This window comes from Sphingomonas naasensis (genome assembly GCF_004792695.1).
Classification (GTDB): domain Bacteria; phylum Pseudomonadota; class Alphaproteobacteria; order Sphingomonadales; family Sphingomonadaceae; genus Sphingomonas; species Sphingomonas naasensis.
Genome location: NZ_SRXU01000001.1, coordinates 218659 through 275063, shown reverse-complemented (window position 1 = coordinate 275063; position 56405 = coordinate 218659). Strand labels below are relative to the sequence as shown.

55 protein-coding genes (2 of these 55 only partly in view) are annotated in these 56405 nt (G+C 67.8%); 38 read left to right on the top strand and 17 right to left on the bottom strand.

What is annotated here, in order from left to right; translation table 11 throughout:
- Positions 1 to 381, bottom strand: partial view of a sugar porter family MFS transporter gene (locus E5A74_RS01425; protein ID WP_240699592.1) — the start only. It extends 948 nt beyond the left edge of the window; the window shows 381 of its 1329 coding nt (coding positions 1–381); the start codon lies at positions 379 to 381; its stop codon lies off the left edge, out of view.
- A gap of 110 nt (positions 382 to 491) precedes the next feature.
- Between E5A74_RS01425 and E5A74_RS01420 the strand changes: the two genes are divergently transcribed.
- Together E5A74_RS01420 and E5A74_RS01415 are read left to right on the top strand one after the other, a co-directional pair.
- Complete coding sequence (locus E5A74_RS01420; protein WP_135982117.1) at positions 492 to 1442, top strand: ROK family protein; 951 nt, start codon at positions 492 to 494, stop codon at positions 1440 to 1442.
- Positions 1443 to 1532: 90 nt separating this feature from the next.
- Positions 1533 to 2864, top strand: coding sequence for a sugar MFS transporter (locus tag E5A74_RS01415; RefSeq protein ID WP_135982115.1), 1332 nt, complete (start codon positions 1533 to 1535; stop codon positions 2862 to 2864).
- Between the two features lie 6 nt (positions 2865 to 2870).
- Here E5A74_RS01415 and E5A74_RS01410 read toward each other — a convergent pair whose 3' ends face one another.
- The 3 genes from E5A74_RS01410 to E5A74_RS01400 form a co-directional block, all read right to left on the bottom strand.
- Positions 2871 to 4196, bottom strand: a complete 1326-nt coding sequence (locus E5A74_RS01410) for a dicarboxylate/amino acid:cation symporter (protein ID WP_135982113.1) — start codon at positions 4194 to 4196, stop codon at positions 2871 to 2873.
- A gap of 128 nt (positions 4197 to 4324) precedes the next feature.
- Positions 4325 to 4558 (bottom strand): hypothetical protein, encoded by a 234-nt coding sequence (locus tag E5A74_RS01405; protein ID WP_135982111.1) that lies wholly within the window; start codon positions 4556 to 4558, stop codon positions 4325 to 4327.
- Positions 4559 to 4729: 171 nt separating this feature from the next.
- Positions 4730 to 6103, bottom strand: a complete 1374-nt coding sequence (locus E5A74_RS01400; protein WP_135982109.1) for a M20/M25/M40 family metallo-hydrolase — start codon at positions 6101 to 6103, stop codon at positions 4730 to 4732.
- A 151-nt stretch (positions 6104 to 6254) separates the two neighbouring features.
- On the opposite strand from E5A74_RS01400, the gene ettA reads away from it, so the two are divergent.
- From ettA to E5A74_RS01370, 6 genes are all read left to right on the top strand, one after another.
- Positions 6255 to 7934: an energy-dependent translational throttle protein EttA gene (gene ettA, locus E5A74_RS01395; RefSeq protein ID WP_135982107.1), complete on the top strand. Its 1680-nt coding sequence runs from the start codon at positions 6255 to 6257 to the stop codon at positions 7932 to 7934.
- A gap of 25 nt (positions 7935 to 7959) precedes the next feature.
- The gene (locus E5A74_RS01390) at positions 7960 to 8400 is read left to right on the top strand and encodes a ribose-phosphate pyrophosphokinase (RefSeq protein ID WP_240699591.1); all 441 of its coding nucleotides are present in this window, start codon (positions 7960 to 7962) and stop codon (positions 8398 to 8400) included.
- A gap of 78 nt (positions 8401 to 8478) precedes the next feature.
- Positions 8479 to 9216 carry a hypothetical protein gene (locus tag E5A74_RS01385; RefSeq protein ID WP_135982103.1) on the top strand — a complete coding sequence of 246 codons (738 nt, stop codon included), beginning with the start codon at positions 8479 to 8481 and terminating at the stop codon, positions 9214 to 9216.
- Positions 9217 to 9265: 49 nt separating this feature from the next.
- The gene (locus tag E5A74_RS21335) at positions 9266 to 10282 is read left to right on the top strand and encodes a M20/M25/M40 family metallo-hydrolase (RefSeq protein WP_206365737.1); all 1017 of its coding nucleotides are present in this window, start codon (positions 9266 to 9268) and stop codon (positions 10280 to 10282) included.
- A 32-nt stretch (positions 10283 to 10314) separates the two neighbouring features.
- Positions 10315 to 10776 carry a GNAT family N-acetyltransferase gene (locus tag E5A74_RS01375; RefSeq protein WP_135982102.1) on the top strand — a complete coding sequence of 154 codons (462 nt, stop codon included), beginning with the start codon at positions 10315 to 10317 and terminating at the stop codon, positions 10774 to 10776.
- A 36-nt stretch (positions 10777 to 10812) separates the two neighbouring features.
- Complete coding sequence (locus E5A74_RS01370; protein ID WP_135982100.1) at positions 10813 to 11736, top strand: DUF2268 domain-containing putative Zn-dependent protease; 924 nt, start codon at positions 10813 to 10815, stop codon at positions 11734 to 11736.
- A 3-nt stretch (positions 11737 to 11739) separates the two neighbouring features.
- Here the strand turns inward: E5A74_RS01370 and E5A74_RS01365 are convergent, their stop codons facing one another.
- From E5A74_RS01365 to E5A74_RS01350, 4 genes are all read right to left on the bottom strand, one after another.
- Complete coding sequence (locus tag E5A74_RS01365; RefSeq protein WP_135982098.1) at positions 11740 to 12126, bottom strand: DoxX family protein; 387 nt, start codon at positions 12124 to 12126, stop codon at positions 11740 to 11742.
- Between the two features lie 140 nt (positions 12127 to 12266).
- A complete protein-coding gene (locus E5A74_RS01360; protein ID WP_135982096.1) occupies positions 12267 to 12545 on the bottom strand; it encodes an acylphosphatase in 279 nt (92 codons plus the stop codon).
- Between the two features lie 112 nt (positions 12546 to 12657).
- A complete protein-coding gene (gene greB, locus E5A74_RS01355) occupies positions 12658 to 13134 on the bottom strand; it encodes a transcription elongation factor GreB (RefSeq protein WP_135982094.1) in 477 nt (158 codons plus the stop codon).
- Positions 13135 to 13165: 31 nt separating this feature from the next.
- A complete protein-coding gene (locus E5A74_RS01350; RefSeq protein ID WP_135982092.1) occupies positions 13166 to 15172 on the bottom strand; it encodes a lytic transglycosylase domain-containing protein in 2007 nt (668 codons plus the stop codon).
- Positions 15173 to 15243: 71 nt separating this feature from the next.
- Between E5A74_RS01350 and dapA the strand changes: the two genes are divergently transcribed.
- The 8 genes from dapA (at position 15244) to E5A74_RS01310 (ending at position 26646) form a co-directional block, all read left to right on the top strand.
- Positions 15244 to 16125 (top strand): 4-hydroxy-tetrahydrodipicolinate synthase, encoded by an 882-nt coding sequence (dapA, locus tag E5A74_RS01345; RefSeq protein ID WP_135982090.1) that lies wholly within the window; start codon positions 15244 to 15246, stop codon positions 16123 to 16125.
- 235 nt (positions 16126 to 16360) lie between these two features.
- A complete protein-coding gene (locus tag E5A74_RS01340; protein ID WP_135982088.1) occupies positions 16361 to 18673 on the top strand; it encodes a TonB-dependent receptor in 2313 nt (770 codons plus the stop codon).
- Positions 18674 to 18808: 135 nt separating this feature from the next.
- Positions 18809 to 19288 (top strand): SsrA-binding protein SmpB, encoded by a 480-nt coding sequence (smpB, locus tag E5A74_RS01335; protein ID WP_135982086.1) that lies wholly within the window; start codon positions 18809 to 18811, stop codon positions 19286 to 19288.
- Complete coding sequence (locus E5A74_RS01330; protein WP_240699590.1) at positions 19281 to 19856, top strand: DUF2062 domain-containing protein; 576 nt, start codon at positions 19281 to 19283, stop codon at positions 19854 to 19856. Before smpB ends, E5A74_RS01330 begins: the two co-directional genes overlap by 8 nt.
- A gap of 43 nt (positions 19857 to 19899) precedes the next feature.
- On the top strand, positions 19900 to 21993 hold the full coding sequence (locus E5A74_RS01325) for a M13 family metallopeptidase (protein WP_135982082.1): 2094 nt from the start codon (positions 19900 to 19902) through the stop codon (positions 21991 to 21993).
- 189 nt (positions 21994 to 22182) lie between these two features.
- Positions 22183 to 24564, top strand: coding sequence for a hybrid sensor histidine kinase/response regulator (locus E5A74_RS01320; protein ID WP_135982079.1), 2382 nt, complete (start codon positions 22183 to 22185; stop codon positions 24562 to 24564).
- Positions 24565 to 24603: 39 nt separating this feature from the next.
- Positions 24604 to 24957, top strand: coding sequence for a response regulator (locus E5A74_RS01315; RefSeq protein ID WP_135982077.1), 354 nt, complete (start codon positions 24604 to 24606; stop codon positions 24955 to 24957).
- 309 nt (positions 24958 to 25266) lie between these two features.
- Entirely contained in the window at positions 25267 to 26646 is a 1380-nt protein-coding gene (locus E5A74_RS01310) for a metal-dependent hydrolase family protein (protein WP_135982075.1), read from the top strand.
- Between the two features lie 2 nt (positions 26647 to 26648).
- On the opposite strand, the gene E5A74_RS01305 is transcribed toward E5A74_RS01310, so the two are convergent.
- A complete protein-coding gene (locus E5A74_RS01305) occupies positions 26649 to 27365 on the bottom strand; it encodes an MOSC domain-containing protein (RefSeq protein WP_135982073.1) in 717 nt (238 codons plus the stop codon).
- A gap of 74 nt (positions 27366 to 27439) precedes the next feature.
- Between E5A74_RS01305 and E5A74_RS01300 the strand changes: the two genes are divergently transcribed.
- The 6 genes from E5A74_RS01300 to E5A74_RS01275 all read left to right on the top strand — a co-directional run bounded on the left by E5A74_RS01300 (position 27440) and on the right by E5A74_RS01275 (position 33765).
- A complete protein-coding gene (locus tag E5A74_RS01300; protein ID WP_135982071.1) occupies positions 27440 to 28168 on the top strand; it encodes an enoyl-CoA hydratase/isomerase family protein in 729 nt (242 codons plus the stop codon).
- Positions 28165 to 28899: an N-formylglutamate amidohydrolase gene (locus tag E5A74_RS01295; RefSeq protein WP_135982069.1), complete on the top strand. Its 735-nt coding sequence runs from the start codon at positions 28165 to 28167 to the stop codon at positions 28897 to 28899. The genes E5A74_RS01300 and E5A74_RS01295 overlap by 4 nt, the downstream gene beginning before the upstream one ends.
- Positions 28900 to 28910: 11 nt before the next feature.
- A complete protein-coding gene (gene ilvD / locus E5A74_RS01290) occupies positions 28911 to 30632 on the top strand; it encodes a dihydroxy-acid dehydratase (RefSeq protein ID WP_135982068.1) in 1722 nt (573 codons plus the stop codon).
- A 144-nt stretch (positions 30633 to 30776) separates the two neighbouring features.
- Positions 30777 to 31178: a hypothetical protein gene (locus E5A74_RS21085; protein ID WP_206365736.1), complete on the top strand. Its 402-nt coding sequence runs from the start codon at positions 30777 to 30779 to the stop codon at positions 31176 to 31178.
- The gene (locus E5A74_RS01280; RefSeq protein WP_135982066.1) at positions 31175 to 32578 is read left to right on the top strand and encodes an NAD(P)H-hydrate dehydratase; all 1404 of its coding nucleotides are present in this window, start codon (positions 31175 to 31177) and stop codon (positions 32576 to 32578) included. The genes E5A74_RS21085 and E5A74_RS01280 overlap by 4 nt, the downstream gene beginning before the upstream one ends.
- Complete coding sequence (locus tag E5A74_RS01275; RefSeq protein ID WP_135982064.1) at positions 32569 to 33765, top strand: class I SAM-dependent RNA methyltransferase; 1197 nt, start codon at positions 32569 to 32571, stop codon at positions 33763 to 33765. The genes E5A74_RS01280 and E5A74_RS01275 overlap by 10 nt, the downstream gene beginning before the upstream one ends.
- On the opposite strand, the gene truA is transcribed toward E5A74_RS01275, so the two are convergent.
- Positions 33766 to 34506: a tRNA pseudouridine(38-40) synthase TruA gene (truA, locus tag E5A74_RS01270; protein ID WP_135982062.1), complete on the bottom strand. Its 741-nt coding sequence runs from the start codon at positions 34504 to 34506 to the stop codon at positions 33766 to 33768.
- A complete protein-coding gene (fmt, locus tag E5A74_RS01265) occupies positions 34503 to 35429 on the bottom strand; it encodes a methionyl-tRNA formyltransferase (protein WP_135982060.1) in 927 nt (308 codons plus the stop codon). The genes truA and fmt overlap by 4 nt, the downstream gene beginning before the upstream one ends.
- A gap of 53 nt (positions 35430 to 35482) precedes the next feature.
- Between fmt and recR the strand changes: the two genes are divergently transcribed.
- From recR to E5A74_RS01235, 6 genes are all read left to right on the top strand, one after another.
- Positions 35483 to 36079 carry a recombination mediator RecR gene (gene recR / locus E5A74_RS01260; RefSeq protein WP_135982058.1) on the top strand — a complete coding sequence of 199 codons (597 nt, stop codon included), beginning with the start codon at positions 35483 to 35485 and terminating at the stop codon, positions 36077 to 36079.
- Between the two features lie 46 nt (positions 36080 to 36125).
- The gene (gene def / locus E5A74_RS01255; protein ID WP_135982056.1) at positions 36126 to 36653 is read left to right on the top strand and encodes a peptide deformylase; all 528 of its coding nucleotides are present in this window, start codon (positions 36126 to 36128) and stop codon (positions 36651 to 36653) included.
- A gap of 160 nt (positions 36654 to 36813) precedes the next feature.
- Positions 36814 to 38220, top strand: coding sequence for a DNA recombination protein RmuC (locus tag E5A74_RS01250; protein ID WP_135982055.1), 1407 nt, complete (start codon positions 36814 to 36816; stop codon positions 38218 to 38220).
- 192 nt (positions 38221 to 38412) lie between these two features.
- Positions 38413 to 38760: a VOC family protein gene (locus tag E5A74_RS01245; protein ID WP_135982053.1), complete on the top strand. Its 348-nt coding sequence runs from the start codon at positions 38413 to 38415 to the stop codon at positions 38758 to 38760.
- Positions 38761 to 38830: 70 nt separating this feature from the next.
- The gene (locus tag E5A74_RS01240; RefSeq protein WP_166745559.1) at positions 38831 to 39340 is read left to right on the top strand and encodes a YbjN domain-containing protein; all 510 of its coding nucleotides are present in this window, start codon (positions 38831 to 38833) and stop codon (positions 39338 to 39340) included.
- 75 nt (positions 39341 to 39415) lie between these two features.
- Positions 39416 to 39949 carry a YbjN domain-containing protein gene (locus E5A74_RS01235; RefSeq protein ID WP_135982049.1) on the top strand — a complete coding sequence of 178 codons (534 nt, stop codon included), beginning with the start codon at positions 39416 to 39418 and terminating at the stop codon, positions 39947 to 39949.
- 201 nt (positions 39950 to 40150) lie between these two features.
- Here E5A74_RS01235 and moaB read toward each other — a convergent pair whose 3' ends face one another.
- From moaB to E5A74_RS01220, 3 genes are read right to left on the bottom strand one after another with little or no spacing between them, the layout of a single operon-like run.
- On the bottom strand, positions 40151 to 40678 hold the full coding sequence (moaB, locus tag E5A74_RS01230) for a molybdenum cofactor biosynthesis protein B (protein WP_135982047.1): 528 nt from the start codon (positions 40676 to 40678) through the stop codon (positions 40151 to 40153).
- A complete protein-coding gene (locus E5A74_RS01225) occupies positions 40668 to 42467 on the bottom strand; it encodes a lytic transglycosylase domain-containing protein (RefSeq protein WP_240699589.1) in 1800 nt (599 codons plus the stop codon). The genes moaB and E5A74_RS01225 overlap by 11 nt, the downstream gene beginning before the upstream one ends.
- Positions 42464 to 43189: a uracil-DNA glycosylase family protein gene (locus E5A74_RS01220; protein ID WP_135982043.1), complete on the bottom strand. Its 726-nt coding sequence runs from the start codon at positions 43187 to 43189 to the stop codon at positions 42464 to 42466. Before E5A74_RS01220 ends, E5A74_RS01225 begins: the two co-directional genes overlap by 4 nt.
- A gap of 130 nt (positions 43190 to 43319) precedes the next feature.
- Between E5A74_RS01220 and E5A74_RS01215 the strand changes: the two genes are divergently transcribed.
- From E5A74_RS01215 to E5A74_RS01200, 4 genes are all read left to right on the top strand, one after another.
- On the top strand, positions 43320 to 44975 hold the full coding sequence (locus E5A74_RS01215; RefSeq protein WP_135982041.1) for an electron transfer flavoprotein-ubiquinone oxidoreductase: 1656 nt from the start codon (positions 43320 to 43322) through the stop codon (positions 44973 to 44975).
- 133 nt (positions 44976 to 45108) lie between these two features.
- On the top strand, positions 45109 to 46554 hold the full coding sequence (locus E5A74_RS01210; RefSeq protein WP_240699588.1) for a tetratricopeptide repeat protein: 1446 nt from the start codon (positions 45109 to 45111) through the stop codon (positions 46552 to 46554).
- A complete protein-coding gene (locus E5A74_RS01205; protein ID WP_135982039.1) occupies positions 46554 to 47360 on the top strand; it encodes a 4-(cytidine 5'-diphospho)-2-C-methyl-D-erythritol kinase in 807 nt (268 codons plus the stop codon). The genes E5A74_RS01210 and E5A74_RS01205 overlap by 1 nt, the downstream gene beginning before the upstream one ends.
- A 107-nt stretch (positions 47361 to 47467) precedes the next feature.
- Positions 47468 to 48052 (top strand): hypothetical protein, encoded by a 585-nt coding sequence (locus E5A74_RS01200; RefSeq protein WP_135982037.1) that lies wholly within the window; start codon positions 47468 to 47470, stop codon positions 48050 to 48052.
- A gap of 230 nt (positions 48053 to 48282) precedes the next feature.
- Here E5A74_RS01200 and E5A74_RS01195 read toward each other — a convergent pair whose 3' ends face one another.
- On the bottom strand, positions 48283 to 48831 hold the full coding sequence (locus E5A74_RS01195; protein ID WP_168355588.1) for a 2OG-Fe(II) oxygenase: 549 nt from the start codon (positions 48829 to 48831) through the stop codon (positions 48283 to 48285).
- A 162-nt stretch (positions 48832 to 48993) separates the two neighbouring features.
- Between E5A74_RS01195 and recA the strand changes: the two genes are divergently transcribed.
- The 3 genes from recA (at position 48994) to E5A74_RS01180 (ending at position 52272) form a co-directional block, all read left to right on the top strand.
- Positions 48994 to 50064 (top strand): recombinase RecA, encoded by a 1071-nt coding sequence (recA, locus tag E5A74_RS01190; protein ID WP_135982033.1) that lies wholly within the window; start codon positions 48994 to 48996, stop codon positions 50062 to 50064.
- Positions 50065 to 50225: 161 nt separating this feature from the next.
- A complete protein-coding gene (locus tag E5A74_RS01185; protein ID WP_135982031.1) occupies positions 50226 to 51611 on the top strand; it encodes an RNB domain-containing ribonuclease in 1386 nt (461 codons plus the stop codon).
- A 34-nt stretch (positions 51612 to 51645) separates the two neighbouring features.
- A complete protein-coding gene (locus E5A74_RS01180) occupies positions 51646 to 52272 on the top strand; it encodes a glutathione S-transferase family protein (RefSeq protein WP_135982028.1) in 627 nt (208 codons plus the stop codon).
- A gap of 6 nt (positions 52273 to 52278) precedes the next feature.
- On the opposite strand, the gene E5A74_RS01175 is transcribed toward E5A74_RS01180, so the two are convergent.
- Both E5A74_RS01175 and E5A74_RS01170 read right to left on the bottom strand, forming a co-directional pair.
- On the bottom strand, positions 52279 to 52731 hold the full coding sequence (locus tag E5A74_RS01175; protein ID WP_135982022.1) for a surface-adhesin E family protein: 453 nt from the start codon (positions 52729 to 52731) through the stop codon (positions 52279 to 52281).
- Positions 52728 to 54062 carry a dicarboxylate/amino acid:cation symporter gene (locus E5A74_RS01170; RefSeq protein ID WP_135982020.1) on the bottom strand — a complete coding sequence of 445 codons (1335 nt, stop codon included), beginning with the start codon at positions 54060 to 54062 and terminating at the stop codon, positions 52728 to 52730. Before E5A74_RS01170 ends, E5A74_RS01175 begins: the two co-directional genes overlap by 4 nt.
- A gap of 100 nt (positions 54063 to 54162) precedes the next feature.
- Here E5A74_RS01170 and E5A74_RS01165 point away from each other — a divergent pair, with 100 nt between their 5' ends.
- The 3 genes in view from E5A74_RS01165 to E5A74_RS01155 are tightly spaced (each overlapping or abutting the next) and all read left to right on the top strand, a layout consistent with a single transcriptional unit that may run on beyond the window.
- Entirely contained in the window at positions 54163 to 55428 is a 1266-nt protein-coding gene (locus E5A74_RS01165; RefSeq protein ID WP_135982018.1) for a M24 family metallopeptidase, read from the top strand.
- Positions 55425 to 56315, top strand: coding sequence for a diacylglycerol/lipid kinase family protein (locus E5A74_RS01160; protein WP_166745557.1), 891 nt, complete (start codon positions 55425 to 55427; stop codon positions 56313 to 56315). The genes E5A74_RS01165 and E5A74_RS01160 overlap by 4 nt, the downstream gene beginning before the upstream one ends.
- Positions 56312 to 56405 carry the 5' end (the start) of a M50 family metallopeptidase gene (locus tag E5A74_RS01155; RefSeq protein WP_135982013.1) on the top strand. It continues 437 nt past the right edge of the window, so the window shows 94 of its 531 coding nt (coding positions 1–94); the start codon lies at positions 56312 to 56314; its stop codon lies beyond the right edge, outside the window. The genes E5A74_RS01160 and E5A74_RS01155 overlap by 4 nt, the downstream gene beginning before the upstream one ends.

Here is a 56405-nt window from a genome sequence, read left to right as displayed (position 1 = left end):
CACTTCGGCGATATAGACCGGCGCCAGCACCGACGAGCCGCCGATCGCGAGCCCGCCGAGGAAGCGGAACGCGATCAGCATGCCTAGCCCGCTGCTCAGCGCGGAGCCGATCGCCGAGATGATATAGGCGATCGCGATCCACAGCAGCACGGTGCGGCTGCCATGGCGGTCGCCCGGGTGGCCGGCGCCGAGCGCGCCGACCAGCGTCCCGACCAGCGCAGCGGAGACGGCGGCGCCCAATTGGGCCGCGGAAAGATCGAAAGTGCCGCGCAGCGCCTCGGTAACCCCGGCGATCACGGCAGTGTCGAAACCGAACAGGAGCCCCGCGAGACTCGCCGCGATGATCGCGGATGGATTCAGCCTGTCATTCAGTGCGCTCACCGCAATCCGCTCCTCACCCGTTGAATTATGTAATTTGGATTATTAATGCCGATACAAGGGCGCACAAGCCCAAGGATTCGTGCGGGGTAGCCCCGCGTCAGGGAGGGGGAATGTCGAACGCTTTGTCGTCGTCCGGGGGAGTAGCTGTTTCGGATGACATCGCGGCGGGCCCGCTCCCCTTTGCCGGGGTCGAGCTGGGCGGCACCAAATGCGTGTGCACGCTGGCTTTCGGACCGGGGCGGATCCTCGACCAGCAGGTCGTGCCGACCACCAGCGCCGGGGAGACGCTGCCCGCGATCCTCGAGATATTGCACGATTGGGCGCGGCATCCGGGATTCGCCGCGCTCGGAATCGCTTCCTTCGGGCCGATCGAGCTCGATCCGGCGGTGCCGACCTATGGGCAGATCCTCGCGACCACCAAGCCCGGCTGGCCGGGCACCGACGTGCTCGGCACGCTCTCGGGGCCCTTCGACGTGCCGGTCGGCTTCGACACCGACGTCAACGGCGCGGCGATGGCCGAGATCGCATGGGGCTCGGGGCAGGGCATGGACGATTTCGCCTATGTCACCGTCGGCACCGGCGTCGGCGTCGGGCTGATCGTCCATGGCCGCCCGACTCGCGGCTTCGCGCACAGCGAATGGGGGCATGTCCGGCTGCCGCGCCTCGCCGGCGACGATCATGCCAGCGTCTGCGGCTTTCACGCCGATTGCGTCGAGGGGCTGGCTTCGGGCTCGGCGCTGGTCGCGCGGCTCGGCGGCCGGCGCGTCCATGCAGTGGCGGAGGACGACCCCGTCTGGAAGCCGATCGTCCACTACATCGCCGCGATGGCGCATGCGCTGGTGTGCGGCGCCGGGCCGCAGCGCATCGCGCTCGGCGGCGGGGTGATCACCGCGCAGCCGCATCTCGTCGCGCGCGTCGAGACCGCGCTGATCGCCAGCCTCAACGGCTATATGAAGCTGCCCCGGGTCGGGAGCTATGTGATCCGGCCGGGGCTGGGCGATCTGGCCGGGCCGATGGGGTCGATCGCGCTCGCGGCGTCCGCGCTCGCGACCGCCGCCTAGCCAGACGCGCGCCGCTGTGCGAATTGAGCAATCAAACAGAATAAAAGCAGGCCGCCAAACGGGCCTGCGGCAAACAGGGAGGAGATAGGTTTGGCGCGTCCGGCAACGTCGAGCACCACGCTCGCATTCGCAGCGGTTACCACGCTGTTTTTCGCCTGGGGGTTCATCACCTCGCTGATCGATCCGCTGGTCGCGTCGGTGAAGGGCATCTTCACGCTGACCAACTTGCAGGCGCAGGCGGCGGCGTTCGCCTTCTTCATCGCCTATGGCCTGATTTCCTTTCCGGCGGCGGCCTTGCTCTCGCGCGCCAAGTCGATCCCGACGATCCTGATCGCGCTGGGACTGATGATCGCGGGCTGCCTCGTCATGCTCGCCGCGGCCAATCTCGCGGTATTCACCCTTGTGCTGCTCGGGCTGTTCATCCTCGCCAGCGGGATCACCATCCTGCAGGTCGCGGCGAACCCGCTCGCGGCGGCGCTCGGCGATCCGCGCTACAGCCATCTCCGGCTGACGCTCAGCCAGACCTTCAATTCGTTCGGCACGTTCCTCGGTCCGCTGCTCGGCGCGCACCTGTTCCTCAAGGGCGTCGAGGTCAAGGAAGGCACGGCGATCACCGATGCGGTGCGCGCCGACGCGCTCGCCGGGATCGATTCGGCTTATCTGTGGATCTGCGGGCTGATCGCCGCGCTGGCCTTGTTCTTCTGGCTCAGCCGTCGTGTCGTCACCGAGGCGGCGCCGCCGGTCGCTTCGACTACGGGGCTGTTCTCGGCACTGAATTCGCGTTGGGCGCTGTTCGGCGGGCTCGCGATCTTCCTCTATGTCGGCGCCGAGGTCTCGATCGGCACGCAGATGGCGCTGCTGCTCAACGACAACAGCGTCTGGGGTCAGTCCGACGCGGCGTTCGGCGTGCCGATCCTCGGCTGGCTGATGGGCAGCGACGGCGTGCCCGGCGTGTCGCTCCAGGAAGCCGGCAAGGCCGTCGCGCTGTACTGGCTCGGCGCGATGGTCGGCCGCGCGATCGGCTCCGGCCTGCTCGCGGTGGCACGCGCGCATCTGCTGCTCGCGCTGTTCACCGCGATCGCCGCGGCGATGTGCTTCTACGTCTTCGCCGTCGGCGGGGTGACCGCGGGCTTCGTCGCTTTGTCGATCGGGTTGTTCAACTCGATCATGTTCCCGGTGATCTTCACCCTCACGCTCGAGCGCTCGACCGCCACGGTCGAATCGACCTCGGGGCTGCTGTGCACCGCGATCGTCGGCGGCGCGCTGCTGCCGCTGCTCGTCGGCGCGGTGTCGGACAAGGGCGGCTACACCTTCGCGTTGATCGTCCCCGCCGCCTGCTATGTGGCCCTGTGCCTGTTCGCGCTGGCCGCCGGTCGCGCGACGGTGGTGCGTTCCGAAGCGGGAGCGGCCTCGCTGCACTGATCCGGCCTAGTCCGGATCGCTTTCGATCGGCGGGGCGGCGGGCAATGCGTCCGGCGCCCCGTCGAGCGCCCGGGCGAGCTTGTCCTTGTCGAGCGCCCCCTCCCAGCGCGCCACGACGATCGTCGCGACGGCATTGCCGATGAAGTTGGTCAGGCTGCGGCATTCGCTCATGAAACGGTCGACGCCGAGGATCAGCGCCATGCCGGCGATCGGCACCTTGGGCACGATCGCCAGCGTCGCCGCGAGCGTGATGAAACCCGATCCGGTCACGCCTGCCGCGCCCTTCGAGCTCAGCATCGCCACGCCGAGCAGCGCCAGCTGCTCGCCCAGCGTCAGCTCGACGCCGGTCGCTTGCGCGATGAACAGGGCCGCGAGCGTCATGTAGATGTTGGTGCCGTCGAGATTGAATGAATAGCCGGTGGGCACCACCACGCCGACGACTTCCTTGTCGCAGCCGGCACGCTGCATCTTCTCGATCAGCGCGGGCAGGGCGGCCTCGGACGACGAGGTGCCGAGCACGAGCAGCAGCTCGGCCTTGAGATAGCGGATCAGCTTGAGGATCGAGAAGCCGTTGAGCGCCGCGACGCTGCCGAGGATGACCAGCACGAAGATCATTGCGGTCGCGTAGAAGGTCGCGACCAGCGCGCCGAGATTGAGCAGGCTGCCCAGCCCGTATTTGCCGATCGTGAACGCCATCGCGCCGAACGCGCCGACCGGCGCCGCCCACATCACCAGCGCGACCAGCCGGAACACCACCAGCGCGATCCGCTCGAGCATCTCGGTCACCGGCCGCGCCGGCGCGCCGACCAGCGTCAGCGACACGCCGAACAGCACCGCGACGAACAGGATCTGCAGAATCGAGCCGCTGGTGAAGGCCGATACGAGCGTCGTCGGGATCACGGCGAGCAGGAAGCCCGTGACGCTGGTCTCGTGCGCTTTCTCGGCATAGCCATGCACCGATGCGGCGTTGAGCGAGGCGGGGTCGACGTTCATCCCCGCGCCGGGCTGGACGATGTGCGCGATCACCAGCCCGACGATCAGCGCCAGCGTCGAGAAGAACAGGAAATAGACGAAGGCCTTGACCACCACGCGGCCGAGCGCGGCGAGCTGGTGCGATCCGGCGATCCCGGTCACCACGGTGAGGAAGATCACCGGCGGGATGATCATCTTGACCAACGCGATGAAGCCGTCGCCGAGCGGCTGCAGGCTCGCCCCGAACGCCGGCCAGAGCGCGCCGACGGCGACGCCTGCGAGGATGCCGATCAGAACCCAGAAATAGAGGAGTCGCCAGACAGGCTGCCTGAACTGGTGCGCGCTTGGCCCGGCTGCCATCTCGTCCCCCCTGTGCATCGCCTCGTTTCTATGCCGACGCGATCGGGGCCCCAAACGGAAAAGGGCGCCCCCGTGCGGGAGCGCCCTTTCTAACCTTCAGCTCCGATCCCGAAGGACCGGAAAAGAGATCAATGCGCGTTCGCCTCGGCGGCGTCGGCCTTGTTCTCTTCGACGTCGGCGGCGTTCTCGAGAACGGCCTCGGCGGTCGCGTTGCTGGTGTTGTCAGCGGCCTCGTCGTAGATCGCCGCGTTCGCCTCGTGGCTCTCCGCAACGTTCTCGGCGGTGGTGTTGGTGGTGCCGCCGTTGCAAGCCGCGAGCGACATCAGGCCGGCGGTCGCAGCAACAATGAGGATCTTCTTCATCTGGGTTGCTCCCATGGAACTTCAAACGTTTCGCACCCGGCCCGAATGCCGACGCGAAGCCGCTGAAATAACGGTCGTTGCGCTTGCGTCAATCGCAAATGCGACAGGGCGCAAAGATTCTGCCATTTTTTTGCCCGAATTCAGACATCCGAGCGCCCTGAATCGCCGCGTTCAGTGCCCCGCCGGGGTCACTTTCCCGATATCCTCGGGGGCGTTGGCGACGATCGCGAGCAGCGCCGTCCACGCCGCGACGTTCTGCCGTAGCTGCTCGGGGTCGATCTTGTCGAGCGTGTCGTCGGGGGTGTGGTGATAGTCGAAATAGCGCAGCCCCGACTGGTCGAGGTCGATTCCGGCGACGCCGCTACGTAATACGGGGCCGACATCGGTGCCGCCGCCCGCAGTGCCGCGGCCGCGCGAGATGCCGAGCGGTGCCAGCGCGGTCGCCAGCCGGTCGCCGATCGGCTTGGCCGACTCGGGAAGATTGGTCTCGAACTTCCACACCCGATCGGCGCCGAAGTCCGATTCGGAGGCGAAGACGTGGCGTTCGCCGGCATGCGCCTTGGCATAGGCCTCGCCGCCGAACCCGCCGACTTCCTCGGCGCCGAACCAGACGACGCGGATCGTGCGGCGCGGCTGGCCGGCGTCCATGATCCGCTTGGCGGCGGCGGTGGTGATCGCGACGCCCGAGGCGTCGTCGATCGCGCCGGTGCCGAGATCCCAGCTGTCGAGATGGCCGCCGATCAGGACGATGCCGGCATTCGGGTCGCTGCCGGGAACGTCGGCGATGACGTTGCCCGATTCGGCCTCGCCCTTGAACTGCGGCGTGACCAGCAACTTGAGCCGCACCGGCCCCCGCTTGAGCAGCCGTTCGAGTTGCTCGGCATCGGGAAGCGACAGCGCCGCTGCGGCGATCGGCTTGACGCCCTCCGCCCAATTGGTGACGCCGGTGTGCGGGTTGCGATGATGGTCGGTGCCGATCGAGCGGATCAGGATCGCCGCAGCGCCCTTGGTCGCCGCGAGGTTTGGCCCCGCGCGCCGCGCGCCGCCGAACGCGCCATATTGCGAGCCGTCCTGCGTCGGGGTCATGGCATGGCTGACGAAGACGATCTTGCCCTTCACGGCCTCGGCCGGCGCGGCCTGGAGATCGGCGAGCGTCGGGAAGAATGCGACCTCGGCCTCGATGCCTCTGGACCCGGTCGAGCCCGAATTGCCCAGCGCGGCGATCGCCAGCTTCTGCGCCGAGGCGCCGAGCACCTCTGCGGTTTCCTCGCCGCGGACCCAGACCGGCATCTTGTAGGTCTCGATATGGACGTTCTTGAAGCCCAGCGCGGTCAGCTTCTTGACCGCCCAGGCGCGCGCCCGCGCCTCGGCCTCGGTCGCCGCGAGCCGCTGCCCCACTTCGGTGGTCAGCCCCTCGGTGACCTCCCAGGCGACATCGTCCCTGAGCGCGGCATCGCGCAGCGCCGCTGCATCATGCGTCTGCGCCAGTGCGGGGAGGGGGAGGGCGAGCGCGGCGACGGCCGCGAGCAGGATGCGCTTGGTCATGGCGAGCGTGCTAGCCACCCCCGTAACGTTTGCCAATGCCCTGCGTGTTTCCTTTTTGTTTCCGTTCGGGCCGCGTTGCCATTTCGCGCGTCGATCGCTACATCGCGGCCAAACTTCCCGCATTCCAGAGCTCGAAACGGAGACCCGCCCCGTGGCCGCCCAATACGCCTTCGTGATGAAGGACATGACCAAGACTTTCCCCGGCGCTCCCAAGCCGGTGCTCAACAACATCAACCTGCAATTCTATCAGGGCGCGAAGATCGGCATCGTCGGCCCCAACGGCGCCGGCAAGTCGACGCTGATGAAGATCATGGCTGGTGTCGACAAGGATTTCTCGGGCGAGGCTTGGCCCGGCGAGAACATCACCGTCGGTTATCTCGAGCAGGAGCCCCAGCTCGATCCGACCAAGAACGTGCTCGAGAACGTCAAGGACGGCGCGCGCGAGATCGCCGACATGGTCGATCGCTTCAACGCGATCTCGGCCGAGATGGGCGATCCCAGGGACGACACCGATTTCGACGCGCTGATGGAAGAGATGGGCGATCTCCAGGGCAAGATCGACGCAGTCGACGGCTGGACGCTCGACAACCAGCTCGAGATCGCGATGGAAGCGCTGCGCTGCCCGCCGTCGGACTGGTCGGTCGACAATCTGTCGGGCGGTGAGAAGCGCCGCGTCGCGCTGACCCGGCTGCTGATCCAGAAGCCGTCGATCCTGCTGCTCGACGAACCGACCAACCATCTCGACGCCGAGAGCGTCGAATGGCTGGAGAACCATCTCAAGGAATATCCGGGCGCGGTGCTGATGATCACCCACGACCGCTATTTCCTCGACAATGTCGTCGGCTGGATCCTCGAGATCGATCGCGGCAAATATTTCCCCTACGAGGGCAATTACTCGACCTATCTCGAGAAGAAGTCGAAGCGCCTCGAGCAGGAGGATCGCGAAGAATCGGGGCGCCAGAAGGCGATCCGCGACGAGCTGGAGTGGATCCGGCAGGGGCCCAAGGGCCGCCAGACCAAGTCGAAGGCGCGTATCGCCAAGTTCGATCAGCTCGTCGAGCAGCAGCAGAATCGCAAGCCGACCGGCGCCCAGATCGTCATCCAGGTGCCCGAGCGCCTCGGCGGCAAGGTCATCGAGGTCGAGAACATCTCCAAGGCCTATGGCGACAAGCTGCTGTTCGAGAATCTCTCGTTCACGCTTCCCGCCGGCGGCATCGTCGGCGTGATCGGCCCCAACGGCGCCGGCAAGTCGACCTTGTTCAAGCTGATCACCGGCCAGGAGACCCCCGACACCGGCACGATCGAAAAGGGTTCGACGGTGCGCCTCGGCTATGTCGACCAGAGCCGCGACCATCTCGATCCCAAGAAGAATGTCTGGGAGGAAATCTCGGACGGGCTCGACTATATGAAGGTCAACGGCCACGACGCCTCGACCCGTGCCTATGTCGGCGCGTTCAACTTCAAGGGCGCCGACCAGCAGAAGAATGTTGGCAAGCTCTCGGGCGGCGAGCGCAACCGCGTCAACATCGCCAAGATGCTCAAGCGCGGCGGCAACGTGCTGCTGCTCGACGAGCCGACCAACGATCTCGACGTCGAGACGCTCGGCGCGCTGGAAGAGGCGATCGAGAATTTCGCGGGCTGCGCGGTGGTGATCAGCCACGATCGCTTCTTCCTCGATCGTCTCGCCACGCACATCCTCGCCTTCGAGGGCAACAGCCATGTCGAATGGTTCGAAGGCAATTTCGAAGCCTATGAGGAAGACAAGCGCCGTCGCCTCGGCGATGCCGCCGATCGCCCGACCGCGCTGGCCTACAAGAAGCTGACTCGCTGATGACGATCCGGGCGCCTGCGGTCTGATGGCACGCAAGGCGCCCGGCTTCGGCGACACGCTTGGCCGCTGGCTGGTCGACGAAGGGCTGGCGCCCGACGAGGCGGACCCCGGGTCGCTCGCCGACGTGGGGCGGGTGCGCGCGGTGCTGATCGCGGCCGCGCGCGAGCGGCGTGCCGTCAGCTATTCCGAGCTGCTCGGCCAGTTGGGCCATCGGTTCACCCGGCCCAGGATGCGCGCGGTGTGCAAGACGCTCGACGCGATCGATTCGGCCGGTGCCGCTGCCGGCGAGCCCAACCTGGCGGTGCTGGTGGTGCGCGAGACTGATCGGCTGCCCGGGCAGGGGTGGTGGGTCGGCGCGGCCGACGCCTATGGCTATCAAGGTGAATGGACCGGGCCCGATGCGGCTGCGCTGGTCGCGCGGCTGCAGGCGCAGGCCTTCGACTATTGGGACGCGAAGAAGCGATAGCGACCGTGCTGGCGTCGAACCGCGCGACGCGATACCCTCTTTCCCCAGCCTGCCACTCGAACGAGGGGAGTTGGGGAAATGACCGGTTGGGCCGCGCTCATCACTGCGATCGCCGCGCTCATCGCGGCGATCGTCTGGCCGGTGTCGCTGATCCTCGTCTTCCTGATGTTCCGCACCCAGATCCTGCTCGCGGCGGAGAATGTCCCCGCGCTGGTCAAGCGGATGCGCAAGGTGAAGCTGGGCGTGTTCGAGGCCGAGCTCGAAAAGGAGACCGAGGGGCTGGTCGACGCCGCGCTCGCCGATCCCGGCAAGCTCACGCCGCAACAGATACGCTCGGCTACCCGCGTGCAGGTCGCGGCGAAGGCGCTCGACGATTCGGCGCTCCGGGCGCAGCTCCACCAGCTCTCGTTGGAATTCGACATCGTGCGCCGGACCCTGCCGCCCGGCCGCGAGCGCGAGCGCGCGATGACCGAGGTGCTGGTCAAGATGCGCACGATCGGCCCGGCGCTGGCGCATCTGATCGGCGAGCTCAAGGCATCGGAGTCTCCCGGCGAGCGGCTTGCGGCCATCGCGATGATGCAGCTCGATCCCGGCCTGCTCGATCTCGATTGGCTGCTCGGCCGGTTTGGCAGCGATCCGCCCTTCCTGTTCTTCCAGTCGGCCTTCGTGCTCAGGAACGCGATGCGGCTGCTCGGCCCCGAGGACGATGCCCGTATCCGCCGATGCGCCGAACAGGCCTTGGCCAAGGTCCGCGCCTATGACGGCGAGCCCGACGCCAATACCGTGCGATTGCTCGAGGAGATCATCCGCGGCTGATTGCCGAGGCGCGGGATTGCCGACAAACTGCCGCCGGGGGAGGGACGCCATGCGGCTTTGGTTCCGTGCGCACAACGCGCGCCTGATTGCGTTCGCGCTGGTCGTGGCGCTGTTCGCCATTCCGGTGATCGCGTTGCTTTGGATGACCGCGGTGCCCGGCAAATCCTATGCCGGACCGTTGTCGCCGCGTACCGCGAAGGAGACCGAGCTGGCGCAGCGGTTGCGCCGGCATGTCGAGGCAATCGCGCGCGAGCCCCACAATATCGGCCACCCCGAGGCGTTCGAACGCTCGGCGAGATATATCGAGACGACGCTCGCGGGCTTTGGCTATCAAGTCGCGACCCAGCGCTTCGATAACGGGCGCGCGCGCAACATCGAAGTCGCGCTCCTCCCCGATGACGGCCCCGGACCGTCGCTGGTGATCGGTGCGCATTATGACAGCGCCTTTTCGGCCCCAGGCGCCAACGACAATGGTTCGGGGGTGGCGGCCCTGCTCGAGCTCGCGCGCATGCTCGCCGATCTGAAGGCCGAGGTCGGCGCCCCGATCCGCTTCGTCTTCTTCGCCAACGAAGAGCCGCCCTTCTTCCAGACCGACTATATGGGCAGCCGCGTCTATGCCGAGCGGCTGCGCGCCTCGGGGGAGAAAGTGCGCGGGATGTGGTCGCTCGAGACGCTGGGCTATTATGACGACCGGCCCGGCAGCCAGCATTATCCGTTCCCGTTGGGCTGGCTCTATCCCGACACCGGGAATTTCATCGCGTTCGTCGGCACCACCGGCTCGCGCGATTTCGTCCGCCGCAGCGTCGCCGCGTTCCGCGCGCGCGCCGCGTTTCCGAGCGTCGGCGGCACCGCGCCCGGCTTCGTGCAGGGGATCGACTGGTCGGATCACTGGGCTTTTGAGCAGGCCGGCTTCCCCGCGCTGATGATCACCGACACCGCGCCGTTTCGCTATCCGCGCTATCACAGCACGGCGGATACGTCGGACAAACTGGATTATGCCCGGCTGGCCCGCGTCGTGACCGGGCTGGAGGCGGTGGTACGCTCGGGCGCGCTGCAGCGACCTTGACGCGCAGCAACATGCGCGGGTCTAGTCCGGCCATGGCCGAAATCGACTATCAGCGCTGGACGGGCACCGTCGCCGACGCCGCCGACCCGTTGCTCGCGCTCTGCACCGCCGTGTTCGGCACATTCGATCCCGCCTATCTGCGCGGCCGGGTGCCGCATATCGCCGATGCCGATCTCTGGCTGGCAATCGATCAGGGCGAGTGGGTCGGCTTCAAGCTCGGCTATCGTCGCGGTGAAGGCTTGCTCTACTCGTGGCTCGGCGGCGTCGATCCGCGGATGCGCGGGCAGGGCGTCGCGTCGGAATTGATGCGGCGCCAGCACGACCATGCGGCGGCTGCAGGCTATCGCTTCGTCGAGACCAGCACGCGCGCCGCCAATAATCCGATGATCCTGCTCAACCTGCGCCACGGCTTTCACGTCGCCGGGTTCGAAATCGATGCGCGCGGCATTGCCGTGGTCATCCAACGCAAGGAACTCAAACTCGATCGCGCGTAGATGGACAAGCGTGTCGTGGCTTCCTAACACACCTGAATGATCGCCAGGCTTGTCGCAATCGCACTGACTCTTGTCGGGATCCCCGCATCGGCGCAGACCGCGCCGGCGTTCACCTCCTACACCACGGATTTCGACCGGTTCGCGACCGAAACGCAGGCGATGCCGGAGGCCGAGCGCGTGAAGCTGTTTCGCGCGCGTTTCAATCGCCTGCTTCCAGGCTTCTACGAGCCGCGCAACGGTCTCGACGACGCCAAATATGACGCGCGTGTCGCCAAGGCGCTTGCCGACTATCCGGCACAACGAGACAAATATCTCGCCGCCGCCACCGCGTTCCGCCGCGCCTACACCGCCGGGATCCAGCATTTCCGCGTCGCTTTTCCCGATTTCCGCCCGACCGTGCCGATTTATCTCGTCCATTCGCTCGGCGAGATGGACGGCGGCGGCCGGACTTTGCGTGGCAAGGACGTGATGGTGTTCGGCGCCGACGTGATCGCGCGCATCCATGATACGAAGACGATCGGGCCGTTCTTCGATCACGAGCTCTTCCACATCTACCATGGCCAATATTTCGCCGATTGCGGCGAACTCTGGTGCAGCCTGTGGATCGAGGGGCTCGCGGTCTATGCCGCGGCGCGGATGAACCCCGGCGTTGACGATTCCGGCCTGCTGCTCAACCAGCCGCGACCGATCCGGCCCGAGGTCGAGCCGAAGCTCGCCGAAGTGGTTTGCTTCACGCGCGGCAAATTCGCATCGCAGGACAAGGCGGACATCCGCGCGTTCTTCGTGGGCGGTTCAGGCGCGACCACGGCCTGGCCGCCGCGCTTCGGCTATTATCTGGGCTATCGCCTCGCGCAGACGATCGGCGCGACGCACGATCTCGCCACGCTCGCGAAGATGCCGCCCGAGAAGGTCAAGCCGTTGCTGCAGGAGGCGATGGCGAAGCTCGCCTCCTGCAGCTGATCGTCAGGCGGCGATCCGGGAGCGCGCCGCGTCGACGCTCCACGGGCCCGCGCCGGCGGCGGCGAGATACAGGAAGATGAAGCAGTAGAGCATGATCGCTTCACCGCCGTTCACCGACGGGAAGAAGCCCCCCTTCGCATGCACCATGAAATAGCCGACCGCGCACATGCCCGATGCGATGAACGCCACCGGCCGGGTCAACAGCCCGATCACCAGCAGTGCGCCGCCGACCAGCTCGATCGTGCCCGCCGCGTAGAGCAGCGGATTGAGCGGCATGGGAAAGGGCGGGACGTTGAAGAATTTCGACGTGCCGTGCTGCAGAAAACCGAGCCCGGCGACGATGCGCAGGATGCTCAGCAACGGACCGGACCAGCTCGCGGGAATGGGCATGCGTTCCTCCTGTTCGACGGCGCGCCCGTGCGGCCGTTTCACAGGTGGAACCTTTCACGCCCGGGGCGTGGAATCAATCGAGCGCTGCGAAACCATGCGTTTCCGCGCCCGTCGGCCGCGCGGCGAGCGGCTATCCCGGCTCAGGCAGTGAAGCGTTTGGTGAAGCCCTTGTGCCGCTTCTCGTCCTCGGCAGCGAAGGCCTCGACATGATCGACGCGCGCGAGCGGGGTGCCTTCGTGGCAGCCCTCGATCAGCCGGGCGACAGTCTCGTCCTCGCCCGAGACGAGGATCTCGACCCGCCCGTCGCGCACGTTGCGCACCCAGCCGGTGAGCCCGGTGCGCTGGGCGGTGCGCACCACCCAGTCGCGATAGCCGACGCCCTGGACACGGCCGGAAACCAGAACACGTTGTGTAACCATAAACCCCACGCAAAACCCGGACCCGAAACAGCGGGCTCCCGTCGCTTGTTTACCACGGTGCGTCGAAACGCCATCCGGGCGACCAGTCGGTTCGCCGCATCCCGGGCACGATTCAGGGGTAAGTGACCGCGATCACTTCATATTCGCGCTCGCCACCGGGCAGCGTCACCCGACGCAGATCGCCGAGCGCGGCGCCGCGCAGCGCGCGGGCAAGGGGGGCGTTCCAGCCGATCAGCCCCTTGCCGGCATCGGCCTCGTCGTCGCCGACGAGGGTCAGCACGCGTTGATTGTCGTCCTCGTCGGCGATGGTCACGGTCGCGCCGAAGAACACGCGGCTACGGTCTTCCTGCGCCGCCGGATCGACCACCTTGGCCGCCTTCATCCGCTTCGAGAGCCAGCCCAGCCGACGATCGATCTCGCGCAGCCTTTTGCGGCCATAGATATAGTCGCCATTCTCCGAGCGATCGCCATTGCCCGCCGCCCATGCGATCGTCTCGACCAGCTGCGGGCGCTCGGTCGCGAACAGCGCGTCATATTCGGCCTTGAGCGCGGAATAACCCGCGGGGGTGATGTAGTTCGGGCGATCCATCCCCCACCCGTCGCTCCGCCGGGAGCCCTGGTCAACCCGGCCGGTTCTTGCCCAGATACCAGCTCATGTTCGCCGGGCCCCGCGAACGGGCGTGCTCGGGGTTGATCAGGTCATAGACCACGGCGTTCTCCAGCACGCGCTGGACATAGTTCTTGGTCTCGAAGATCGGGATCTGCTCGATCCATTTGACCATGTCGCCGCCCGGCAGGCGCGGATCGCCATTGGCGCGGATCCATTTGTTCACATTGCCCGGCCCGGCATTATAGGCCGCCACCGCCAGCGGATAGCTGCCATAGAGATTGAACATCCGCTGGAAATAGGTCGAGCCGAGCTTGATGTTGTAGTCGGTATCGGTGGTCAGCGATTCCCGATCGTAGCTCAGCCCGAGCTTGCCCGCGGTCTCGGCGGCGGTGCCCGGCATCAGCTGCATCAGCCCGCGCGCGCCGGCGTGGCTCACCGCGGCGCGGTCGAACTGGCTCTCCTGCCGCGCGATCGCATGGACGATCGTCCAATAATCGCGCTGCGATTCGGGGACGCGGACCGAGGGGAAGCCTGCCGCAGTATAGTCCGACAGGCCGTTCTCGAGCGCGCTGCGCCCGACCATCACGCCGAGATCGGGGCGCCCGATCGTCCGGCTGAGCTCGGCGGCGAGGACATGGTCGTTGTCGGTCGTCGCGTCGCGCGCGATCTGGCGGATGAACAGCCCCTGCGAGACGCGGTCGCCCATCGTCCCGAGCAACTGCGCGGCGCGGACCGTCTCGCGCCGGTAAAAGGCGTCGCGCGCCTCCGGCGATGCGACGCGGGTGTCGAGCGGGGGCGGGCCCTTGAGCGCCCGTCCGAGCCGCTCGGCGGCGAGCTGGCCGTAGAACAGATCAGAGAAGCCGGCGGCACGGGTGAAATAGTCGGTCGCCGCGGCCTGGTCGCCTGCCGCCTCGGCGGCGCGCCCGGCCCAATACAGCCCCTTGGACTGCGTCGTCGGGGTCTTCGATCCGCGCGAATAGCGTTCGAACATTCCGATCGCATCGCGCGGACGGCCGAGATTGTAGTAGGCGGTGGTGCCGGCGAGCCAGGTCAGGCTGGTATAGTCGTCACGCTCGCCCAGCGGCAGCTCGGCGATCACCGTGGTCGAGGGGAAGGCGTCGTCGACCTGGCTGGCGATCTGCCAGGCGAGGCTGTGCTGGCCGTCCGACGAGGCGCCGCGCGCGGCGAGCAGCAGCACTTCATACCATTCCTCGGCATCGCCAGGATAGGCGCTCAGCCGCGGGCGCTGCGCCAGATAGGCGCGCATCGCGGGGCTCTGGCCATTGTCGCGCAGCCACAGCGCGCGATCGGCGATGAAGCCCGGATCGCTGCGGCCGATGTCCATCGCATTGGCGCCCTTGAGCGCCGCGTCGGCCGCCCGTGTCCGGAACGCGATCCGCGCCTCGAAGATCGGGCGCTTCGCCGGCGAGACATAGACCAGCTGCCGCGTGGCGGCGCTCGTCGCGCCCTTCCACAGCAGCACGTCCATCCGCGCGTCATGATCGGCCGGGCTCAGCGCGGGCAGGAAGCCCGCCATCAGCTTGCTCTCGTCGGCGGCGCGCAACGTCCCCGCGCGCCACGCCTTGCGCGCCTGCTCGTTCGCGTCCGCGCGCCGGCCAGAGGCGGCGAGCGCCTCGGCGAAGCGCAGATGCCCGGCCGGGGTCAGCGGCGCAAAGCGCTCGAAGAAGCGCACCACCAGCCCCGGCGCGAAGCTGCCGCTGTCGAGCACGGTCTCGGCGGCGGCGCGCCGGCTGGTCTCGCCCGGCCAGCCCGGATGGGCGAGCATGAAATTGGCATAGTCGGAGAAGGGCCAGTTGTCGGACTGCTGGAGTCGCTTCCATTCGGCCAGCGCGATGCCGACCGAATCGGACTGGGCATAGGCCGGGGGCACCGGCGAGCCCATGCTCTGGATCGCCCCCGCGACCGAGCGAATTTGTTCCTGCGTGAGCTGCGATGAGACCGCGACCCCCGACACCCCAGCGAGCAATACAGCGCTCTTGATAACCGACCCGAGCATGCTGGACATCATACGGACTCGCCGCCTATCTGCCAGTCCCGATCTCGGGATTTGAGGAAGAATTTCACGCCATGTTCTCCGGCTCGATTCCCGCTCTGGTCACGCCGTTCCGTAACGGCAGCTTCGCAGAGCGAGATTACCGCGAGCTTGTTGAATGGCAGATTGCCGAAGGCTCGTCGGCGCTGGTTCCATGCGGCACCACCGGCGAAGCCGCGACGCTCACCAAGGACGAGCATTTCGAAGTCGTCCGCATCTGCGCCGATCAGGCGAAGGGCAGGGTGAAGGTTCTCGCCGGCGCCGGCTCGAACGACACCGAGGTGGCGATCGCCAACGTCCATGCGGCAACCTTTTCGGGCGCCGACGCGGTGCTGATGGTGCCGCCCTATTATAATCGCCCGAGCCAGGAAGGCATCTTCCGGCATTTCGAGGCCGTGGTCCACGCGACCGATCTGCCGATCGTGCTCTACAACGTCCCCGGCCGCACCGTGACCGACATCCAGCCCGCGACGATGGCGCGGATCGTCGAGGCGTTTCCGGGGCGCTTCCTCGGCGTCAAGGACGCCACCGGCCAGCTGGCCCGTGTCACCGAGCAGCGCGCGGCGTGCGGCACCGATTTCGTCCAGCTCTCGGGCAATGACGAGACGGCGCTCGCGTTCAACGCGATGGGCGGGGTGGGCTGCATCTCGGTGACCGCCAATGTCGCCCCGCGCCTCTGCGCAGAGTTCCAGGCGGCATGGGCGCTCGGCGACAATGCGCGGGCGCTGGCGCTGCACGATCGCCTGTTCCCGCTCCATCTCGCGATGTTCAGCGATGCCTCGCCGGGGCCGGTGAAGTACGCGCTCGGCAAGGTGCGTCCCGGTTTCCCGGTCGAGCTGCGCCTGCCGATGACCGAGCCCTCGGATGCCAGCCGCGCCGCGATCGACGCCGCGCTGGCGCACGCCGGGTTGATCTAGCGTCCCACACGCATTCCCCCTCTCTGAAAGGGAGGGGAGAAGAAGTCCCTCCCCCTTGCAAACTATGCATCTTGCACTGCGGTAAACCGCAAGCTTTCGTCACAATCCCATCACAATCCGCGCCTAGCCGCCCGCTCAGGGAAACACCCTTTTGCGAACGCCGGCCCGTCCTTGCGCATCCTGTGCAGGGCGTTGGCTGCGTGCGTCCGCGAACCAGAACAAGATTGGGGAACCGATGAAATTCGTATCTGTCCGCCACGCCCTCCGCTCGGGCGCAGCGATCGCCGCCTTGCTCTACGCCGGCACCGCCTTCGCGCAGGAAGCTGATGTCGCCGCCGACGCGCAGGCAGACACCGGCGACATCGTCGTCACCGCGCAGCGCCGCGAGGAGCGCCTCGTCGACGTGCCGGTGTCGGTGGCGGTGGTGCAGGGCGCGCAGCTCCGCGACTTCCAGGCAGCAGGCGACGACACGCTCGCGCTCGCCGGCCGCGTCCCGGGCCTCTATGCCGAGACGACCACCGGCCGCATCTTCCCGCGCTTCTACATCCGTGGCCTCGGCAACATCGATTTCTATCTCGGCGCCTCGCAGCCGGTGTCGATCATCCAGGACGATGTCGTGCTCGAGCATGTCGTGCTCAAGTCGAACCCGGTCTATGACCTCGATCGTGTCGAGGTGCTGCGCGGCCCGCAGGGCTCGCTGTTCGGCCGCAACACCACCGCGGGCATCGTCAAGTTCGACACGATCCGGCCGAGCGACAGCTTCGAGGGTCGCGCCGCACTGTCGGTCGGCGAGCTCGGCAGCGCCAATATCGACGCCGGCTTCGGCGGGCCGATCGTCTCGGACCTGCTCTCGTTCCGCGTCTCGGGGCTCTATCAGCATCGCGACGACTGGGTCGACAACACCTATACCGGGCCGAGCTATGACGGCACGCGCGGCAGCTTCAACGCCATGGGCGGCTTTGATGATCGCAACCTGCGCCTCCAGCTCCGCTTCACCCCGAGCGATCGCCTGACCTTCGACCTTTCCGGCCATGGCCGCTGGTACAAGGGCAGCTCGACATTGTTCCACCGCGGCGCGCTGATGAAGGGCTCGAACAGCGTCGAGAACGAGCGCCGTGACCGCGTCGCCTATGACGAGGCAATGGACAATCCGCAGGCCTATGACACCTATGGCGCATCGCTGCGCGCGAGCTACGATCTCGGCGGCGCGGTGCTCACCTCGATCTCGGCCTGGGAGACGACCAAGGGCTATAGCCGCGGCGACACCGATGGCGGCGCGGCCACGCTGTTTCCGGGCGCGCTCTTCTACGGCCAGTCGCAGGGCAATGTCCGCGATCTCGACCAGTTCAGCCAGGAGCTGCGCCTCGCCAGCCCGGGCACCGGCAAGTTCAACTGGCAGTTCGGCGGCTATTATTTCGACTCGCGTGACATCACCGATTTCTACCAGCGCCGCTATTTCCTCTCGGCGCCGTTCGATCCGGCGAACGCGAACAGCCGCAACCCCAACAACTGGGTGCGGCTGCGCAACGTCAACACCAGCTGGGCCGGCTTCGGTCAGATCAGCTACGAGGTCGTGCCGAACCTGACGCTCACCGGCGGCGCCCGGATCACCAACGACAGCAAGTCGACTCGCCTGCTCAAGACCGCCGACAGCGGCACCGGCGCGGTGACTTACACGGGCCGTCGCTTCGTCGAGCTCGAGGATACCAAGGAGAGCTGGGACGTCAGCGCGCTCTACAAGCTCAGCGACGATGTCAGCCTCTACGCCCGCGTCGCCAGCGGCTTCCGCGGCCCGACGATCCAGGGGCGCTCCGCGGTGTTCAACTCAGACTTCACCACGGCTGATTCGGAGACGATCCTGTCGTGGGAAGCCGGGGTGAAGGGGGCGCTGCTCGACAATCGCGTCCGCTTCAACCTGAGCGGCTTCTACTACACGGTCGACGACATCCAGCTCAACGCCAACGACGTCAACGGCAACGGCGTGCTGCTCAATGCCGACAAGGCCAAGGCGTACGGCGTCGAGGCCGAGCTCGACCTGCACCCGGTCGAGAATCTCGCGCTGTCGCTCGGCGGCAACTGGCTGCACACCGAGATCGACGATCAGAACGCGCTGGCGCAGGTCTGCGTGCTCGGCGGCGTGATCGTCTGCACCGTCAACGATCCGACCGTGACCATCGCCGGCCGCGGCGTCTTCGCGAAGATCGACGGCAACCGACTGCCTAACGCGCCCGAGTACAACCTCAACGTCGCCGCGCGCTACGACATCCCCACCGCGAACGACGGCAAGTTCTTCGTCTCGACCGATTGGAACCTGCAGGGCTTCACCAGCTTCGTGCTCTACGACACCAAGGAGTTCACCTCGGACGGCAACTTCGAAGGCGGTCTCAAGATCGGCTATGAAGGCAATGGCGGCGAATGGGAGATTGCGGCGTTCGCGCGCAACATCACCAACGAGAAGAACCTCAAGGGGGTGATCGAGAACTATATGGCCGCGGTGTTCAACGATCCGCGCGTCATCGGCATCTCGTTCAGCGCCCGCACGCGCTGAGGCTGGCAATGTCCTCCGCCGCGAGGGGAGGGTGAGCCGATACGAAGGGCCCGGCGCACGCCGGGCCCTTTTCTTTTGCCACAGCGGCCGACGCGCTTCCCTTCCGCCCGTCGTCCCCCTACATGCGCTCCTCCCATGGCTCGCCCGCACGCCCATTCCGAGAAGGTCAAGACCGTCGCCGAGAACCGGCGCGCGCGGTTCGATTATTTCATCGAACATACCTATGAGGCGGGGATCGCGCTGACCGGCACCGAAGTGAAGTCGCTGCGCTTCGGCGAGGGCTCGATCGCCGAGGCCTATGCCGAGGTGACCGATACCGGCGTCTGGCTGGTCAATTCGAACATCCCCGAATTCAGCCACGGCAACCGCTATAATCACGAGCCCAAGCGGCCGCGTAAATTGCTCCTTCACGAGCGCGAAATAAACAAGCTCCACGGTGCGGTGGCACGTGAGGGCATGACGCTCGTCCCGCTCTCGATCTATTTCAATGCACGGGGGCGCGCGAAGGTCGAGCTCGCGCTCGCAAAGGGCAAGAAGACGCATGACAAGCGCGAGTCCATCAAGGAGCGGGATTGGAAGCGCGAGCAAGGCCGGATCCTCCGCGACCGTGGCTGAGCGCGGGCTCGGCGCGCGGTTCCGGGGGTGGGTGCAGCGCAACCTGCCGACCCGCGAGAGCTTCGAATCGAACCGCTGGCTGAAGCCGCTCGCCAGCCGCATCCTTCATTCGTCGCTGTGGCGGATGACGCGCCGCTCGGTGCCGCGCGGAGTCGCGCTCGGCATGTTCACCGGCATCCTGATCCCGATGGGCCAGATCCCCGCGTCCGCGGTGCTCGCGCTGCCGTTGCGCGCCAACGTGCCCGCGGCGGCACTGACCACCTTCTTCACCAACCCTTTCACCACGCCGCTGCTGCTGATCCTCTATTACAAGGTCGGCGGCTGGACCCTGCATCTCGGCGGCACGACGGCGGCAACCGCGGCGAAGACCGCGGCGGTCGATCCCGGCTGGCTGCACTGGCTCGCCGCCGATTATGGCCTGCCCACCGCGATCGGCATGGTGATCTGCGCGGTGCTCGGCGGGATATTGGGCTATGTCGTTACGGCGCTCAGCTGGCGGCTGTGGATCGCGCGCAAGTGGCGCAAGCGGTCAAGCGAGCGCGCCGCGCGGCAGATTGACGCGGCGTAACGGCCTAGTAAGACAGCGCCTTTCTCTTTTCGAAGGGTCGCTCATGCGTCTTCCGCTTCTCGCTACCACTTTCCTCGCCGCACCCGCGCTTCTCGCCGGCTGCACCCGCGGCGAAACCCCGCCGCCCGAGGCGGTCGCCGCCCAGACCGCCACGGTCTCGCAGGCCGCCGTCGGCCCGGTCGCGCCCGCGACCGCGCCGCGCCCGCAGATCGGCAATTATGGCTTCGACGAGGCCGGCATGGACAAGAGCATCGCGCCCGGCGACGATTTCTACGGCTTCGCCAACGGCAGCTGGGCGCGCAGCACGCCGATCCCGGCGGACAAATCCAATTTCGGCATGTTCAGCGTGCTCGACGATCTCTCCAAGCAGCGCACGCAGGAGATTCTCGAGGCGGCGAAGACCGATCCCAATTCGAAGATCGGCACTGCCTACGCGACCTATCTCGATCAGGCCGGCATCGATGCCAAGGGGATCGCGCCGATCCGCCCCTGGCTCGATCAGATCAAAGGGTTGAAGAGCAAGGCAGCGCTTCCGGCGCTCTACGCCCGGGCCGACCGCAACGGCGTGCCGGTGCCCTTTGGCAGCTATGTCAATCAGGACGACAAGAACCCCGATGTCTACGCGTTCAACATCGTCCAGGCCGGGCTCGGCATGCCCGACCGCGACTATTATCTGTCGAAGGACGCCGAACTGGCCAAGACCCGCGCGGCCTATGAGGGGCACCTCGCCAGGGTTCTGACGCTGGCCGGCGAGCCCAACGCCGCGGCGCGCGCCAAGGCGATCCTCGCCTTCGAGACCAAGGTCGCGCAGGCGCACTGGACCCGCGTCGACAGCCGCGACGCCAACAAGACCTACAACAAGCTGACCGTCGCCGAGCTGGCGAAGAAGGCGCCCGGCTTCGATTTCCGCGGCTATCTCGCCGGGGTCGGGGCCAATGTCGATTATGTCATCGTCGCCCAGCCGAGCGCGGTGTCGGGCATCGCCCGGCTGATCAACACGACTCCGGTCGGAGTGCTCAAAGACCAGCTGATGGTCCGCAGCCTCGACAATTTCGCCGATGTCCTGCCGTCGAGCTTCGACAAGGAGCAGTTCGCTTTCTACGGCACCACGCTGTCGGGCACCCCCGAACAGCAGGTCCGCTGGAAGCGCGCGGTCGAGTTCACCACCGGCGCGGTGTCGGACGAAGTCAGCAAGGTCTATGTCGCGAAGTATTTCCCGCCGGCGACCAAGGCCGCGGCCGACGCGCTGGTCAAGAACGTCATCGCCGCGATGGACCGCCGCATCGACCAGCTCGACTGGATGGCAGCCGACACCAAGGTCAAGGCGCACGCCAAGCTCGCCGCCTTCACGCCCAAGATCGGCTATCCCGACCAGTGGCACGATTATTCGAACCTGCAGATCGTCGCGGGCGACGCCTATGGCAACAATGTCCGCGCCAACAATTGGGCGCATGAGGACCAGATCTCGAAGCTCGGCAGCCCGATCCGGCGCTGGGAATGGGGCATGACTCCCATGGAGATCAACGCCTATGCCAATTTCGGCATGGTCGAGATCGTCTTCCCGGCGGCGATCCTCCAGCCGCCCTTTTTCGATCCCAATGCCGATCCCGCGATCAACTATGGCGGCATCGGCGCGGTGATCGGCCACGAACTCAGTCACCATTTCGACGACCAGGGCGCCAAGTACAACGCCGAGGGCCGTCTGACCGATTGGTGGACGCCGGCCGACGTCACTGCGTTCAAGGCGCGCACCGATGCGCTGTCGGCGCAGTACGACCAGTATGAGCCGCTGCCGGGCATGCACGTGAAGGGCGCGCTGACGCTCGGCGAAAACGTCGCCGATCTCGCCGGCCTCACCGTCGCGTACGACGCCTACAAGCATGCGCTGGGCGGCGAGGGCGCGCCGGTGCTAGACGGCACCTCGGGCGACCAGCGCTTCTATCTCGGCTGGGCGCAGGTCTGGCGGCGCAACTATCGCGAGGCGAACCTCCGCCAGCGCCTGCTCACCGATCCGCACTCGCCGTCGGAGCAGCGCGCCTGGGTCGTGCGCAACCTCGATCCCTGGTACTCGGCCTTCGCGCCGGCGCAGGGCAACAAGCTGTTCCTGACCCCCGAGCAGCGCGTCCGGATCTGGTGATGTCTTCTTTCCCTCTCCCCTTGTGGGAGAGGGAGGGAGCCGACGAAGTCGGCGGAAGGGTGAGGGGGAGTGAGACTCAGTCCCCCTCATCCTTCCCACTCGCTGCGCGAGCGGGCCCCTTCCTTCTCCCACAAGGGGAGAAGGAGCTACCCCTTGACCCGCCACGCGCCAGCGAACATCGCTAGTCGCATGGCGACCTTGCCGACTCCCGCGCCTGCGCGCCGCCTGCTGCCCGTCCTTGCGGCGAGCATCGCGGGCCTGATCGCGGCGGCGCTGATCCTGATCCTGCTCAATGATCGCGCGGTCGCGCTCGGCTTCGTCGCCGCCGGCATCCTTGCCGCGGGGGTGCTGCTCGGCTCGCGAAAACTGTTCCACCGCGAGGCCGAGATCGAGACGCATACCGACTGGGCGGTGGCGCAAGCGCTCGCCGCCGCTTCGGACGATGCGCTCGCGGTCACCGATCGCGCCGGGCGGCTGGTCTGCGCCAATGCTCGCTACGAGGTCCTGTTCGCCGGTTGGCCGACCCCGCCGAACCTGCCGGTCAGCGATGCCGCGGTCGCCGAACTCGGCACCGCCGCGCGCGCCGCGTGGCGCGACGGTGCGGCGCGGGTCGAGAATGTCCAGGTCTTCGGCGCGCCGGTCTCGATCCGGGTCGCGCGCGTCGGCGACGAATCTTTGGTCTGGCGCTTCGTCGGCATCCAGGCGCTCGATCTCGCCGCGCAGGTCGAGGCGCTGATCGACGGGGCGACCGGCGGTCGGCTCGGCGGCGCCGGGATCATGACCGTGATGGTCACGCCCGAGGGGCGCGTCCGCGCCGCCAACCGCGTGTTCAAGGCGCGTGCGATGGGCTCCGCCGACGCGCCGGTCGAGGGTCGCGACTTCACCCGCTTCCTGATCACCGATTCGATGGGGCTCGTCCGCTTCGAGCGCGAGGGGCTCGAAGGCAATCCGCTCCGCGTCCTCCAGATCCCGTTCCTCGACGGCGAGGAGGCGCCGATCCTCGTCGCTTTGCTCGACGAGGACAATCACAGCCTGCCGGCGCCGGCAATCGGCGCCAGCGCCTCGGCGCATGTCCGCTCGCTGATCGCGATGCTGCCTTCGGGGCTCGCGCTGGTCGATCGCGACGGCCGCTTCGTCAGCATGAACGATGCGTTCGTCCGCGCCGCGCGGATCAACCCTGCGGCACCGCCGCTCTATCCGATCGATCTGGTGGTGCGCGAGGACAAGGCCGCGCTCGCCGATGCGGTCCGCCGCTTCGCCGGCGGCGCGGCGCAATCGGCCGAGATGACGGTGCGCTTCACCGACGCGCCCGAAGAGCCGGTCGCCCTCACCATCGCCGGCGCGCGCGGGCTCGGCGACGCCGCGGTGCTGATCAGCCTCAAGGATTCGGGCGAGGAGGGCAAGCTCAAGCGTCAGATCGCCCAGGCGACCAAGATGCAGGCGGTCGGCCAGCTCGCCGGCGGCGTCGCGCACGATTTCAACAACATCCTCACTGCGATCATCGGCCATTGCGACCTGATGCTGATGCGTCACTCGCCCGGCGACAGCGACTATGACGACATCCAGCAGATCCGCGCCAATTCGAACCGCGCCGCCTCGCTGACCCGCCAGCTGCTCGCCTTCTCGCGCCAGCAGACCTTGCGCCCGCAGGTGCTCCAGCTTCCGGACGTCATCTCCGAGGTGTCCAACCTGCTCAAGCGCCTGCTCGGCGAGACCGTCCGGCTCGAGGTCAAGCATGGCCGCAATCTCGGTCCGGTCCGCGCCGATCCCGGCCAGCTCGAGCAGGTTGTGGTCAATCTCGCGGTCAATGCGCGCGACGCGATGCTCTCGGCCAATCCCAATGGCGGCGGCACGCTCACCATCGCCACCGCTTGCGTCGCCGCCGCCGAGGTCCGCCAGATGGACGACGACGTGCTGCCCGTCGGCGACTATACCGCGCTGCGCATCACCGACACCGGCACCGGCATCCCGCCCGACATCCTCGGCAAGATCTGGGAGCCGTTCTTCACCACCAAGGAAGTGGGGAAGGGCACCGGGCTGGGCCTGTCGACGGTCTACGGCATCATCAAGCAATCGGGCGGGTTCATCTTCGCCGACAACGTCCCCGGCGGCGGTGCCGAGTTCACCATCTATCTGCCCGTCCATGCGGCGCCCGAGGCCGTGGTCGCCAAGGCGCCCGCCAAGCCGCGCCAGATCGATCTGTGGGGATCGGGCACGATCCTGCTCGTCGAGGACGAGGACATGGTCCGCGCGGTCGCTGAGCGCGCGCTGACGCGGCAGGGCTATACCGTGGTCACCGCCGAGAATGGCGAGGTGGCGCTCGAGAAGATCCAGGAGATCGAGAAGCCCGATCTGCTGATCAGCGACGTGGTGATGCCGTCGATGGACGGCCCGACCATGGCGCGGCGGGTGCGTGCCAAATATCCTGATCTGCCGATCCTGTTCATGTCGGGCTATGCCGAGGAGCAGCTGCGCAAGTCGATCGATCTCGACAATGTCGCCTTCCTGCCCAAACCCTTTTCGGTACAACAGCTTGCCGAGGCTGCCCGCGACGTTCTCGCGCCGAAATAATCTCTTGGCGCCCGCGGAAATTCCTGCGAAGTGCCGCACATGCCAAGCTTGCGCCGGGTCCTCATCGTAGAGGACGAACCCTTGATCGCGATGATGCTCGAGGATTTTCTCGACGCGCTCGACCGTGAAGTCGCCGGCACCGCCGACGATGTCGCCGGCGCGATCGCGCAGATCGACGCGGGCGGTGTCGACGCCGCGATCCTCGACGTGAATCTGCGCGGCGGCGAGCAGAGCTGGCCCGTCGCGGAAAAGCTCGCCGCGCTCGGCATCCCCTTCGTCCTCGCCACCGGCGGGGCAGGGGACTCGATCGCCGCGGCATGGCGCGATCGCCCGATCCTGTCCAAGCCGTTCACGATGGACGGCGTCGAGAAGGCGCTCAAAGGCCTCGACTGAGCGATCGGCGAGCCGTCGATCCGCGCACGGGTCGACCATGCCTTCGCCGGGACCCGCTCGCCCGGCACGTCGCGCACCGGGAAACTCTCGGTGCCCGATAGCGGCGGCGCCGTCCCCTGCGAGCAGAGAGGACACCCCCCGGCGCGAGGCCGCATCGCGGCGATGGCCTCCGCGTAAAGGCGGCCGTCAATCTGCGTCGCCGCGGGAATCGCCCGACAGGGATTTCCGCCACCCCGATACCAGGATTCGTTCGGATGCCCGAGGCGTCGGCCGGATGCGACTGCGGTGTCGCAATTCTGGAGATTCGGGATGGAGACGAGGCGTCGTGTCGCTTGCCTGCTGGGCGGGTTGAGCCTGTGGCTGCTCGGGGGCGCCGCTCCCGCGGGCGGCTATGCGCCTGCGCCGCAGCAAAATGCGGCCGCGCGCGCGGTGCTGATCATCAATGTTCGGCTGTTCACCGGCGGCCCGACGCTCTCGCCGCCATCGAACGTGCTGGTGCTCGGCAACGCGATCAGCCGGATCTCACGCGATCCGATCGCGCTGCCCACAGGAGCGGAGGGGATGACGATCGATGGGGGTGGCCGCACGTTGATGCCCGGGCTGATCGACGCGCATTGGCACACCATGCTCGTCGCGCTGACTCCGGCGCAATTGCTCGGCTCGGACGCGGGCTTCGCCAATCTGGTCGCGGGGGCGCAAGCGAGCGCCGCGCTGATGCGCGGCTTCACCACCATCCGTGATCTCGGCGGACCGGCCTTCTCGCTCAAGCGCGCGATCGACAGCGGACTCATCGCAGGGCCGCGCATCTATCCTTCGGGTGCGATGATCACGATCACCGGCGGCCATGGCGACTTTCGCCAGCTCACCGACCTGCCGCGCACGCCGGGCGCGTTCACGCGCATGGAGCTGCTCGGCGGCGCGATCGTCGCCGACAGCCCCGACGAGGTGCGGATGCGCGCGCGCGAGCAGCTGATGCAGGGCGCCTCGCAGGTCAAGCTGACCGCCGGCGGCGGCGTCTCCTCGCCGTTCAGCCCGCTCGACGTCTCGACCTTCACCGAGGCGGAGCTGCGCGGCGCGGTCGAGGCGGCAGAGAATTGGGGGACCTATGTCACCGTCCACGCCTATACCCCGGCGGCGATCCAGCGTGCGATCGCGGCCGGCGTGAAATGCATCGAGCACGCCCATCTGATGGACGAAGCCACCGCGCGGATGATGGCCGCGAGGGGCATCTGGCTCAGCACCCAGCCGTTCCTCGATGACGAGGACGCGACGCCGTTCCCGCCGGGCTCGTTCGAGCGCGGCAAGCAGCTCGAGGTGATCGCGGGCACCGACCGGGTCTATCAGCTCGCGAGGAAATACCGGCTCAAGCTCGCTTTCGGGACCGACATCCTGTTCGCGCCCAACCTCGCGCCACGCCAGACCGCGCAGCTCCCCAAGCTCAAGCGCTGGTTCAGCGCGTCCGAGATCCTCAGTCAGGCGACTGCCGCGAATGGCGAGCTGCTGCGCCTGTCGGGCCCGCGCAACCCCTATCCGGGCAAAATCGGAGTGATCGAGCAGGGCGCCTATGCCGATCTGCTGCTCGTCGAGGGCAATCCGATCGACAATATCGACTTGCTCGACGATCCCGAACGCAACTTCCGCGTGATCATGAAGGACGGGCGGATCTACAAGAACACACTGACCGGCTGAGCTCAGTCGAGCAGCCGCACCGGATCGCCCGCGCGGATCAGCCCGGGCCGCGCCGGGGTGGCGTAGACGCCATAGGCGTTGCCGAATTGCTGCGCGACGGTGCGCAGGATCCGTGGCTCTTTCGCGGCGGTATCGGGATCGATCGTGATCAGCACGCAGCGCGGGATCGGATCGGCCATCTGGACCACCGCGCCGTCCTCGCCATTGCCGAAGGCGAGCCGCTTCCCCTGCCATTCGGTGACCGGCAGCTCGCTCTCGATCATAAGGTTCATCCGGAAGCGCCGCGGATTGAGCATATTGCCATGCGCCGCCTCGACGCTGGCGTGGCTCGCGGTGGTCACGATCGAGATCGGCATCGCGTCATAGACGCCGCGCGCGACCTGGAGCAGGCCCACCGGTTCGCCGGCCGCCGCCTCGAGATGATTGTGAAGCAGCGGATCGTGGAGCGACACCGCCGCGCCATCGGGCGTCTCGACCAGCACCGCCGATGTCTTCGGGGCGCCCGGATCGGCGAAGCGGGCGCGGTGGAGCAGCATCGCCGGCACGTCGCGCGCGGTCAGCCATGGGAAGCGCGTGCCATTGGCCTTGCGGACAAAGGCATATTGGCGATCGCCCTCGATCCCCTGCCAGTCGATTTCGGCGACGCCCAGCTTCTCGCCCGCCATCGACTTGACGGGATAGCGGTGGAGCGCCGCGACATGGCCGACGATGCGGATCATGGCGGCGCGCTATCGGGCATCGGCGCGGGCCGCAAGTCGTGACAGCCGCAGCACGATCGGGCAGAGCGCGTGGCATGATCCAGCTGACTCGCGACGGCCCGGTCGCGACCATCGCCCTCGCGCGGCCCGAAGCGAGGAACGCGCTTCCGATCGCGGCATGGCAGGCGCTCGCCGCCGCCGCGCGCGGGGTGGGCGACGCGCGCGCCGTGGTCGTCAAATCCGATGTACCGGGCATCTTCTCCGCCGGCGCCGACGTCCGCGAGTTCGCGGCGCTGCAGGCCGATCCGGCGCTGCGCCCGGTCTTTCGCACCACGATGCGCGACGCGATCGACGCGATCGCTGCGCTGCCGATGCCGGTGATCGCCGCGATCGACGGCGGCTGCTTCGGCGCGGCGGTGGCGCTGATCCTCGCGGCCGACATTCGCATCGCCGGCAACCATGCCGAGTTCGCCACCACGCCCGCGCGGCTCGGCCTCGGCTATCCGCAGGAGGATGTCGCGCGGCTGGTGGCGCAGGTCGGGCAGGGCATGGCGTCGCTGCTGCTGTTCACCGGCGACCGTATCGTCCCCGACGAGGCCAAGCGCATCGGGCTGGTCGAGCTGCGGTCGAAAAAGGCGGGGGAGACCGCGGCCGGCCTGGCCAGCGCCATCGCCGGCAACGCCCCCGATGCGGTGCGGCTGCTCAAGCGCACGATCCGCGGCGGGGCAGGACTCGACCAGGCATTTGACGATGCCTTCGGCGGGGCCGAGTTCGCCGAGGGCGTCGCCGCTTTCCGCGAACGCCGGAAGCCGCTGTACCGATGAGCGACATCGCGGATATCATCGAGGGAAAACAACAGGATATCCTGTTGCTCTGCGATCACGCCTCCAATGCCGTGCCCGCCGATATCGACCTTGGCATCGCCCCGGAATTGCTCGACCTGCATATCGCCGTGGACATCGGCGCGGGCGCGGTCACCCGCGATCTCGCCGCCCGGCTCGACGCACCCGCGCTCCTCGCCACGGTATCGCGGCTGGTGATCGATCTTCATCGCGAGCCCGATCATGTCGGGCTGATCCCGCATCGCAGCGACGGACATCGGATCCCGGGCAATGACGGTGTCGACCGGGCCGGGCGCATCGCCCGCTTCCACGCGCCCTATCATCGCCTGCTCGCCGGGCGCATCCGGGCGCAGCGGCCGAAATTGATCCTCTCGATCCACAGCTTCACGCCGTGCCTCGAACATGGCGGCACCCCGCGGCCATGGCAGGTCGGCATTCTCTACAATCGCGACGCCCGCGCCGCGCGGCCGGCGATCGACTGGCTCCGCGGCCAAGGCTTCGAGACCGGGGACAACGCGCCCTATTCGGGCCGCTTGCTCAATGCGACGCTCAACCGCCATGCCGAGGCCAATGGCATCCCTTCGATCGCGATCGAGATCCGCAACGACTTGATCGGCGATGCCGCCGGGATCGCGCAATGGAGCCAGACTTTAGCCGGGCTCGCAAATTCTTTGCGCAATAGTCTTGCGCGAAATGCACTCACCGCGACATAGGCTTGCGCATCATGACCCAGCGATTCGACAAATCCCGCCTTCCCAGCCGCCATGTCTCCGTCGGACCCGAGCGTGCCCCCCACCGAAGCTATTATTACGCGATGGGCATTCCCGAGGAGGACATCGCCAAGCCCTTCGTCGCGGTGGCCAGCGCCGGCAACGACAGCGCACCGTGCAACACCACGCTCGATTTCCAGGCCGATGCCGCGCGCGAGGGCGTGATCGCCAATGGCGGCATGCCGCGCCGCTTCAACACGATCACCGTCACCGACGGCATCGCGATGGGCCATCAGGGGATGAAGTCCTCGCTGATCAGCCGCGAGGTCATCGCCGATTCGGTCGAGCTCAGCGTCCGCGGCCATTGCTACGACGCGCTGGTCGCCTTTGCCGGCTGCGACAAGTCGCTCCCCGGAATGATGATGGCGATGCTCCGCCTCAACGTGCCGTCGATCTTCGTCTATGGCGGCTCGATCCTGCCCGGCCGCTTCCACGACAAGGACGTCACCGTCGTCGACGTGTTCGAGGCGGTCGGCAAGTTCGCCGCCGGCAATTGCCCGCTCCACGAGCTGACCGCGCTCGAAAAGGTCGCATGCCCCGGCCACGGCGCCTGCGGCGGCCAGTTCACTGCCAACACCATGGCGTGCGTCGGCGAGGCGATCGGCCTGTCGCTGCCCAATTCGAACATGGTGCCCGCGCCCTACCAGTCGCGCGAGCAGATCGCCGTCGCCGCGGGGCATCAGGTGATGAACCTGATCGAGATGAACCTGCGCCCGCGCGACATCTGCACCCGAGAGGCGTTCATCAACGCCGCACGCGTCGTCGCGGCGACCGGCGGCTCGACCAACGCCGCGCTGCATTTGCCCGCCATGGCGAACGAAGCGGGGATCGAGTTCGACCTCCATGACGTTGCCGAGGCTTTCAAATCAACGCCTTACATCGCTGATCTGAAGCCCGGTGGTAAGTATGTCGCCAAGGACATGCACGAGGCCGGTGGCGTCTACATGCTGATGAAGACGATGCTCGCGGGCGGTTTCCTCGACGGCAATTGCAGGACGGTGACCGGCAAGACGCTCGGCGAGAACATCGATCAGGTCACGTGGAATCCCGACCAGAAGGTCATCTATGACGTCAAGACGCCGATCACGCCGACGGGCGGGGTGGTCGGCTTGCGCGGCACGCTGGCGCCCGAAGGCGCGATCGTGAAGGTGGCGGGCATGCACCGGCTCCAGTTTACCGGCCCGGCACGCGTGTTCGATTGCGAGGAAGAGGCGTTCGAGGCGGTCGAGCACCGCAAGATCGAGGAAGGCGAAGTCGTCATCATCCGCTACGAAGGCCCCAAGGGCGGCCCCGGCATGCGCGAGATGCTGTCCACCACCGCCGCGCTCTACGGCCTCGGCATGGGCGAGAAGGTCGCCTTGATCACCGATGGCCGCTTCTCGGGCGCCACCCGCGGCTTCTGCATCGGCCATGTCGGCCCCGAGGCGGCCGAGGGCGGTCCGATCGCGCTGGTCGAGAATGGCGACATCATCCGCATCGACGCCGAGGCGGGGACGATCGACCTCGATGTGCCCGAGGACGTGCTCGCCGAACGCCGCGCGAAGTGGCAGCCGCGCGTCAACTATTATCAGGCGGGCGCGCTCTGGCGCTATTCCCGGACCGTCGGCCCCGCCTATAAGGGCGCGGTGACGCATCCGGGAGCCAGCGCCGAACGCCATGTCTACGCGGATATCTGACCCCTATCCCTCTCCGTCATTCCCTCTCCCGCCTGCGGGAGAGGGAGGGCGCCGCGAAGCGGCGGAAGGGTGAGGGTGACCAGGGGCCGCTTGCGCACGGTAGAACGCCCTCGCGCACCCTCACCCCGGCCCTCTCCCGCAGGCGTGAGAGGGAGCATCGCGCTGCTTTGGCCACTGGTCCTTGCCGCATGCGGGTCACAACCGGCCGAGAACGCTGCCCTCCCGGCGAATGCGGCACCTGACGAGGCCGCGGCGGCAACCCCCGCTCCCCCCAAAATCCCCTGCGCCGCCCCCGGCGTCGCCGATCTCACTCCCGCCTGCACCTTCGACCGCACCGAAACCCAAGCGGGCACCATCCTCACGCTCCGGCACCCCGACGGCGCCTTCCACCGCCTCCAGATCACGCGCGACGGCCGCGGGGTAATCGCGGCGGACGGCGCCGAGCCGGCGAAAGTGACGCCACTCGGCCCCGACAGCATCGAAGTCGCGCTCGGCGGCGCCCGCTATCGGCTTCCTGCCACCGTTCGCGAGGACGCCGCGCGATGATCCCCTCGGGCGCTCCGATCGTGACTGCGGCGCAAATGCGCGCCGCCGAGCAGGCGGTGTTCGCCAGCGGTGTTGCGCAGGACGAGCTAATGGAGCGGGCAGCGGCTGCGGTCGCGCGCGAGGTCGCGCGCTTCGCGATGGACCGCCCGATCCTGATCCTCGCGGGGCCGGGCAACAATGGCGGCGACGCTTATGTCGCCGCGCGGCTGCTCCATGCCCGGGGTCATGACGTCAATCTGGTCGCCACCGGCACGCCCCAGACCGGCGCGGCCGAGCGGATGCAGGCACTCTGGCAAGGGCCGACCAGCTCGCTCTACGCCGCGCGGCCACGCCCGGTGCTGGTCGACGGCCTGTTCGGCACCGGCATGACGCGCCCGCTCGAGCGTGGCCTTGCCGCGGTCTTCGCCGATCTGGTCAAGCAAGCTGATTTCACGCTGTCGATCGACCTGCCCTCGGGGATCGATACCGACAGCGGCGCGGATCTCGGCGCACCGCGGGGGATCGACGTCACGCTGGCGCTCGGGGCGCTCAAGCCCGGGCATCTGCTCGATTGCGGGGGCGAGCGCTGCGGCACGCTGCTGCTCGCCGATCTCGACATCCCGATCGACACGCGCTGGCGCAGCGTCGCGCGGCCGCGGCTCGATACCCCGGGTGCGCACAGCCACAAATATTGCCGCGGGCTCGTCGCGGTGATCGAAGGCGCGATGCCCGGTGCCGCGCGGCTCGCGGCGCGCGCGGCGATGGCCGGTGGCGCGGGCTATGTCGTCCTCGCCGGCGATCGTCCGTGGGGCGACGGGCCCGACGCGCTCGTCCGGCGCGAGGTCCGCAGCGCCGAGGATCTCACCGAGTTCCTCGGCTGGGACCGGATCGACGCCGTGGTGCTCGGCCCCGGTCTCGGCCGCGACCGGCGGGCCGAGGCGTTTCTGCGCGCCGCCTTCGCCGCGCCCAAGCCGCTGATCCTCGACGGCGACGCGCTGACCCTGCTCGGCAGCAACGCCGCGCGCTGGCTCCAGACGCGTCCCGCGCCGACCTGGCTCACCCCGCATTGGGGCGAGTTCGATCGCATGTTCGCAGGCGAGGGGAGCAAGATCGCGCGCACCCTCGCCGCCGCAGCCGAGGCGCGCGCGACGATCGTCCATAAGGGCGCCGACACGGTGATCGCCTCGCCCAAGGGCGATGTTCGCCTGCTCGCCGGCGCCTCGCCGTGGCTGTCGACCGCGGGCACCGGCGACGTGCTGGCGGGGCTGCTCGCGGCGCAGGTGGTGCAGGAAGGCAAGGGCATCGTCCCCGCGTCCGCCGCCGCGTGGCTCCATGCGCGCGCCGCGCAGCTTGCAGGACCGGCGCTGATCGCCGATGCGTTGATCATGCATATCCCCCAAGCGGTTTCAGAATGTCTGTGAACGACGACGAGATCCTTCGCGTCGCGGCGCGCGGCGACGGCGTCACTGGCGATGGCCGTCACGTCGCTTTCGCGGCGCCGGGCGATCATCTCGCGGCCGATGGATCGGTCGTTCCCGGCCCGCACCACCAGATTCCGCCCTGCAAGCATTTCCCTGAATGCGGCGGCTGCCAGCTCCAGCATCTCGACGATATCAGCTGGACGCAGTTCATCGCCGATCGCGTCGCCGGCGCGCTCGCCGCGCAGGGGCTCGAGACGCATATCCGCGTGCCGTTGCTGTCGCCGCCCAACACCCGCCGCCGCGCCACGCTCCATGCCGAGCGCCGCGGCCGACAGGTCCGGCTCGGCTTCACCCGCCAGAACAGCCATGAGCTGATCGATCTCGAGGAATGCTGGGTCCTCGCCCCCCAGCTGTTCGCGCTGCTCGTGCCGCTGCGGGGCATGCTCGCCGCGCTGATCCCGGGCAATCGCCGGATCAACGTCCATCTCGCGCAGACCGATCAGGGCGTCGACGTGCTGATCGACGGACTCGAGGCCGAGGGGCTCGCCGCGGCCGAGGCGCTCAGCGCCTTCTCGCACCGCCACCATCTCGCCCGCCTGTCGATCGACGAAGGCTTCGGTCCGGGCGCGCGCTACGAGCCCGAGCCGGTCACCGTGACGCTGGGCGGCGTTCCAGTGCCGTTCCCGCCGGGCAATTTCCTCCAGGCAACCCCCGAGGGCGAAGCGGCGCTGGTCGCGACGGTGCAGGAGATCGTCGGCGAGGCCAAGGCCGTCGCTGACCTCTTCGCCGGGCTCGGCACCTTCACCTTCGCCTTCCCCAAGGCCAAGGTCTACGCCGCCGAGGCGGCGCGCGATTCGATCATGGCGCTCAAGGCGGCGGCGGGGCAGGCGGGCCGCGCGGTCTTCGCCGAGCATCGCGACTTGTTCCGTCGCCCGGTCAGCGCGAAGGACCTGTCGAACTTCGACGCGGTGGTGCTCGATCCACCACGTGCCGGCGCGCGCGAGCAGGCGGGCGAGATCGCCCGGTCAGGGGTGCCGCTGATCGCCTATGTTTCCTGCAATCCCAGTACGTTCGCGCGCGATGCGGAGACTTTGTGTCAAGCTGGATACCGTCTCGACTGGGTCCAGCCGGTCGGCCAGTTCCGCTGGTCGACGCATGTCGAGCTGGCGGCGAGGTTTTCGCGCTGACTAAGCGTAATCCGCGCGCACGAAGAACAACCCGTCCGACGGCGCATTGAGTCCCAGCCGCGTCCGGTCGCGCGCCTCCAGCGCATCGCCCAGGTCCGCCGCGGTCCATTTCCCTTCGCCGACCATCGCGAGGCACCCCACCATCGAACGCACCTGATGGTGGAGGAAAGATCGCGCCGAGGCGCGCACGGTCACCCGGTCGCCGTCGCGAGTCACGTCGAGCCGGTCGAGCGACTTGAGAGCGCTCTCCGACTGGCAATGCACCGAGCGGAAAGTGGTGAAATCGTGCTTGCCGACCAGCAGCTGCGCCGCTTCGTGCATCGCGCCCGCGTCGAGCGGGTTGGCGATCCGCCACGCCAACCCTTTCTCCCACGTCAGCGGCGCGCGCCGGTTGACGATGCGATACTCATAGTGCCGCGCGAGGCACGAGAAGCGCGCATGCCAATCGTCGGGGACTTCGACGCAGTCGAGGATCGCCACCGGGTTGGGCCGCACCCGCGCATTGAGCGCCTCCATCAGCCGGAACGGCGTGATCGGCTTTTCGATGTCGAGATGCGCGCGCATGCCGAGGCCGTGCACGCCGGCATCGGTGCGCCCCGCCGCGTGCACCGTCGCGCGCTCGCCGGTCACCGCGAAGGCAGCGTCCTCGATCGCCTGCTGGACGCTCGGGCCATGGTCCTGCCGCTGCCAGCCCATGAACGGCCGGCCGTCATACTCCACCGTCAGCGCGAACCGCGTCAAAGCTGCGTCCCCACCGGGATCGCGAAGCCGCGCAATAGTTCCGCCGCCGTCATGACGCCACGCCCGGCGCGCTGGACGCGGCGCAGGTTCAGGCTGGTGCCGCCGCCGCACTGTACGATCAGGCGGTCGTCAGACCTGACGACGACCCTCGACGGCCGCGGCCGGCACGAACGGACCCAGCCATGGGCTTCCACCTCCAGCACCTTGATCCGCTCCCCGTGTACTTCGAACCACGCGCCGGGGTGGGGCGTGAACGCGCGTACCTGCCGCTCGACCTCGACTGCAGGCCGGGTGAAATCGAGCCGCGCCTCGGACTTGTCGATCTTGGCGGCATAGGTCACGCCGTCCTCGGGCTGCGCGACCGCCGGATAGGCATCGAGGTCATGCAACACTGCGACCATCAGCCCCGCGCCCATCGCGCTAAGCTCGGCAGTGAGTTCGCCCGCGGTCTTGCCGTCGATCGGCGTGCGCCCCTCGAGCCGTACCGGCCCGGTGTCGAGCCCGGCCTCCATCTGCATGATCCCGACACCGGTCTCGGCGTCGCCGGCGAGGATCGCGCGCTGGATCGGCGCGGCGCCGCGCCAGCGCGGCAGCAGCGAGCCATGGACGTTGAGGCAGCCGAGACGTGGCGCGTCGAGCACAGCTTGGGGCAGGATCAGACCGTACGCGGCGACCACCGCCACATCGGCCTCCAATGCCGCGAAGGCCGCGACTGCCTCGGGCTCCTTGCGGAACGAGAGCGGCGTGCGGACTTCGATCCCCAGCGCCTCGGCGCGCGCCTGGACCGGGGAGGGTGCCACCTTTCCCCGGTTCCCGCGCCGCGGCGGCTGGCTGTACGCCGCCACGACGTCATGACCGGCGGCGACCAGCGCGTCGAGCGTCGGCACGGCGAATTCGGGGGTTCCCATGAAGATGATCCGCATGGGTCCCTCTCGCCGCTTGGCAGGGGCATGCGCAAGCCCCTATGTCTCGGTACATGGCATCCCCCGAAATCGAGGCACTGACCCAAGCGCTTTCGCGCCTTCCCGGGCTCGGCCCGCGCTCGGCGCGCCGCGCGGTGCTCCATCTGCTCAAGAAGCGCGAGACTGCGCTCGATCCCTTGCTCTCGGCGCTCACCGCGGTCAGCCGTCGGCTCAGCACCTGCGGGGTCTGCGGCAATGTCGACACCAGCGACCCCTGCGCGATCTGCGCCGATCCGCGCCGCGACGCGCGATCGCTCTGCGTGGTCGAGGAAGTCGCCGATCTCTGGGCGCTGGACCGCGCGCGGCTCTTCCCCGGCAAGTTCCACGTCCTCGGCGGCCGGCTCTCGGCGCTCGAAGGCGTCCGCCCCGAGGATCTGCGCATCGACAGCCTCGTCCGCCGCGTCGCCGCGGGCGGGATCGACGAAGTCGTGCTCGCGATGAACGCCACGCTCGATGGCCAGACCACCGCGCACTATATCGCCGAGCGGCTCGAGGCCTATCCTGTTCGCCTCACCCAGCTCGCCCATGGCCTGCCGGTCGGCGGCGAGCTCGACTATCTCGACGAAGGCACGCTCGCGCAGGCGTTGCGGGCCAGAAGACCCGTCGCGTAGTTTTCCCGGCCTTGCGGCGCGGCGGCACGCGGATTAAATTGGCGCGATGGCCATTCTACCGATTGTCGAAGTTCCCGATCCCCGCCTGCGCCTCGTCTCCCAGCCCGTCGACGAGGTGAATGACGAACTGCGCGACCTGATCGCCGATATGTTCGACACCATGTACGACGCGCCCGGCATCGGCCTCGCGGCGATCCAGGTCGGGGTGCCCAAGCGCGTCATCGTCATGGACCTGCAGGAAGAGGAGGACGAGGAGGGCAAGCCGATCCGGCAGCCGCGCGTCTTCGTCAATCCCGAGATTCTCGATCCCGCCGAAGAGCAATCGATCTACACCGAGGGCTGCCTGTCGATCCCCGACCAGTTCGCCGACGTCGAGCGCCCCGCGCGCTGCCGGGTGAAGTGGCTCGACGAGCAGGGCGCCGCGCATGACGAATTGTTCGAAGGCCTGCTCGCCACCTGCATCCAGCACGAGATGGACCATCTCGAAGGCATCGTCTTCATCGACCATCTCTCGCGCCTCAAGCGCGACATGATCCTCAAGAAGCTCGCAAAGGCACGGAAAGCCGCGGCCTGAGGCGTGTCGCACCCGACTGTGCTCCGGCGAAGGCCGGACACAGGGTAGGGGGTGTCTGGCAGCTGACAAGGCTCCGGCCTTCGCCGGAGCGCGGGCGAGTCTAGAGGTTGCTCTCCCCTCACGCAGGCTGTAAGTTCGCTTTCTGTTCCCGGAGGCGCACTTGGACCCGCTCGCTCTCATCCTGATCCCCGTAACGCTGCTCGCCGGCCTCGCGATCGGCTGGTTTCTCGGTACCCGTGGCGGCGTCGAAGCGCGCGCGGAACGCGACCGTCGCGAGAATGACTTCAAGGCGGCAATTTCGGATCTGGTCGTCGCCGAGGAACGCGCCGGCCAGCTGCCCGCGCTGCGCGAGGAACTCGCCGGCCTGCGCGACGAGCGCGACACCGCGCGGCTCCAGCTTACTGAGCTTCGCGCCAAGGCCGATGCCTTCGAGGAGCGGCTCGCCGAGTTCAAGGCCGCGCGCGAGGCGATGGCCGGCCAGTTCCGCGAAGTCGCCACGACGATGCTCGGCGAGACCCAGAAGGTGTTCCTCGAGCGAGCCGAAGCCCGGTTCAGCCAGTCGGGCGAGCAGAACGAGGCCAAGCTCAAAGCCTTGCTCCAGCCGGTCGAATCGACGCTCAAACGCTATGAGGAAGGCCTGCAGCGCGTCGAGAAGGATCGCAACGACAGCTATGGCGTGCTGCGCGAGGCGATCACCGAAGTGAAGGCGCAGCTGGGCGAGACGCGGACGGAGACCGCGAAGCTGGTCAATGCGCTGCGCGCCGCGCCCAAGACGCGCGGCCGCTGGGGCGAGCAGCAGTTCCGCAACCTGATCGAGCTCGCCGGGCTCGACGGCCATGTCGATTTCGCCGCCGAAGTCTCGGTCGCGACCGAGGATGGCGCGCTCCGCCCCGACTTCATCATCCGCCTGCCGGGCGATCAGCAGCTCATAGTCGATGTGAAGTGTGTCCTAGATGCCTATCTGACGGCGGCGGAAGCCACCTCGGCCGAGGAGCGCCAGGCGGCGCTGGCGGCGCATGCCCGGGCGGTGCGCAACCATGCCGACGCGCTGTCGCGCAAGGCCTATTGGGCGCAGTTCGAAAAGGCGCCCGACTTCGTCATCATGTACATCCCCGGCGACAATTTCCTGTCGAGCGCGCTCGAGATCGACATGGAGCTGTGGGAACGTGCCGCGCGCAACCGGGTGATCATCGCCGGCCCTTCGGCCTTCCTGCCGCTCGCGCGCACCGTCGCGGCGATGTGGCGCCAGCAGAAGCTCACCGAGGATGCGCGCGAGGTCGGCAAGCTCGGCAAGGAGATGTACGAGCGCCTCGCCACCGCCGCGACGCACCTCAAGCGGGTCGGCGGCGGGCTCAACAGCGCGGTCGACAATTACAACAAGTTCGTCGCGAGCTTCGAGGGCCGGGTGATGGTCTCGGCGCGCCGCTTCCAGGCGCTCAACGTCGACACCGGCAACGCTGTGCTCGACGGTATCGACAGCGTCGACGTTGTCGCGCGCGCGCCTGCCGTGGAATTGCTGCCGGCCAACGAAACACCCGGGGATCCGGAAGCCCGGGCGGCGGAGTAGCGTAATCCTCCCGCGGAGAGGGAGGGGACCCGCGAAGCGGTGGACGAGTAGCTTTCCTTCAGCGATGTCGCCCGCGGAGAATACCCCTTCCGTCGCGCTGTGTGCACTACCTCCCCCTCCGGAAGAGGATCTTGCGGACTTGCGCCGCGGTTGCCACCAATCTAGAACATAACGGAAACAAAGGAGAAGCTCATGGCACGAATCAGCTATGTCGAATTGCCGGTGCAGCGCGTCGGCGAGGCGCGCGATTTCTACGCGCAGGCCTTTGGCTGGAGCTTCACCGATTTCGGACCCGACTATGCGGCGACCACCGGCGGCGATGTCGATATCGGGCTCAACGGCAGCGAGGATCACGCGATCGCGCAGCTGCTGCCGATCGTCGAGGTCGAGGATCTCGAGGCGGCGCTCGCCAGCGTGGTCGCGGCGGGTGGCGAGGTGACCGTGCCGATCTTCGCGTTTCCCGGTGGCCGTCGCTTCCATTTCCGCGATACGGCGGGCAACCAGCTCGGCGCCTTCGTCAACGAGCCCGACGCGCACTGAGCCGCGATTGCCTTGGCGCGCGCGTCGCTGCTAGGGTTCGCGCGGGGAATTTTGGGGGAATGAAATGCGCTTGAACTGGCTTGCGGGGCTGCTGTTGATGGCGATGCCGCTGTCGGCGGCGGCCGAGGAACAGGAACCGTTGCTCGATCTCAGCGCGCCGCATCTGGTGGCCAAGGCGCTACAGGATGCCGGCTACAAGGCCGAGATCGCCAAGAGCAAGAGTGGCGATCCCTATATCAAGAGCGCGGCCAACGGGTCGGACTTCACGGTCGAATTCTATGGTTGCGAGCTCGCCAATGGCTGCGGATCGATCCAGTTCTACAGCTGGCGCAAGAAGGAGTCCTGGTACACGCCCGCGCTCGCCAATCGCTGGAACACGAGAAAGCGCTTCCTCAGGATCGAGATCGACGAGGACGGCGATATCGGCATGCATCTCGACGTCGCGACGGTCGGCAAGCTGACCAAGGCCAATTTCGCCGATGTGATCGACTGGTGGAGCGTGATGAGCAGCGATCTCGACGACTTCCTCGCCAAGGAAGAGGAAGCGCAACCCAAGGCGGCGAAACCCGCAGGTTCCTGAGCCGCGGCGTCTTCCGGTTGCAGCGGCGCGCATGCCTTTGTTAGGGTCGCGGCGCAAATGGGGGATTTCAAAACGATGCGACTGCCTGTTCTTGCCGCCGCGGCACTGTCCGCGCTTTGCCTCGCCGTGCCCGCCTCGGCTGAAGATACCGCGCCGTGCGGCGGCGGTCTCGTCTGCGCCAACAATCCTGCGACGGTGACGGCCGCGCTGGAGAAGGCCAAGTTCAAGCCGACTCTCACCAAGGACGCCGAGGGCGATCCGATGATCGAGAGCGAGGAGTCCTTCTACAAGTTTCAGGTCTATTTCTACGGGTGCAAGGACCACAAGAACTGCGATTCGCTCCGCTTCGAATCATCGTTCGAGAAGGCGCCCGAGAACACGCCCGATTTCGCCAATAAGTGGAATGCGAAGAAGCGCTTCCTCCAGGCCTATGTCCGTAACGACGGTGAGTTCGTCGTCGCGTACGACGTGGCGACGATCGGCGGGCTCAACCAGACCAATTTCGGCGATGTGCTCGACTGGTGGCACTCGCAGCTCGGCGAGCTCGCGACGTTCTTCAAGGAAGAGCTCAAGCTGCCCGACGCCAAGCCCGAAAAGCCCAAGGGCTGACGGCAGTCGGGAAGAAGCCTCTCCCATATCCGCGTCATCCCACCGTGAGGCGGTTACCAATGGAGAGGTGGATCCCGGAGGGTAAGACCTTCCAGCGGAAAACCTCGCGGTTTTGCGGGAAGGCCTGCTTCCGGGATGACGGTTTGATTGCGTTGTGACTTGGCCGGGACAGTTTCCCGGCCTCAGCGCAGGAAACCGGTCCTACCGCTCCATCAGCCGCGGCATCAGCTCGACGAAGTTGCAGGGCTTGTGGCGGATGTCGAGCTGGCTGGCGAGGATGCCGTCCCACGCATCGGTGACCGCGCCGGTCGAGCCGGGCAGCGCGAAGATATAGGTGCCGCGCGCCACCCCCGCGGTCGCGCGCGACTGGATCGTCGAGCTGCCGATGCTCTGATAGCTCAACCAGCGGAACAGCTCGCCGAAGCCGGGGATCTCCTTGTCCCACACGCGGGCAAGCGCCTCGGGAGTGATGTCGCGGCCGGTGACCCCGGTGCCGCCGGTGGTGAGGATCACGTCGATTTCCGGGTCGTCGATCCAGCCATGGAGGCGGCTGACGATGATCTCGGCATCGTCGCGCACGATCGCGCGGTCGGCGAGTTCGTGCCCCGCGCCAGTCAACCGCTCGACCAGCCGGTCGCCCGAGCGATCCTCGGCGAGCGTCCGGGTATCGGAAACCGTCAGCACCGCGATCCGGACGGGCCGGAACGCGATGCTCGCGTCAATTGCCACCCGCGACCTGCGTCGAGGCGGGAAGGCGGGGGACGATTCGCGCGCTGACCTTGACCGCCTTGGCGCCTGGCAGGCCGGGGAATTTGGGCCACAGGCCCTGGGTGAGCGCCGAGCGGCTCGCCGAAGCGCGCCCCTCCTGATTTTCGTACATCCAGTAATTGCGCAGCACGGTCATCACATAACCGCGTGTCTCCCAATAAGGGATGCTCTCGATATAAAGCAGCGGATCGCCATTATCGCGGCTCATCGTGTTCCAAAGCGCGACCGGGCTCGGCCCGGCATTATAGGCGGCGATCACCTTGGGAAGCAGCCCGCCGGTGAACGGCTGGTCGCGCAACTGCTCGAGATAGGACTGGCCGATCTCCATGTTGACCGAAGGCTTGGTGAGGTCGCTCGCGGCGTAGGTCACGCCCTGGCGACGGCCCACGTCGATCGCCGCGCCGGTCTTGACCTGCATCAGCCCCATCGCGCCGGCCGCGCTGCGGATTTCGGCGTTGAAGCGCGATTCCTGCAGCGTGTGCGCGAACACCAGCGCCTTGTCGACGCGCCAGCCGCCCGCCGGGGTCCAGTTGGGGGCGGGGTAGCGCGCCTGCACCAGCGGCTTCGCGCCGGCGGGGCCGTTATGCGACAGCCAGAGCTGGGTGGCGGCGAGGTTGAGCCGGCCGGCGAGCCGGGTGAGCGCGGCATGATCGCCGGGGGTGCAGAATTTGGCTTGGTGGCGCAGCACTTCGTTGGCGAGCGCGTCCTCGCCGATCTCGGTCAGCGCCGCGGCGACGCGGACGTTCGGGCGGCGCTCGAGCGCGCGCCAGTCCTCGGCGACGAAGCGCTCGCCGGTGACCGGCTTCTCCTGGATGCCGAGCGCGGCCTTGGCGAGGAGGCCGTAATAGGTCTCGCCATATTGCGCGGCCGCGCGCAGGCGCAGGCTCACCTTTTCAGGCCGGCCGCACGCCATGTCGGCGCGCGAGGCCCAATAAAAGCCCGCCGAACGGAGCTCGGTGTCGGAGGCGCGGGTTGCGACGCGCTCGAACGCCGTGGCCGAGGCGTTGCAATCGCCCTGCCGCCACGTCGCCAGCCCGGCGACCCAATCGGCCTGGCCGACCCAGTCGCCGACGCCCCCCTGCGCCTTCTCGGCCATGCGGCGGGCATTGGTGTCGTCCCCCGCGACATAATAGATCCACGCGACCTTTTGCTGCCACTCGGTCAGCGCCTCGGGGGTCAGGTCGAGCGCGAACTTCTCGACCACCGCCTCGGCCTGCAAGCCGTCATCGGCCTTGACGAAGGGCTGGATCTCGATCGCCACCGAAGTTGCGGCGGTGTCGCTCTTGATCGAGCGCGCGCGCTGGCGGACCGGCGCGCCGTCGAACCAGATCAGCCGCTGGGTGGCGGGAAGGGCAGGCGTGTCGAGCGCGCCGCGCGCCTTGGCCATGCGCACCAGCTGCTCGGCCTGGGGCAGGTCGGGCGCCTCGGCGAGCAGCGCGAGGATCGCCTCGAGGCCGACCTTGGGCGAATCCTTTGCGGTATAGAGTTCAGCGCGGGCGAGCGCGTGGAGCGGGCCGGGCTTCATCGCGTCGAGCTGGAGCTGGGCATCGGCCCAAAGCCCGGCGCGGATCGCCGCGAAGACTTTCCGGTAGTCGGCGCGCTGCCCGGCGTCGAGCTGATCGGGAACGCCGTCGCCGTCGCGCACCGGCGCGGGCGCGCTGACGCGGTTGTCGTCGGCGGTGCCGGCATCGGCATGGGCGGCAGCTGGCAGCGCGAGCAGCGCCGCGGCGATGATGGTACGCGTGATCACTCGGCTGTCCCCCGGCTCAACAGCAGCAGATGCTTCCATGCCTCGCTCTTGGCGGCCGGCTTCTCGAGAAGCCAGCGCGGAGGATAGCTCGCCACCGCCAGCGTCCTTGCACCGAAATGGTTAATGCCGTGTATACGATTGTCCGGCCGGCCGCCGCTCGTCTCACGCACGACACGGCTCGCCGATTGTCCGAGCAAAAACAGACGCTTGGGCTCGAGCAGCGACAAATGGTGGCGCGCCAGCTCAAGCAGCCGCGCCTCTTCTTCGGCGGCGATCCGCCCGGTCACCGGGCGCGCCCAGGCGAGCGGCAGCAGATAGACTGATTCGCGGCTCTGCCCTACCGCGGCGAGCATCCTGTCGAGGAGGCGTCCGGCCGCGCCCGAGAGCAAGGTGTCGGAATCCTCGGCTTCGGGAACGTCGGTGATCAGCACCCATTCGGCATCGGCCGGGCCTGTCGGCGCAAGGCGCGGCGCGTGGCCGCCGGCTTCGGGGGCGGTGTCGCCGAGCCGCCACGCGACGAACGCGTCGAGCGTATCGGGCAATGCCTCGACCACCGGTTCCGCTACGGCGGCCGGTGCGGTTGCGGCCTGCGCCGGCGGCGGGGTCCGCGCCAGCCAGTCGCGCACCTCGTCGGCGACGAGCATGTCGACGCCGGCGTCGCACCACCAATCGAGCGTGCTCGCTACGGCCTTTTGCCAGTCCTGAACGGGTTCCCCTCCCATACCGTATATTTGAATCCCAGTTGACGCGCAGGTCAATCTGCCTTCATCCCCGAGGGGACAGGACGTTGCGCACACGCGACGACAGGCGCGACGCTACGTCCAGCAGAGAGACTCGGCAGGGATTAAGAGGATGAGCGAACGAGAGTCGATGCCTTATGACGTCGTGATCGTCGGCGCGGGCCCTTCGGGCCTCGCCGCGGCGATCCGGCTCAAGCAGCTGGCGACCGAGAGCGGCAACGAGCTTTCGGTGTGCATCCTCGAGAAAGGCTCCGAGGTCGGCGCGCACATCCTGTCGGGCGCGGTGGTCGATCCGCGCGCGCTCGACGAGCTGCTTCCCAATTGGCGCGACGAGGGCTGCCCGCTCGCGCGCACCCCGGTGACCGAGAATCACCACTGGATCCTCAGCGCGAAGGGCAAGTCGGCCTTTCCCGAGTTCATGACTCCGCCCTATCTCCACAACAAGGGCACCTATACCGGGTCGCTCGGCAATCTCTGCCGCTGGCTCGCCGAGCGCGCGCAGGAGATGGGCGTCGAGATCTTCCCCGGCTTCGCCGCCGCCGAGATCCTCTACCATGACGACGGCTCGGTGAAGGGCGTCGCCACCGGCGACATGGGCGTCGCGCGCGACGGGCATCACAAGCCCGATTACCAGCCCGGGCTCGAGCTCCATGCCAAATACACCTTCTTCGGCGAAGGCGTGCGGGGGCATCTCACCAAGCAGCTCCAGCGCCAGTTCGATCTGTGCCGCGACGCCGATCCGCAGGTCTATGGCATCGGCATCAAGGAGCTGTGGGACATCGATCCGGCGAAGCACGTTCCCGGCAAGGTGATCCACACCCAGGGCTGGCCGCTGCGCGAGGGCGAGTCCAATGGCGGCGGCTTCTTCTATCACCAGGCCGACGGGCAGGTCGCGCTCGGCTTCGTGCTCTGGCTCAACTACAAGAATCCGTATCTCTCGCCCTTCCACGAGATGCAGCGCTGGAAGACCCATCCCGAGATCGCGAAGATCCTCGCCGGGGGCAAGCGCGTCTCCTACGGCGCGCGTGCGATCAGCGACGGCGGCTGGCAGTCGGTGCCGAAGCTGGTGATGCCCGGCGCGGCGCTGATCGGTGACAGCGCGGGGTTCCTCAACGTGCCGCGGATCAAGGGCACGCATACTTCGATGAAGTCGGGGATGATGGCCGCCGAGGCCGCGTTCGCCGCGGTCCAAGCCGGCCGCGCCGGCGACGAGTTGACCGCCTATCCCGAAGCGTACCAGACCAGCTGGGTGGAGAAGGAGCTGCGCGGCGTCCGCAACGTCGTGCCGCTGGTCAAGAAATTCGGCGACATGTGGGGCACGCTCTTCTCGGGCGTGGCGATGTGGATGGAGCTGCTCGGTCTGCGCTGGCCGTTCACGATGAAGCACCATCCGGATCACGAGAGTCTGTGGCGCGCCGACGAATCGCGCGAGATCGAATATCCCAAGCCTGACGGCGTGCTGACCTTCGACCGGCTCTCTTCGGTGTTCATCTCGAACACCAATCACGAGGAGGATCAGCCGGTCCATCTGACGCTCAAGGATCCCGATATCCCCTTGAACTATAATCTTCCCATATACGCCGAGCCGGCGCAGCGTTACTGTCCGGCCGGTGTGTACGAGGTCGTGGGGGAAGGCGATGATCTGCGATTCCAGATCAACGCGCAGAATTGCGTGCACTGCAAGACCTGCGACATCAAGGACCCGACCCAGAATATCAACTGGGTGGTGCCCGAGGGGGGCGGCGGGCCCAATTATCCGAACATGTAGCGGCGCGCTCGCCGCGCTGCTCGCCTGCTCCGCGCTCGCGCAGGCGGCGCCCGATCCGGCAGCCTATGTCCGCGCCCGCGCCGCCGATGCGCGCGGCGCCGCCCGGGCCGCGGCCGCCGGCTATGGCCAGGCATTGCTCGCCGCGCCCGATGATCCCGTGGTCGCCCTGCGCGCATGGCGCCAGGCGCTCGCCGCCGGCGACTATGCGCTGGCCAGCCGCGCCGGCGCGGCGCTGATCCGGGCCGGCGTGGCGCCGCCGGACACCGCGTTGCTCGCGCTCGCGATCGCGCTTCGGAGCGGTGACGCCGATGGCGCGCGCCGATCGGTCGATTTGCTCGCCAGGGGCCCGTTCGATTTCCTCGCTCCGTCGCTCAAGGCGTGGCTCGCCTTCGATCGCGGCGAGGATGCCGTGGCGCTGCTCGATGCCGAGCCCGGCGATGCGATCGCCCGGCGCTATACCCGCCGCAATCGCACGTTGCTGCTCATCGCGGCGAAGCGCACCGACGAGGCGATGGCGGCGCTCGCGATGCAGCTCGCCGCTGATGATCGCGACGACGCCCGGATCGACGCCGCGCTGTTGCTCGGCCGCTTCGGCGCGCGCGATCAAGCGAAGCGCCTGCTCGCCGGCGATCGGCCCGAATTCGTGCGGCTGCGCGCCAAGCTGGGCAAGCGGAGCAAACCCGATGCCGCGTTCGGCGCGGCGCACATGTTCCTCGAGCTGGCCGTCGAGGTCGCCGGGGAGGACATGGCCTCGCTGTCGGTGCTGCTGACGCGCGCCGCGCTGCTGCTCGATCCGCGCGACGATCGCGCCCGCCTGTTCCTCGCCGAGGCGCTGTCGCGCAGCGGATCGCACGATCTCGCGCTCGCCGTGCTCGCCGAAGTCGACAAGCGCAGCCCCTTCGCGCGCGGCGCGGCGGCGGGGCGGGTGGCGGCGTTGCGCCGCGCCAGCCGCGATGGCGAGGCGCTGGCGCTCGCCGAAGCGCTGGCGAGGGACGCCGACGCGACCAGCGCCGATCGCGAGACCTGGGGCGACATCCTCGTCGATCAGGGCCGCTTCGATCGCGCCGCCGAGGCCTATGGCGCGGCGATCACGCAGGGTGGCGAGAGCAATTGGCTGCTCCATTATCTCCATGGCCGCGCGCTCGATCGCGCCGGGCGCTGGGACGAGGCGCTGCCCGCGTTGCGGCGCGCGGTAGCGCTGGGCCCCGAGGAAGCGGCGGCGCTCCAATATCTCGGCGATGCGCAGGTCGCGCGCGGTGAGAACGTCGTCGAGGCGCAGGCGCTGCTCGAACGCGCCAGCCGCCTCAAACCCGACGACGCCGAGATCACCGATTCGCTTGCCTGGGCCTGGTATCAACGCGGCGAGGTCGCGCGCGCCTTGCCGATGCTTGAGCGGGCGGTGCGCGGCGATCCTGCAGCGGCGCGCGCCAACGAGCATCTCGGCGATGCCTATTGGCAGCTCGGCCGCCATTACGAGGCGCGCTATGCGTGGCGCGCCGCCGCGCTCACTGCCGGCAACGACGCGACCGCGCGGCTCGACGCCAAGCTCGCGCAGGGATTGAAGCCGCGGACCAACTGATGCTGACCGAAATCGCCCGCGCCAAGCTCAATTTGGCGCTTCATGTCCGCGCCCGTCGGCCCGACGGCTATCACGAGCTCGAAACGCTGTTCGCGTTCGTCGAGCAGGGCGACGTGCTGCGGCTCGCGCCCGCCGACACCCCGCGTTTCCGCGTCACCGGTCCCTTCGCCGCCGCGCTGGCCGGCGAGGGCGACAATCTGGTCACTCGCGCAGCGGCGCGCTTCGCCGAGAGCTTCGGCGGCGGCGCGCACGCGATCGAGCTCGAAAAGCATCTCCCCGTCGCCTCGGGCATCGGCGGCGGCTCGGCCGACGCGGCGGCGGCGCTGCGCGCGCTGGCGAGGCTCCATATTGTGCCGCTCGACGATCCCGGCCTGTTCGCGATCGCCGACGCGCTCGGCTCGGACGTTCCGGCCTGCCTGCTCGGCAAGACCGCGATCGGCAAGGGCAGGGGAGAGCAGCTCCAGCCGGTGACGGGAATGCCGGGCACGCCGGTGCTGCTCGTCAATCCCGGCGTCGCGGTCTCGACCGCCGAGGTCTTCCGCCGTTGGGACGGCGTGGATCGCGGCCCGCTCGGCGGTGATCCGCTGGCCGGGCGCAACGATCTGGAGGCTCCGGCGCTGGCGATCGCTCCGGTCATCGGCGAAGTGCTGGCGGCACTCGCGGCGCAACCCGGCGTGACGCTCGCCCGCATGTCGGGCTCGGGCGCCACCTGCTTCGCGTTGTTCGAGACCGTGGAGGCCTGTGCCGCAGCGGCCGTTGCCGTGGCGCGCCCGGGCTGGTGGAGCGCCGAGACCCGGCTTGTCTGATCTCCATTAAGTCGTGACCCACAACCGGCCGTTTTCGTCATAGGGTGGAACGTCCGAGACCGGGTGGATTGCTGCCAGTCTGCATTTGCGCCAAAGTGCCTGCAAAAATGCAGTCGATTGCCACAGGCGGAGCGTTGCCGTTGATCATATCCCTTGTTCAAGATGTGACAGCGCCGCCAGCATCGGCTCATCACCCTTTCTTCGACACAATGGAGAAGGTCAAAGGCGATATCGTGTATGCCGACCGGAAATCTCCCTTTTTCCTGACCATCGTCGGAAACATCTTCTATATCGGGCACCCGGCTTTCGAAGGCGGGCTGCCGGGTGACGATACTCCATATACGTCGGGGTATCTCACTGACTGCTCAACCCCGGAGCTCTCCTGTAGAGCCGCTGGGGCGCATATCTTCGTGCGATCCAAGTCCGGTCTGGGGCCGGTGTCGTTCTTTGACGACACGGCGGTCATTGCGTGGCCAAACGCGGATAGAGGGTGGTGGGGTTCCGGCTCTTGGAGCTACCATTCCGCGGACCTGCCGAAGGAATATTATGGGCGACCCAACGTCGCTTATCAATACGAGGTCAACTCAGTTGGCGTCGTGACACGCATCCTCGTTTCCTACTGGCGCGTGGGACGTGAGCAACCGCTCGTGCACGAATTAAAATTAGAAACTGTGCGCGGCATCCAGCTCTGATTGATGAGCGCGTCCTCCGCTCAGACCGGCGTTTCAAAAACGGCGCCTACCGCCGGACCTTCAAGCTAAACCAACGGCCGCTCTTGAGCAGTGCGGCGGCGGCTCCGAACGACTGGATTCGGGGCGACTGCGGTCGGACCGCTTTATGAGTCTACGGTCCGATGACCCCCGAAGGCCGGGGCCGATTGCGATGGCGTTCGAGAGGGCAGGCGCGTTTCACGGACCCTGCGCTACGCACGCCGCTTTCCCGTCCACGCCACCAGCGCATGGCGGGTTCCGCGGGTCACCGGCGTCACCCGGTGGATCATCCGCGAGCGGAACAACCGGGCGCCTCCCTGCGGAAGCGTCCGCGCAAGGCCGATCGCCGGTGCGATCTCCAGCACGCCGCCGTCATGGTCGTCCGGACGGGACAATTCGACCGAGGCCGAGAGCCGCCGTTCGTCATATCGGTCTGCCCCCGCGTCCGAATGCCAGGTCTGGAAATGCGCGCCGACGCCGTAACGGACGAACTGGATCGGCTCGAACACCGGATCGACTTCGGTCTCGAACCGCGCCGCCGCCTCGGCGAACAGCGCATCGAGTCGTGCGTGGATCCACTCGGTCTCCGCATCGCGCGCCCAATAACAGCGCTCGGCCTGCCGCGTCCGCGTATCGACATGATCGGCCGCGCCACCCCATATTGTCGCCGGCTCCAGCGGCGTGCGCGCCGCCAGCGCGACGATCGTCTCGCATTCGGCCGGGCTCAACGCTTGCGGAAAATCGAGAAAAGGCAGGGTCACCACCTGTGGCTAACCCCGGGGGCGGCGAGGAACAAGAGCGCCATGACGCGTTCATTTCGGGCGTGCAAAGTTCCCCTCTTGTTCCGCGAGAACAAATACTGTACATGCGTTATCCACACGGTTGAACGGCAGGGTCAAACCCTCTAGCGACGGGGATACGAAATGGCAGCTTCCCTCAAGGTGATCGACGGCAACATGGCAGTATCCACGGACAAGCAGAAGGCGCTCGACGCCGCACTCGCGCAGATCGATCGCGCGTTCGGCAAGGGCAGCGCGATGCGGCTCGGCTCGAAGGAGACGATGCAGGTCGAGGCGATCTCGACCGGCTCGCTCGGGCTCGACATCGCATTGGGCGTGGGCGGCCTGCCGCGTGGACGCGTGATCGAAGTCTATGGCCCGGAAAGCTCGGGCAAGACCACGCTCGCGCTCCACGTCATCGCCGAGGCGCAGAAGAATGGCGGCACCGCCGCGTTCGTCGATGCCGAGCATGCGCTCGATCCGGTCTATGCCAAGAAGCTGGGCGTCAACATCGACGAGCTGATCGTCTCGCAGCCCGATACCGGCGAGCAGGCGCTCGAGATCACCGACACCCTGGTGCGCTCGAACGCGATCGACGTGCTCGTCGTGGACTCGGTGGCGGCTCTGGTTCCGCGCGCGGAAATCGAGGGCGAGATGGGCGACAGCCATGTCGGCCTGCAGGCGCGGCTGATGTCGCAGTCGCTGCGGAAGCTCACCGGCTCGATCAGCCGCTCGCGCTGCATGGTGATCTTCATCAACCAGCTGCGCATGAAGATCGGCGTGATGTACGGCAATCCCGAGACCACGACCGGCGGCAACGCGCTGAAATTCTACGCCTCGGTCCGTCTCGACATTCGCCGCACCGGCCAGATCAAGGATCGCGACGACATCATCGGCAACTCGACCCGGGTGAAGGTGGTCAAGAACAAGGTCGCCCCGCCGTTCAAGCAGGTCGAGTTCGACATCATGTATGGCGAGGGCATCTCGAAGATCGGCGAGATCCTCGATCTCGGAGTCAAGGCCGGGCTGGTCGAGAAGGCCGGCGCGTGGTTCAGCTATGACAGCGTCCGCATCGGCCAGGGCCGCGAGAACGCCAAGACCTTCCTCAAGGAAAATGCCGAGCTCTGCGCCCGGCTCGAGGCGGCGATCCGCAACCGCACCGATCAGGTCGCCGAGGGGCTGATGACCGGTCCCGAGCCCGACGACGATCTCTGAGCGAGAGGCCGCATTGGCCTCACCTTAGCCTAACCTTTCGGCCGCGCCGGCATGACCTGGTGCCCGGCGGCGGTCACGGGAGTTGCTCCCATCGGGAGACCCGGCGCGTTGCCTCGCGCCGGGTCTTTCGCGTTTGGCCGGGGCCTTTATAGCAGGAGTCGATGAAGGCGATCGTCGATCCCGGGAACGTGCTGGCCGAAGGCCTGTCGGCTATCCGCAGCCAATATCAGGTGCCGGCCGGCTTTCCGCCCGCCGTCCTAGCCGCCGCCGAGACTGCTGCGACGCGCGCGCCGACCGCGCATGTCGATCGCACCGATCGGCCTTTCGTCACGCTCGATCCGATACGCTCGACCGATCTCGATCAGGCGTTCGCGATCGAGGCCAGCGGAAGCGATCTGCTGCTCCATTATGCGATCGCCGATGTCGCATGGTTCGTCGACGATGGCGACGCGCTCGATGTCGAGGCGTGGAAGCGCGGCACCACGCTCTATCTGCCCGACGGCAAGGCCGGCCTCTATCCGCCCTCGCTCAGCGAAGGCGCAGCCAGCCTGCTGCCGGCCGGGCCGCGTCCGGCGGTGGTGTTCACGGTGCGCGTCGCAGGCGATGGCGCGGTGCGGCTCGACGGCGTCGAACGCGCCATCGTCCGCAGCCGCGCCAAGCTCGGCTACGAGACCGTGACCGACGCAGATCTCCCCCCCGGCTTCGCCGAGCTCGCCCGCCGCATCGCCGCCGCCGAGGCGGCCCGCGGCGCCGCGCGGGTCGATCCGCCCGAGCAGGAAGTCGCCGAGCGCGGCGATGGTCGGCTGGCGCTGGAATTCCGCACCCGGCATCTGTCCGAGGATCAGAACGCGGCGCTTTCGCTCGCCACCAATCTCGCCGTCGCCGATGCGCTGCTCGCTCACCATACCGGGCTGTTCCGGGTAATGGCCGAGCCCGATCCGGCCGCAATCGAGCGGCTGCGCAACACCGCGCGCGCCTTCGCGATCGACTGGCCCGAGGATCAGCCGCTCGCCGCCTTCGAGCCGCGGCTCGATCCGACCGATCATCGCGAGGCCGCGCTGATGCTCGCGATCCGCCGCGCTGGGCAGGGGGCGAGCTATGCGCCGTGGCAGGAGGGCGTGGTGCCGTGGCATGCGGCGGTGGCGGCGAGCTATGCCCATGCCACTGCGCCGCTCCGCCGGCTCGCCGATCGCTATGTCGTCCGCGCTGCGCTGGCCGTGGCCAATGGCCAACCCGTTCCCGCCGCCGTCACCGAGGCGTTTGCGCGCCTGCCCAAGGTGATGGCGCGCGCCGATGCGCTGGCCGGGCAGATCGACCGCGCGGTGATCGATCTCGCCGAGGCCGCGATGCTTCAGGGCCGCGAAGGCGAGATCTTCGCCGCCGGCGTCACCGATGTCGATGCGCGCGGCGCGCGCATGCAGCTCGGCGCGCTGCCCGTGGTCACTCGCATCGACGCGAACGGCGCCGCACCGGGCGATGCGATCCGGGTCCGGCTGATCGATGCCGATCCCGGCAAGCGCAGCGTCCGCTTCGAGCGCGTCGATTGAGCACCGCCCTATCGCTCGCCAAGGGAGAGCCTGCATGACGATCATCGTCCATCACCTCGAGAATTCGCGCTCGCAGCGCATCCTCTGGCTGCTCGAGGAGCTGGGGCTGCCGTACACCGTCAAGCGCTATGCCCGCGACAAGGCGACGATGCTCGCCCCGCCCGCGCTCAGGGCGATCCATCCGCTCGGCAAGTCGCCGGTGATCGAGGAGGATGGCCTCGTCGTCGCCGAGACCGGCGCGATCGTCGAATATCTGATCGAGAAGGGCGACGGCCGGCTCGGCGCGCCGGCGCATCGCGAGGATGCGCTGCGTTACCGCCATTTCCTCCATTATGCCGAGGGCTCGCTGATGCCGCCGCTGTTCACCAAGCTGGTGCTGAGCCGGGTGCCGCTGCTCGGCGGCATGGCGCAGAAGAAGTTCCAGCCGATGATCGACGTTCATCTCGACTATGTCGAGGGCGAGCTCGCGCAGCGGCCATGGTTCGCTGGGAAGGAACTCACCGCAGCCGATGTGATGATGAGCTTCCCGCTCGAGGCCGCCGTCGCCCGCGCCGGTGCGACCGAGGGACGCCCGCACGTCGCCGCCTGGCTCGTGAAGATCCACGCCCGCCCCGCGTATCAGGCCGCGCTGAGGGCCGGCGGACCCTATGCCTATGCCTGAGCGGCGCTAGCGCGCGGGCGGGGGCACGACCACGATCGGTGGTCCCTTTATCGCGGACAGCGGTGCCCCCCTGGGGCAGGCGGCGCGGTAGATCGGCTCTATGTCCTCGCCCACGAACATCGGCTGACGCTCGACCTTGTCGGCCGGCACGCTCCGCGTACGCACCGGCTGGGGGCCGGCGCCATATTGTTCCATCGACAACATGCCCATCGTCTGCGCCTTGCAGTCGACCTCGACGAGCATGATCGCCGAGAAGGCCGTGTCGCCCGTGGCGATCGCGCGCAGCTTGAGCCGGGTGCGGCTGCCGGCGCGCGTCACGCTGGCCGGATCGTAGAAGGTCTCGCCGTCGCGATCGGTGTAGAGGCTGACCCACTTTGTTGCCTTCTGCGCCGCCGCCGCGCCCGACAAGGGCGCCAGCACCAATGCGGCGAGCAGCGTCGTCCGCAACGCAAGGCTCACGGACGCGCGGCTCCGTCGCCATATTCCTCGAAGCTGTCGAGATCGGGCGCGCCGCCTTGTACCTGCGGGACTTCGATCTCGGGCGGCTGGACCGGATCGAGCTGACCTTCCCAGCGCGCCACCACCGTCGCGGCGACGGCATTGCCGATCACGTTGGTCGCGGTGCGGCCCATGTCGAGGAAATGGTCGACCGCGAGGATGAGCAGAATGCCGGCCTCGGGGATCTGGAAATGCGACAGCGTGCCCGTGATCACCACGAGGCTGGCGCGCGGCACGCCGGCGATGCCCTTGCTTGTGATCATCAGCATCAGCAGCATCGTGATCATCGTCCCCCAATCGAGGTGGATGCCATAGGCCTGCGCGATGAACAGCGACGCGAAGGTCATGTACATCATCGAGCCGTCGAGGTTGAACGAATAGCCCAGCGGCAGCACGAAGCTGGCGATCCGCGGCGGCACGCCGAAACGGTCGAGCGCCTCGAGCGTGCGCGGATAGGCGGCCTCGGACGAGGCGGTCGAGAAGCCGAGCAGGATCGGATCGCGCAGATAGCGCAGCAGTGTGCCGGTGCGCGGCCCGACGATCAGGAAGCAGGCGCCGAGCAGCACGCCCCAGAGCACGAAGAGGCCGAGATAGAAGGTGCCCATGAAGAAGGCGAGGTCGCCGACCACGCCGAGCCCGCGCGTCGCCAACGTCCGCGCCACCGCGCAGAACACCGCGACCGGCGCGAACAGCATGACATAGCCGGTGACGGTGAGCATCACCGAGACCAGCGCCTCGAGCCCCTTGAGCAACGGCGCCGCCTTCTCGCCGACCGCAGCCATGCCGACGCCGAAGAACAGCGAGAAGATCACCAGCTGGAGGATGTCGTTGGTCGCCATTGCGTCGATCGCCGAGGTCGGCACGATGTGGATGAAGAACTTCGCGGCGTCGAAGCCCGAACGGTCGACTCCGCTCGAAGCGGCCGCGTCGGGCAGCGGCAGGTTGAGGCCGACGCCGGGCTGGAGCAGGTTGACCAGCAGCAGCCCCAGCGTCAGCGAGACGAGGCTGGCGGTGACGAACCACAGGAACGCCTTGATCCCCACGCGCCCGATCGCCCCGGTGCCGCCCATGTGCGCGATGCCGACGACGAGCGTCGAGACGACCAGCGGCGCGATGATCATCTTGATCAGATGGAGGAACATCTGGGTCGGGATGTCGAACCAGTAGCTGATGTCCTTCAGCTTCTCGGCGCTCGCGGCGCTGCCGTCGTCGAAGGCGACATTGAGTCCCCAGCCGATCAGGCCGCCCAGCAGCAGCCCGGCCAGAATGAACCACGTCAGTCGCTTACCCACAAAGACCCCCAGAAAAGTTCGCGGCAGGGAAGGGGATTGTCGCGGCCGGGTCAAGGACCCTATCGCGGAAGTCCACGCAATTATCGACGGAGTCGCCCGAATGCTACGCTCGCCCAGCCTCAGCCGTCGCACGCTGATCCGCGCCGCCGGTGCGGTGCCGCTGCTCGCGCTGCCGGGGATGCTGCGCGCGGAGGAGATCGATGTTTCAGATCTCGGCGACATCACCAAAGGCGCGGCGCCGATCGGCCAGCCGGAACGGCTTGCGCGGATCGCGCGCGCGCAGGCGCTGATGAAGGCGGCCGGGATCGGTGCGGTGCTGATCGAGCCGGGCTCGTCGCTGATCTATTTCACCGGGGTGCGCTGGAGCCGCAGCGAGCGGCTGACCTCCGTGGTGCTTCCGGTCGAAGGCGAACCCTGCATCGTCACGCCGTTCTTCGAGGAGCCGTCGGTGCGCGAGAGCCTGGGCGTGCCGGCCGAGGTGCGCGTGTGGCAGGAAGACGAGGATCCGCTCAAGGTGGTCGCTGGCTTTCTCCGGGAGCGCAAGCTCGCGGCGAGGCCGGTGGGGATCGAGGAGACCAACCGCTATTTCATCGTCGACGGGCTGCAGCGTGCATTGCCCGGCGCGAAGATCGTCTCGGCCAATCCGGTCGTCCGCGGCTGCCGGATGATCAAGACCGCGCCCGAGATCGCGCTGATGCAGCTCGCCACCGACGTCACGATCGCAGCCTATCGCTGGACATATCCGCGCATCCGCGAGGGGATGAGCAACACCGATATCGGTGCGCTGATGGCCGCCGCGACGCGCAAGCTCGGTGGTTCGGTCGAGTTCAACCTGATCCTGCTCGGCGAGGCGGCCGCCTATCCGCACGGCTCGCGCAAGCCCCAGCGCGTGACGCCGGGCGAGGTGGTGCTGATGGATTGCGGCTGCACCGTGCAGGGCTATCAATCCGACGTCTCGCGCAGCTTCGTCTTCGGCACGCCGAGCGCCGAGCAACGCAAGGTATGGGACGTGGTCGCGCGCGGCCAGCAGATCGCGCTCGCGGCCGCAAAGCTCGGCGCGCCGGCGGGTTCGGTCGATGACGCGGTGCGCGGCTATTACACCTCGCTCGGCTACGGCCCCGACTACAAGCTCCCCGGTCTCTCGCACCGGACCGGGCACGGCATCGGCATGGACGGCCACGAGCCGGTCAACCTCGTCCGCGGCGAGAAGACGTCGCTCGCGCCGGGCATGTGCTTCTCGAACGAGCCGGGCATCTACATCCCCGGCAGCTTCGGCATCCGGCTGGAGGACTGCTTCCACATGACCGAGAGCGGTCCGAAATGGTTCAGCGTGCCGCCGCGCTCGATCGATCGCCCGTTCGAGTGAGCGAACGCATCCCGGTCCTCGTCAACCGCAGCGGTGGCACCGCCGCGGCGCGCGGTGACGCGCTCGGGCCCGAGATCGAGAAGGCGTTCGCCGATGCCGGGCTCGCCATCGACCTGCAGCTCCTGCCGGGTGATCGCGTCGCAGAGGCGGCGGCGAAGGTCGCCGACCGGGAGCTGGTGGTGGTCGGCGGCGGCGACGGCACGCTCGGCGGCGCGGCCGGTGCGCTGGCTCATGCAGGGGCGACGCTCGGCATCCTTCCACTCGGCACGCGCAATCACCTCGCACGCGAGCTCGGCGTGCCGCTCAAGCTCCCCGAGGCGGCGAAGCTCATCGCCACCGGAACGCAGCGCCGCATAGACCTTGCGCGCGTCAACGACCATGTCTTCGTCAACAACGCCTCGATCGGCTTCTATCCGGATCTTGTCCACCAGCGCGAAGACATGGCGCTCCCCAAGAAGCTTGCCGCCTTGCCTGCCGCCGCTGCGGCCGTGCGCCGGATGCGGCACCGTCGCTTGCGGCTCGAAATGCCCGATCGCGAGGAAAGCGTGGTCACGCCGATGCTGTTTGTCGGCAACAATCGCTATGTGCTCGAGGCGGGCAAGCTCGGCCAGCGCGAGGCGCTCGATGACGGCGTGCTCTCGGTCTATGCCGTGGCCTCGCGCCGGCGCATGGCGTTGATCGGCTTCGCGCTGCGGGCGCTGATCGGGCGCGCCGATCCGGACCGAGACTTCGCTGCGATCGGCGACACGCCGGAACTGCGCGTCACCGGACCGAAGCGCTGCATCGACGTCGCGCTCGACGGCGAAGTGAAGTCGCTGGCGGTGCCGCTCGACTTCACGCTCGAAGCCAGGGCCCTGAGCGTGATCGCGCCGGCGGACGGGTCATGATGCGGTTGCTCGCGACTGGCTTGTTCATGCTCACGGCGATCGCCGCGGTCGGCGTGTTGGGGGAGTATTTCCGCGGGGATGGCGGCTTTG

What these genes read in the sequence shown, in the direction of transcription:
- E5A74_RS01420 (WP_135982117.1), top strand. Translation starts at nt 492, where the DNA reads ATGTCGAACGCTTTGTCGTCGTCCGGGGGAGTAGCTGTTTCGGATGAC.
- E5A74_RS01410 (WP_135982113.1), bottom strand. Translation starts at nt 4,196, where the DNA reads ATGGCAGCCGGGCCAAGCGCGCACCAGTTCAGGCAGCCTGTCTGGCGA.
- E5A74_RS01405 (WP_135982111.1), bottom strand. Translation starts at nt 4,558, where the DNA reads ATGAAGAAGATCCTCATTGTTGCTGCGACCGCCGGCCTGATGTCGCTC.
- E5A74_RS01400 (WP_135982109.1), bottom strand. Translation starts at nt 6,103, where the DNA reads ATGACCAAGCGCATCCTGCTCGCGGCCGTCGCCGCGCTCGCCCTCCCC.
- E5A74_RS01390 (WP_240699591.1), top strand. Translation starts at nt 7,960, where the DNA reads ATGGCACGCAAGGCGCCCGGCTTCGGCGACACGCTTGGCCGCTGGCTG.
- E5A74_RS01385 (WP_135982103.1), top strand. Translation starts at nt 8,479, where the DNA reads ATGACCGGTTGGGCCGCGCTCATCACTGCGATCGCCGCGCTCATCGCG.
- E5A74_RS21335 (WP_206365737.1), top strand. Translation starts at nt 9,266, where the DNA reads ATGCGGCTTTGGTTCCGTGCGCACAACGCGCGCCTGATTGCGTTCGCG.
- E5A74_RS01375 (WP_135982102.1), top strand. Translation starts at nt 10,315, where the DNA reads ATGGCCGAAATCGACTATCAGCGCTGGACGGGCACCGTCGCCGACGCC.
- E5A74_RS01370 (WP_135982100.1), top strand. Translation starts at nt 10,813, where the DNA reads ATGATCGCCAGGCTTGTCGCAATCGCACTGACTCTTGTCGGGATCCCC.
- E5A74_RS01365 (WP_135982098.1), bottom strand. Translation starts at nt 12,126, where the DNA reads ATGCCCATTCCCGCGAGCTGGTCCGGTCCGTTGCTGAGCATCCTGCGC.
- E5A74_RS01360 (WP_135982096.1), bottom strand. Translation starts at nt 12,545, where the DNA reads ATGGTTACACAACGTGTTCTGGTTTCCGGCCGTGTCCAGGGCGTCGGC.
- greB (WP_135982094.1), bottom strand. Translation starts at nt 13,134, where the DNA reads ATGGATCGCCCGAACTACATCACCCCCGCGGGTTATTCCGCGCTCAAG.
- E5A74_RS01350 (WP_135982092.1), bottom strand. Translation starts at nt 15,172, where the DNA reads ATGCTCGGGTCGGTTATCAAGAGCGCTGTATTGCTCGCTGGGGTGTCG.
- dapA (WP_135982090.1), top strand. Translation starts at nt 15,244, where the DNA reads ATGTTCTCCGGCTCGATTCCCGCTCTGGTCACGCCGTTCCGTAACGGC.
- E5A74_RS01340 (WP_135982088.1), top strand. Translation starts at nt 16,361, where the DNA reads ATGAAATTCGTATCTGTCCGCCACGCCCTCCGCTCGGGCGCAGCGATC.
- smpB (WP_135982086.1), top strand. Translation starts at nt 18,809, where the DNA reads ATGGCTCGCCCGCACGCCCATTCCGAGAAGGTCAAGACCGTCGCCGAG.
- E5A74_RS01325 (WP_135982082.1), top strand. Translation starts at nt 19,900, where the DNA reads ATGCGTCTTCCGCTTCTCGCTACCACTTTCCTCGCCGCACCCGCGCTT.
- E5A74_RS01320 (WP_135982079.1), top strand. Translation starts at nt 22,183, where the DNA reads ATGGCGACCTTGCCGACTCCCGCGCCTGCGCGCCGCCTGCTGCCCGTC.
- E5A74_RS01315 (WP_135982077.1), top strand. Translation starts at nt 24,604, where the DNA reads ATGCCAAGCTTGCGCCGGGTCCTCATCGTAGAGGACGAACCCTTGATC.
- E5A74_RS01310 (WP_135982075.1), top strand. Translation starts at nt 25,267, where the DNA reads ATGGAGACGAGGCGTCGTGTCGCTTGCCTGCTGGGCGGGTTGAGCCTG.
- E5A74_RS01305 (WP_135982073.1), bottom strand. Translation starts at nt 27,365, where the DNA reads ATGATCCGCATCGTCGGCCATGTCGCGGCGCTCCACCGCTATCCCGTC.
- E5A74_RS01300 (WP_135982071.1), top strand. Translation starts at nt 27,440, where the DNA reads ATGATCCAGCTGACTCGCGACGGCCCGGTCGCGACCATCGCCCTCGCG.
- E5A74_RS01295 (WP_135982069.1), top strand. Translation starts at nt 28,165, where the DNA reads ATGAGCGACATCGCGGATATCATCGAGGGAAAACAACAGGATATCCTG.
- ilvD (WP_135982068.1), top strand. Translation starts at nt 28,911, where the DNA reads ATGACCCAGCGATTCGACAAATCCCGCCTTCCCAGCCGCCATGTCTCC.
- E5A74_RS01280 (WP_135982066.1), top strand. Translation starts at nt 31,175, where the DNA reads ATGATCCCCTCGGGCGCTCCGATCGTGACTGCGGCGCAAATGCGCGCC.
- E5A74_RS01275 (WP_135982064.1), top strand. Translation starts at nt 32,569, where the DNA reads ATGTCTGTGAACGACGACGAGATCCTTCGCGTCGCGGCGCGCGGCGAC.
- fmt (WP_135982060.1), bottom strand. Translation starts at nt 35,429, where the DNA reads ATGCGGATCATCTTCATGGGAACCCCCGAATTCGCCGTGCCGACGCTC.
- recR (WP_135982058.1), top strand. Translation starts at nt 35,483, where the DNA reads ATGGCATCCCCCGAAATCGAGGCACTGACCCAAGCGCTTTCGCGCCTT.
- def (WP_135982056.1), top strand. Translation starts at nt 36,126, where the DNA reads ATGGCCATTCTACCGATTGTCGAAGTTCCCGATCCCCGCCTGCGCCTC.
- E5A74_RS01245 (WP_135982053.1), top strand. Translation starts at nt 38,413, where the DNA reads ATGGCACGAATCAGCTATGTCGAATTGCCGGTGCAGCGCGTCGGCGAG.
- E5A74_RS01235 (WP_135982049.1), top strand. Translation starts at nt 39,416, where the DNA reads ATGCGACTGCCTGTTCTTGCCGCCGCGGCACTGTCCGCGCTTTGCCTC.
- E5A74_RS01220 (WP_135982043.1), bottom strand. Translation starts at nt 43,189, where the DNA reads ATGGGAGGGGAACCCGTTCAGGACTGGCAAAAGGCCGTAGCGAGCACG.
- E5A74_RS01215 (WP_135982041.1), top strand. Translation starts at nt 43,320, where the DNA reads ATGAGCGAACGAGAGTCGATGCCTTATGACGTCGTGATCGTCGGCGCG.
- E5A74_RS01205 (WP_135982039.1), top strand. Translation starts at nt 46,554, where the DNA reads ATGCTGACCGAAATCGCCCGCGCCAAGCTCAATTTGGCGCTTCATGTC.
- E5A74_RS01200 (WP_135982037.1), top strand. Translation starts at nt 47,468, where the DNA reads ATGCAGTCGATTGCCACAGGCGGAGCGTTGCCGTTGATCATATCCCTT.
- recA (WP_135982033.1), top strand. Translation starts at nt 48,994, where the DNA reads ATGGCAGCTTCCCTCAAGGTGATCGACGGCAACATGGCAGTATCCACG.
- E5A74_RS01185 (WP_135982031.1), top strand. Translation starts at nt 50,226, where the DNA reads ATGAAGGCGATCGTCGATCCCGGGAACGTGCTGGCCGAAGGCCTGTCG.
- E5A74_RS01180 (WP_135982028.1), top strand. Translation starts at nt 51,646, where the DNA reads ATGACGATCATCGTCCATCACCTCGAGAATTCGCGCTCGCAGCGCATC.
- E5A74_RS01165 (WP_135982018.1), top strand. Translation starts at nt 54,163, where the DNA reads ATGCTACGCTCGCCCAGCCTCAGCCGTCGCACGCTGATCCGCGCCGCC.